Annotated in this window: 42 protein-coding genes; 33 read left to right on the forward strand and 9 right to left on the reverse strand. The window is 51.6% G+C overall.

What is annotated here, in order from left to right; translation table 11 throughout:
- Both CPA45_RS18165 and CPA45_RS18170 read left to right on the forward strand, forming a co-directional pair.
- The coding region (locus CPA45_RS18165; RefSeq protein ID WP_133066798.1) for an Ig-like domain-containing protein at nucleotides 1–3,774 on the forward strand (3,774 nt) is incomplete at its 5' end.
- Between the two features lie 84 nt (nucleotides 3,775–3,858).
- A complete protein-coding gene (locus CPA45_RS18170; protein ID WP_096653990.1) occupies nucleotides 3,859–4,182 on the forward strand; it encodes a tryptophan synthase subunit beta like protein in 324 nt (107 codons plus the stop codon).
- A 47-nt stretch (nucleotides 4,183–4,229) separates the two neighbouring features.
- On the opposite strand, the gene CPA45_RS18175 is transcribed toward CPA45_RS18170, so the two are convergent.
- The 3 genes from CPA45_RS18175 to CPA45_RS18185 form a co-directional block, all read right to left on the reverse strand.
- Complete coding sequence (locus CPA45_RS18175) at nucleotides 4,230–6,158, reverse strand: EAL domain-containing protein (RefSeq protein WP_096653992.1); 1,929 nt, start codon at nucleotides 6,156–6,158, stop codon at nucleotides 4,230–4,232.
- 14 nt (nucleotides 6,159–6,172) lie between these two features.
- Nucleotides 6,173–6,886, reverse strand: a complete 714-nt coding sequence (locus tag CPA45_RS18180; protein ID WP_096653994.1) for a transglutaminase-like cysteine peptidase — start codon at nucleotides 6,884–6,886, stop codon at nucleotides 6,173–6,175.
- A gap of 191 nt (nucleotides 6,887–7,077) precedes the next feature.
- Nucleotides 7,078–7,839 (reverse strand): arylesterase, encoded by a 762-nt coding sequence (locus CPA45_RS18185; RefSeq protein WP_096653996.1) that lies wholly within the window; start codon nucleotides 7,837–7,839, stop codon nucleotides 7,078–7,080.
- Here CPA45_RS18185 and CPA45_RS18190 point away from each other — a divergent pair.
- The 3 genes from CPA45_RS18190 (at nucleotide 7,838) to glyA (ending at nucleotide 12,743) form a co-directional block, all read left to right on the forward strand.
- A complete protein-coding gene (locus CPA45_RS18190) occupies nucleotides 7,838–8,650 on the forward strand; it encodes an ABC transporter ATP-binding protein (protein WP_096653998.1) in 813 nt (270 codons plus the stop codon). The genes CPA45_RS18185 and CPA45_RS18190 overlap by 2 nt on opposite strands.
- Nucleotides 8,643–11,207, forward strand: coding sequence for an ABC transporter permease (locus tag CPA45_RS18195; protein ID WP_096654000.1), 2,565 nt, complete (start codon nucleotides 8,643–8,645; stop codon nucleotides 11,205–11,207). The genes CPA45_RS18190 and CPA45_RS18195 overlap by 8 nt, the downstream gene beginning before the upstream one ends.
- Nucleotides 11,208–11,477: 270 nt before the next feature.
- Nucleotides 11,478–12,743 (forward strand): serine hydroxymethyltransferase, encoded by a 1,266-nt coding sequence (gene glyA, locus CPA45_RS18200; protein WP_096654002.1) that lies wholly within the window; start codon nucleotides 11,478–11,480, stop codon nucleotides 12,741–12,743.
- Nucleotides 12,744–12,845: 102 nt separating this feature from the next.
- Here glyA and CPA45_RS18205 read toward each other — a convergent pair whose 3' ends face one another.
- The gene (locus tag CPA45_RS18205; protein ID WP_096654004.1) at nucleotides 12,846–13,433 is read right to left on the reverse strand and encodes a FlgO family outer membrane protein; all 588 of its coding nucleotides are present in this window, start codon (nucleotides 13,431–13,433) and stop codon (nucleotides 12,846–12,848) included.
- 4 nt (nucleotides 13,434–13,437) lie between these two features.
- Nucleotides 13,438–14,175: a hypothetical protein gene (locus CPA45_RS18210; RefSeq protein ID WP_096654006.1), complete on the reverse strand. Its 738-nt coding sequence runs from the start codon at nucleotides 14,173–14,175 to the stop codon at nucleotides 13,438–13,440.
- 103 nt (nucleotides 14,176–14,278) lie between these two features.
- Between CPA45_RS18210 and CPA45_RS18215 the strand changes: the two genes are divergently transcribed.
- From CPA45_RS18215 to CPA45_RS18225, 3 genes are all read left to right on the forward strand, one after another.
- On the forward strand, nucleotides 14,279–15,289 hold the full coding sequence (locus CPA45_RS18215) for an OmpA family protein (protein WP_096654008.1): 1,011 nt from the start codon (nucleotides 14,279–14,281) through the stop codon (nucleotides 15,287–15,289).
- Nucleotides 15,290–15,761: 472 nt separating this feature from the next.
- Nucleotides 15,762–16,706 (forward strand): HAD-IIB family hydrolase, encoded by a 945-nt coding sequence (locus CPA45_RS18220; protein ID WP_096654010.1) that lies wholly within the window; start codon nucleotides 15,762–15,764, stop codon nucleotides 16,704–16,706.
- 49 nt (nucleotides 16,707–16,755) lie between these two features.
- Nucleotides 16,756–17,976: a glycosyltransferase family protein gene (locus tag CPA45_RS18225; protein WP_096654012.1), complete on the forward strand. Its 1,221-nt coding sequence runs from the start codon at nucleotides 16,756–16,758 to the stop codon at nucleotides 17,974–17,976.
- 185 nt (nucleotides 17,977–18,161) lie between these two features.
- Here CPA45_RS18225 and CPA45_RS18230 read toward each other — a convergent pair whose 3' ends face one another.
- The gene (locus tag CPA45_RS18230) at nucleotides 18,162–19,781 is read right to left on the reverse strand and encodes a methyl-accepting chemotaxis protein (RefSeq protein WP_096654014.1); all 1,620 of its coding nucleotides are present in this window, start codon (nucleotides 19,779–19,781) and stop codon (nucleotides 18,162–18,164) included.
- 199 nt (nucleotides 19,782–19,980) lie between these two features.
- On the opposite strand from CPA45_RS18230, the gene CPA45_RS18235 reads away from it, so the two are divergent.
- The 4 genes from CPA45_RS18235 (at nucleotide 19,981) to CPA45_RS18250 (ending at nucleotide 22,008) form a co-directional block, all read left to right on the forward strand.
- A complete protein-coding gene (locus CPA45_RS18235; protein ID WP_096654016.1) occupies nucleotides 19,981–20,847 on the forward strand; it encodes an MBL fold metallo-hydrolase in 867 nt (288 codons plus the stop codon).
- A 30-nt stretch (nucleotides 20,848–20,877) separates the two neighbouring features.
- On the forward strand, nucleotides 20,878–21,069 hold the full coding sequence (locus tag CPA45_RS18240; protein ID WP_096654018.1) for a YgaP family membrane protein: 192 nt from the start codon (nucleotides 20,878–20,880) through the stop codon (nucleotides 21,067–21,069).
- A 64-nt stretch (nucleotides 21,070–21,133) separates the two neighbouring features.
- Nucleotides 21,134–21,595, forward strand: a complete 462-nt coding sequence (locus tag CPA45_RS18245) for a YeeE/YedE family protein (protein ID WP_096654020.1) — start codon at nucleotides 21,134–21,136, stop codon at nucleotides 21,593–21,595.
- Nucleotides 21,592–22,008 carry a DUF6691 family protein gene (locus tag CPA45_RS18250; RefSeq protein ID WP_096654022.1) on the forward strand — a complete coding sequence of 139 codons (417 nt, stop codon included), beginning with the start codon at nucleotides 21,592–21,594 and terminating at the stop codon, nucleotides 22,006–22,008. The genes CPA45_RS18245 and CPA45_RS18250 overlap by 4 nt, the downstream gene beginning before the upstream one ends.
- Before the next feature lie 114 nt (nucleotides 22,009–22,122).
- On the opposite strand, the gene dsbG is transcribed toward CPA45_RS18250, so the two are convergent.
- Together dsbG and CPA45_RS18260 are read right to left on the reverse strand one after the other, a co-directional pair.
- On the reverse strand, nucleotides 22,123–22,902 hold the full coding sequence (gene dsbG, locus CPA45_RS18255; protein ID WP_096654024.1) for a thiol:disulfide interchange protein DsbG: 780 nt from the start codon (nucleotides 22,900–22,902) through the stop codon (nucleotides 22,123–22,125).
- A 115-nt stretch (nucleotides 22,903–23,017) separates the two neighbouring features.
- A complete protein-coding gene (locus CPA45_RS18260) occupies nucleotides 23,018–24,781 on the reverse strand; it encodes a sugar phosphorylase (RefSeq protein ID WP_096654026.1) in 1,764 nt (587 codons plus the stop codon).
- Between the two features lie 138 nt (nucleotides 24,782–24,919).
- Here CPA45_RS18260 and nrdR point away from each other — a divergent pair, with 138 nt between their 5' ends.
- The 12 genes from nrdR to CPA45_RS18320 all read left to right on the forward strand — a co-directional run bounded on the left by nrdR (nucleotide 24,920) and on the right by CPA45_RS18320 (nucleotide 39,754).
- Complete coding sequence (nrdR, locus tag CPA45_RS18265) at nucleotides 24,920–25,420, forward strand: transcriptional regulator NrdR (protein ID WP_096654028.1); 501 nt, start codon at nucleotides 24,920–24,922, stop codon at nucleotides 25,418–25,420.
- The gene (gene ribD, locus CPA45_RS18270; protein ID WP_096654030.1) at nucleotides 25,420–26,604 is read left to right on the forward strand and encodes a bifunctional diaminohydroxyphosphoribosylaminopyrimidine deaminase/5-amino-6-(5-phosphoribosylamino)uracil reductase RibD; all 1,185 of its coding nucleotides are present in this window, start codon (nucleotides 25,420–25,422) and stop codon (nucleotides 26,602–26,604) included. Before nrdR ends, ribD begins: the two co-directional genes overlap by 1 nt.
- 72 nt (nucleotides 26,605–26,676) lie before the next feature.
- Nucleotides 26,677–27,843: a bifunctional 3,4-dihydroxy-2-butanone-4-phosphate synthase/GTP cyclohydrolase II gene (gene ribBA, locus CPA45_RS18275; RefSeq protein ID WP_096654032.1), complete on the forward strand. Its 1,167-nt coding sequence runs from the start codon at nucleotides 26,677–26,679 to the stop codon at nucleotides 27,841–27,843.
- Between the two features lie 4 nt (nucleotides 27,844–27,847).
- On the forward strand, nucleotides 27,848–28,336 hold the full coding sequence (gene ribH / locus CPA45_RS18280) for a 6,7-dimethyl-8-ribityllumazine synthase (RefSeq protein ID WP_096654034.1): 489 nt from the start codon (nucleotides 27,848–27,850) through the stop codon (nucleotides 28,334–28,336).
- Nucleotides 28,333–28,836, forward strand: a complete 504-nt coding sequence (gene nusB / locus CPA45_RS18285) for a transcription antitermination factor NusB (protein ID WP_096654036.1) — start codon at nucleotides 28,333–28,335, stop codon at nucleotides 28,834–28,836. Before ribH ends, nusB begins: the two co-directional genes overlap by 4 nt.
- Nucleotides 28,837–28,871: 35 nt before the next feature.
- Complete coding sequence (thiL, locus tag CPA45_RS18290; protein WP_096654038.1) at nucleotides 28,872–29,849, forward strand: thiamine-phosphate kinase; 978 nt, start codon at nucleotides 28,872–28,874, stop codon at nucleotides 29,847–29,849.
- Nucleotides 29,846–30,319 (forward strand): phosphatidylglycerophosphatase A family protein, encoded by a 474-nt coding sequence (locus CPA45_RS18295; protein WP_078088181.1) that lies wholly within the window; start codon nucleotides 29,846–29,848, stop codon nucleotides 30,317–30,319. Before thiL ends, CPA45_RS18295 begins: the two co-directional genes overlap by 4 nt.
- A 45-nt stretch (nucleotides 30,320–30,364) precedes the next feature.
- Entirely contained in the window at nucleotides 30,365–31,618 is a 1,254-nt protein-coding gene (locus CPA45_RS18300) for a DUF945 family protein (protein WP_096654040.1), read from the forward strand.
- A gap of 107 nt (nucleotides 31,619–31,725) precedes the next feature.
- On the forward strand, nucleotides 31,726–34,203 hold the full coding sequence (gene lon / locus CPA45_RS18305; protein WP_096654042.1) for an endopeptidase La: 2,478 nt from the start codon (nucleotides 31,726–31,728) through the stop codon (nucleotides 34,201–34,203).
- A gap of 190 nt (nucleotides 34,204–34,393) precedes the next feature.
- Entirely contained in the window at nucleotides 34,394–36,553 is a 2,160-nt protein-coding gene (locus CPA45_RS18310) for a methyl-accepting chemotaxis protein (RefSeq protein ID WP_096654044.1), read from the forward strand.
- Nucleotides 36,554–36,771: 218 nt separating this feature from the next.
- A complete protein-coding gene (gene ilvD, locus CPA45_RS18315) occupies nucleotides 36,772–38,616 on the forward strand; it encodes a dihydroxy-acid dehydratase (RefSeq protein ID WP_096654046.1) in 1,845 nt (614 codons plus the stop codon).
- A gap of 85 nt (nucleotides 38,617–38,701) precedes the next feature.
- Nucleotides 38,702–39,754: an oxidoreductase gene (locus CPA45_RS18320; protein ID WP_096654048.1), complete on the forward strand. Its 1,053-nt coding sequence runs from the start codon at nucleotides 38,702–38,704 to the stop codon at nucleotides 39,752–39,754.
- Nucleotides 39,755–39,947: 193 nt separating this feature from the next.
- Here the strand turns inward: CPA45_RS18320 and nudE are convergent, their stop codons facing one another.
- The gene (gene nudE / locus CPA45_RS18325) at nucleotides 39,948–40,562 is read right to left on the reverse strand and encodes an ADP compounds hydrolase NudE (RefSeq protein ID WP_096654050.1); all 615 of its coding nucleotides are present in this window, start codon (nucleotides 40,560–40,562) and stop codon (nucleotides 39,948–39,950) included.
- A gap of 70 nt (nucleotides 40,563–40,632) precedes the next feature.
- On the opposite strand from nudE, the gene yrfG reads away from it, so the two are divergent.
- The 9 genes from yrfG (at nucleotide 40,633) to CPA45_RS18375 (ending at nucleotide 51,260) form a co-directional block, all read left to right on the forward strand.
- Nucleotides 40,633–41,322, forward strand: coding sequence for a GMP/IMP nucleotidase (yrfG, locus tag CPA45_RS18330; RefSeq protein WP_096654052.1), 690 nt, complete (start codon nucleotides 40,633–40,635; stop codon nucleotides 41,320–41,322).
- Nucleotides 41,322–41,711 (forward strand): ribosome-associated heat shock protein Hsp15, encoded by a 390-nt coding sequence (gene hslR / locus CPA45_RS18335; protein WP_078088173.1) that lies wholly within the window; start codon nucleotides 41,322–41,324, stop codon nucleotides 41,709–41,711. The genes yrfG and hslR overlap by 1 nt, the downstream gene beginning before the upstream one ends.
- A 70-nt stretch (nucleotides 41,712–41,781) precedes the next feature.
- Nucleotides 41,782–42,657 carry an Hsp33 family molecular chaperone HslO gene (gene hslO / locus CPA45_RS18340; RefSeq protein ID WP_096654054.1) on the forward strand — a complete coding sequence of 292 codons (876 nt, stop codon included), beginning with the start codon at nucleotides 41,782–41,784 and terminating at the stop codon, nucleotides 42,655–42,657.
- 313 nt (nucleotides 42,658–42,970) lie between these two features.
- Entirely contained in the window at nucleotides 42,971–44,527 is a 1,557-nt protein-coding gene (locus CPA45_RS18345; RefSeq protein WP_096654056.1) for a phosphoenolpyruvate carboxykinase, read from the forward strand.
- Nucleotides 44,528–45,258: 731 nt separating this feature from the next.
- A complete protein-coding gene (locus tag CPA45_RS18355) occupies nucleotides 45,259–46,260 on the forward strand; it encodes an extracellular solute-binding protein (protein ID WP_096654060.1) in 1,002 nt (333 codons plus the stop codon).
- Between the two features lie 76 nt (nucleotides 46,261–46,336).
- Nucleotides 46,337–47,344: an ABC transporter ATP-binding protein gene (locus CPA45_RS18360; RefSeq protein ID WP_096654062.1), complete on the forward strand. Its 1,008-nt coding sequence runs from the start codon at nucleotides 46,337–46,339 to the stop codon at nucleotides 47,342–47,344.
- Entirely contained in the window at nucleotides 47,341–49,029 is a 1,689-nt protein-coding gene (locus CPA45_RS18365) for an ABC transporter permease subunit (protein ID WP_096654064.1), read from the forward strand. Before CPA45_RS18360 ends, CPA45_RS18365 begins: the two co-directional genes overlap by 4 nt.
- A 3-nt stretch (nucleotides 49,030–49,032) precedes the next feature.
- On the forward strand, nucleotides 49,033–49,809 hold the full coding sequence (locus tag CPA45_RS18370) for a DeoR/GlpR family DNA-binding transcription regulator (RefSeq protein ID WP_096654066.1): 777 nt from the start codon (nucleotides 49,033–49,035) through the stop codon (nucleotides 49,807–49,809).
- A gap of 110 nt (nucleotides 49,810–49,919) precedes the next feature.
- On the forward strand, nucleotides 49,920–51,260 hold the full coding sequence (locus CPA45_RS18375) for an aspartate aminotransferase family protein (RefSeq protein ID WP_096654068.1): 1,341 nt from the start codon (nucleotides 49,920–49,922) through the stop codon (nucleotides 51,258–51,260).
- Nucleotides 51,261–51,424 lie beyond the last annotated feature (164 nt).

Consider the following 51,424-nt stretch of genomic DNA (forward strand, 5'->3'; position numbering starts at 1 on the left):
AACCTGGACGCCACTGCGACGATCACCATCGACACCATCGCTGGTGACGATGTGATCAACGGCGAAGAAGCCACCCAGACCATCACCGTGACCGGTACGGTAGGCGGCGATGCCCGCGAAGGCGACACCGTCACCCTGACCGTGGGTGGTGAGACCTTCACTGGCCAAGTCACCACCGACAGCGCCGGTAACCTGGTCTACGCCATCGATGTCCCAGGATCGCTGCTGGCCGATAACGACAGCATCACTGCGGAAGTCACCGGTACCGACGACGCGGGTAACGACTACCGCGCCGAGGCTGACCGTGACTACGGCGTTAACCTGGACGCCACTGCGACGATCACCATCGACACCATCGCTGGTGACGATGTGATCAACGGTGAAGAAGCCACCCAGACCATCACCGTCACGGGCACGGTAGGCGGCGATGCCCGCGAAGGTGACACTGTCACCCTGACCGTGGGTGGTGAGATCTTCACCGGTACCGTGGCGGAAGACCTGACTTACTCCATCGATGTCCCAGGTTCACTGCTGGCGGACAACAACAGTGTTACTGCCGAAGTCACCGGTACCGACGACGCGGGCAACGACTACCGCGCCGAGGCTGACCGTGACTACGGCGTCAACCTGGAGGCCACTGCCACCATCACCATCGACACCATTGCTGGTGATGACGTGATCAACGGTGAAGAGGCCACCCAGACCATTACCGTGACTGGTACGGTAGGTGGCGATGCCCGCGAAGGTGACACTGTCACTCTGACCGTGGGCGACGAGACCTTCACTGGCCTAGTCGGTGCAGATCTGACTTACGCCATCGATGTGCCCGGCTCGCTGTTAGCGGACAACAACAGCATCACGGCGGAAGTCACCGGTAGCGACGACGCGGGTAACGACTACCGCGCCGAGGCTGACCGCGACTACGGCGTCAATCTGGAGGCCACTGCGACGATCACCATCGACACCATTGCTGGTGACGATGTGATCAACGGCGAAGAAGCCACCCAGACCATCACCGTGACTGGCACAGTAGGTGGCGATGCTCGCGAAGGTGACACCGTCACCCTGGCCGTGGGTGGTGAGACCTTCACCGGCCAAGTCACCACCGACAGCGCTGGCAACCTGATCTATGCCATTGATGTCCCAGGATCACTGCTGGCGGACAACGACCAAGTGAGTGCCGAAGTCACTGGTACTGACGACGCGGGTAATGACTACCTTGCCGAGGCTGACCGCGACTACGGCGTCAATCTGGATGCCACTGCGACGATCACCATCGACACCATTGCCGGTGACGATGTGATCAACGGCGAAGAAGCCACCCAGACCATCACCGTGACTGGCACAGTAGGTGGCGATGCTCGCGAAGGTGACACTGTCACTCTGACCGTGGGTGGTGAGACCTTTACTGGCCAAGTCGGTGTAGATCTGACCTACGCCATCGATGTCCCAGGCTCGCTGTTAGCGGACAACAACAGTGTTACTGCCGAAGTCACCGGTAGCGACGACGCGGGTAACGATTACCGCGCTGAGGCTGACCGTGCCTATGGTGTTGATGTTACTCCACCTTCTGTAGTTGTTTCGTTACTAGGAGCGGGTGAAGATGATATCTACAACATCGATGAGATTGCTGCTGGCGAGCCTGATAGCGTAGAAGCTTTAGTTACCTTCCAAACGGGTACTGAGGTTGGCGATACGCTGGTTGTTAAAGATGAAGGTGGTAACACGCTGACTACTGTGGTGTTGGAGCAGCAAGACATTGATAACGGTGTCACTGTCTGGGTAGCTGTTAGTCAAGGTGCGACTAACGTTAGTGTTAGCGCAACGGTCACTGATCCGGCTGGCAACAGTGCCAGCGATGATGACATTAAAGGCGTAGCTAACGTTGCGCCAGAAGCCACCATCACCATAGATGCACTGTTTGGTGGTGATGATTTCCTTAGCAACAGTGAGGCTCAAGAAGGGCAATCAATCACCGGTTCCGTTGGTGGTGATGCTAAAGCTGGCGATACGGTTGAGGTTACAGTTGGTGGGCAGACTTATCTCACGGAGGTCAACCAAGATGGTAGTTCCTGGGTAGTTAATGTGCCCAGTAATAAAGTGGTTGGGCTAGTTTCCGGAGATGTGACTGCTAGCGTTGTAGGCAATGACCAGTTCGGTAATGTCTACGAGGCTGAGGCTGATCGTTCATTTGAGGTACAACCACCTGCTTCGCTCAATGTAGGGGGCAATGGAGATGATGTAATTGAAAGTGGCGGGGGGGATGATGTCATCCTTGGCGACCGCGGTGGAAAAGTCACCATTATAGATCCGGCCGCTAATTACAATATTTCCCTTATTGTCGATGTTTCGGGGAGTATGAATAATAATTCTGGGCAACCCGGGTTGTCGCTGATGGAGCTGACTAGGCAATCCTTGGTGAACCTGACTAACCAGTTGAGAGATCATGAAGGTTCGATCAACGTTCAACTAGTGCCTTTCTCAAGTCATGCATCAACCCCCATTGTCATTCAAGGGTTGGATTCGAGTAATGCACATCAGTTGATTAATGCTATCAATGCGCTGCAAGCAGGTGGAGGCACTAACTATCAAGCTGCCTTTGCGCAATCAGTTGCTTGGTTTAATGCTCAGAATGGTCAGCAGGATGAGGGAGAGTTTGAGAATCTTACCTATTTCCTAACGGATGGTGATCCAACGTTCTACTACGATCAGTTTGGCAATTTGGCCGGCCCAGGTAATGAAACCGACTTTGCCACCTTTGAGGCCTCAGTAAGAGCATTTGAAGGGCTGTCAAATATTTCCCCAGTCAATGCAATTGGTATTGGCAGTGGTGTGTCAGAGAATTATCTACGTTTCTTCGACAATACAGAGACTGAAGGTTCTGGGGCTGAAAGCTTTGTTGTAGGACGAGAGTATGTTGGCCGTTGGCCATTTGGTAAGTGGCAAGATGTTATCCGTACTGTTTCTGGACCTGTTGGCGATGTCGATATTGTCAATAACGCTGAAGACTTGGCCGCTGCGTTGGAGGGTAGTTCGGAATTTGATGATCTAGAAGATCTAGGAGATGACGTCCTGTTGGGTGGCGGTGGCAATGATATTATCTTTGGTGACACCATTAATACCGATCACCTGGAGTGGACTAATGGAGATACTGGCGTCTTCTATGGCGCTGGTAGCCATGATGGTTTGGGTTACCAAGGACTTCGTGACTACTTAAGGTGGGAAGTTAATAACGGCGCAGCACCTGAAGAGGGACAGATTATTGACTACATTCGAGGCAACTGGGAGTCTTTAGTCGATTCCGCACGCACACAAGGCGGTAACAATACCTTGGATGGTGGCGAGGGTGATGATGTGCTCATCGGTGGTGCGGGAAATGATACCTTAATCGGGGGCGAGGGCAATGACATTCTCATTGGTGGTTCAGGTGACGATATTTTCCTGTGGCAGGATGGCGACCAAGGCACAGCGGGCGCCCCGGCGGTTGATGTTGTGAGGGATTTTGGTAACGGTAATAATATCTTGGATATTGCCGACCTGCTCCAAGGTGAAGAGGATGCGGTTGATCTGAGCACCTATATTGTTGCAGAGCAAGAGGGCAACGACACAGTACTTTACTTAAACTCTCAAGGCGGCTTGGCTGGTGATAAAGAGAATGCTGATCAAGTCATACGGCTAGAGGGCAAAACCTTTGCTGACTTTGGTGGAGGTAGTACTTCTCAACAAGTGATCGACTTTATGATCCAACACGGTAAGCTCGAGATTGATCAATAACCTCTAGGCAATGTTATAAGGCCGCCCAATGGGCGGCCTTGTTAATCATATACTTAAGCGCTTTTACTTCCAGAGGAAGCCGCTATGTTCTATATCAAACGCAATGCACAGGGAGAGATCGTGATGCTCAGCAAGGAGCCATCGCCAGAGTGCAATGATACCGTCGCGGGAGACTCGCCAGAAGTATTCGCCTTTCTTGCTGGACAAGCGGGGGGGGCTTCGCAGTTTATTGCTTCTGATTTGGCTTTCGTACGTGTAGTTGAGGATCTGCTGGAAGTTCTGCTGGCGAAGGGCGTGCTTAGCTTTACCGATTTGCCACCAGCGGCGCAAAGCAAGGTGATGGAGCGCAAATCGCTACGTGCCAAGAATGATATCAACTTGATTAGCGATGATGGCGGAGTCATCTAGCGCGACATGGTGAATAATGCCGCGCCAGCCTTGATTTTCGGTACTGATTAAACACGTACCCCAGGACCTGTTGCACCATCTAGACCTGCACGGAACAGGCTATCAAGTTCGGCCTGCTCTACAACTCCCTCTGCGATCACTTGAATGCCTAGTGAGTGGCAAAGCGTTGCCATGCCTCGAACAATGGTCTGTTGTTCATTAGAGGTATGAATGCCACGAATCAAGCTGCTGTCCACTTTTAGGTAAGTAAGCCCTACATCATGAAGGTCGGCAAGTTTCGTAAACTCAGCGCCTACGTGCTCAATTCCGAACTGGCAGCCAAGAGGTCTTAGGGCCGTGCATAAACCGCGTAAACTGCCTATTGCATGTGCGTTCAATACAGCGGGCACTTCAAAGCAAAGCTGCTTGGCGTGCTGGGGCTGTTTTTCCAGTAGCGCTCTTAGTTCAGTAACAAATTGCGCATTGGTAATAGAGGCTATAGAAAGATTGATCCCCATCTTGTGCTCGGGATCAATCGCTAGCTGCGCAAAGGATTTTTTGACTACAGCAATATCTAGTGCTGGCTCTAAGTTGAAGCGTGACACCCACGGAATAAACACGCCTGCTGTTTGCCATTCGTTTGCAAGTTTTAAACGGGCAGGGCACTCGTAGTGAAGTACATTATTATGGGCATCAATTACCGGGAAGTAGGCCAGTTGTGGCCCTTGGCTAATAGCTTTATTGAGTGCAGTACGCCATTCGACATGATTGTTAAACAACGAGCCTTGCTGACCTTCACGGACGACAATGCGATTGTGTGCGCTGTCACTTTCCGCTTCTGCTAGGGCATCATCTAGGGTGGCTAGCAGGGTGCCGCGTTCATCGTGGGGGGTGTAGGCTACAATGGCAGCTGGCATACGCACCATCTCACGGGGAGTGTCTACAGCTACTATTTTAAGTGCTTGCTCAAACACTTGCTCAAGTGCATGGCGGACAAGCGAAGCGAGCTTGTTGGCACTCTCTTGTAACGGCAATAATAGTAGAAAGTCACTGCCATTCAGGCGGCCAATTAAGGCTTCTTCTGAGCTGCCATCCAGCTGAGAAAGCTGTTGGACAAGAGCACGGAGTAGGTTATCAGTTGCTTGATGGCCTAACTGTTCGTTTAATTGCTCTAGCGTTTGAACTCGCACCATCAGCATTAGACCTGTAGCGCGGACATCATCACTGCCCAGCAGGGATGCCAGCCTGCCCATAAATACATCACGGTTCAGTGCGCCGGTTACTCGGTCATGTTGAAGATCGCGGCGCAGCTCGTCTAATTTTTGGCTCTCTTGGCTAAGCATATGGTGTACGTTAGCAGAGAGAATATTCATGGCTTGGGCAACTTCGCGTAACTCTAGTGTGCGTGGCTCTTTGATGGTTGTGAAGCGGCGGGCGCTAATATCTTTTGCTTGGGCAACCACGCGCACCAATGGGTGTTTAATACCACGTACCAGTACAGTGGCAATGGCCAAGCTGATAGCTCCGGCTAGTAAAAACCAGCCCGCCAATTCGAGCATGCTGCGCCATAACGAGGCATAAGCAAAGCTGTGCTGGCTTTCAAGTTCTAGGGTGCCAAATTGCCGCCAGCCATCTTGCACGGTGGCGGTGCCTGTGGGCACGTTAAATTGAATTAAGCTGCGAAACCATGCAGGCACGTCACCGCTATATTCGCTGGCGGAGCGTCCAATGAGCACGTTATTTGCGGTGTCCCGTAGAATAATGCTGCGGTAGTAGCCGGTATCAAACTGTGCGGCAACGAGCAGTTCTAGGATAACAATATCTTTATCGAGCTGGCTCATTGAGAGCGCAAGCGCGGTAGCGTTATCTTCGTTTTTGATGCGCACTTCCTGCTCAATATAGTCGCGACTTGATGCGATGCTGATAGCAAGGCTACCAACAAACGAAAGCAACAGTAGCGCAATAATGGCTAGCCAAAGCTGTTTAATAAGCGACATGGTGCCCAATCCTTTTAAATGAAGCCTTGTGATTGCATGCGTTCAACCACGCTACGCCAGCGAGATAACCTCGCTAATGGGTCGGCACGAGATTCTGAAGAGCCACCAGCCCATAGCCCTTCACTGTTAAAACTAAATACGGGGTCAAGGTCGGTGCGTTGTGACGCTGGACTAATGGAGGGCGCAATATTATCTAGTACCAGAGGCTCTGCGCTAGGGGTGGAGTAGTAACCCAGCACCATATGCGCTTGAGTGATTTGGCTACGACCAATTCGCGCTCGAACATAAATCATCCTAAGGCGTTCGCCAGGAACGTCCAACTGTTTCAAACTAACGTATTTGGCGATGGAGTAATCCTCACAGTCGCCCTGACCCTGTCCCATGGTTTCCAGTGGAGTGGCCCAAAAGTCTTCATGGCCCCAATTGTGGATATCTTCAACCCAACGTATCCGGCGATTGAAAAAATCATTCACGTCGCGAAGCTGCGTTTGTATACCTTGTCTGCGCAGGCGTTCTAGGAGCTCAAACCATGCTTCTAATACGGCTAAGCCGCTTGTGCCATACTGCTGTTGCATACTTTGTCGCAAACGCTGAGGGTTAAAAGCAGTTGCCGGGGTAGGAAAAACACTTGCTCCCGCGCCCAAAATAAGCGCGCCGACAGTTGCTAAAAACTGTCGGCGGGAAAGGGGGCTAAGAATGGGGCGGGGTGAGTCAGGCATAAGTGCCATTAGTATTCGTCGAATATTTATTAAGACTACAAGCTACGGCATCTGAGTGCTATATATGCTTACTAGAAAGCTGCAATATTAGGAAATAAAAATTTAGAAAACAAAAACTAAGGCAATAATAAACAGTGTTGCTAGGTAGGAGGTGATTGTAAAAGCCCTAAGCCATCCTTGGCTGAGGCTGTTAGTTGGGGCTACATTACTTCTTCGAGTTCCTGTTCAGATAGCCCTAGCTCAGACAGCATTGGCTGAAGCGCTGGCCACACGTTTTCAAGAATAGTTGGCTGGGCCTCGGCGGTAGGGTGGATGCCATCGCTTTGCATCAGTTGTGCATTAAGTGCGATGCCTTCTAGCAAAAAGGGGACTAAAGAAACCTCATACTCATCGGCGAGGGAGTGAAAAACGCTAGTGAAGGCATCGCGGTAGGCTTGGCCGTAGTTAGGGGGAATATCAATACCAAGCAGTAATACCTCAGCATCGGCCTGTTGGCTTTGTTCAATAATACTTGCTAGATTGGCTCGCATTTGGTTCGGATCTAAGCCACGTAGGCCATCATTCCCCCCCAATTCTAACAGAACGATGTCAGGCTGCCGTTGTCCGATGATATCAGCAAAGCGCTGTGCTCCGCCGGATGTGGTTTCACCGCTAATGCTGGCATTTACCACCTTGGCTTGGCCTTCAAGGCGTTGTTCCAATAGCGCGACCCAACCCTGTTCCTGCTCAATACCGTAGGCGGCACTTAAACTGTCACCCATTACTAGCAGGGTCGGATTTTGATCTGCGTTGAGTGATGAAGCTCCGAAGGTTACTACCAGTGCCAGCGCCCCTCCGGTTACCATACGACAGAGTTTTTGCTGACTAAGTTCTTGTTGATTAAGTTTTTGCTGACTAAGTTTTTGCTGACTAAGTTTTTGCCAATCTGGTTTTTGCCAAGCTACAGGGATGCCACGCTTCATGCCTTACTCCTCTGACCCAATGTCTACGTTGCCAGCCGATGACGCGCCTGCACACCAGCCCTCCACCGACACTGCTTCTACCCATAAGGTTCCTGATGCTGGGGCGTACCCGCCTGTATTGCTTGCTGAAAAACTCTCAAAGCAGGTAACTAGCGGTGAGCGTTCGTTAAATATTTTACACGACCTTTCCTTAAGTGTGGCAGCTGGGGAAAGCGTTGCTATTTTAGGTAAAAGTGGTGCTGGTAAATCGACACTTCTAGGTCTTTTAGCAGGATTAGATACCCCAAGTGATGGTGAGTTGACACTGTTTGGGCAACCCCTGAGTCGTCTAGATGAAGATGGCAGGGCGGCGTTACGTGCCGGACGTGTAGGTTTTGTATTTCAAAACTTCCAGCTACTACCCACCTTGAGCGCGCTTGAAAATGTGCTGTTACCATTAGAACTTTCCCCTCGGGCAGGGGAAGACCACGTGGCTGCCCAGTGGCTTGAGCGCGTAGGACTTGGTGAACGCACGGGGCACTTGCCTAAACAGCTTTCCGGTGGGGAGCAGCAGCGAGTCGCGATTGCCCGCGCTTTTGTGACCGACCCAGAATTGGTGTTTGCTGATGAGCCTACCGGTAACCTTGATCCAGATACTGGTGCACAAATCATTGACCTACTGTTTACTCTAAACCGGGAAGCAGGTACGACGTTGATTCTTGTTACCCATGATCACGCCCTTGCACGCCGCTGTGACCGCTGCTTGCGATTAGCTAATGGCAAACTTGAGCCATTTGAGCCGGTGTCTGCCAACGGGGGTGGCAATGAGTGATCTTAACTGGCGTCTTGCTGCTCGCAGCCTAAGGCGCGACCTGAGAGCAGCAGATGTTCGGGCGTTGTTTATTGCACTCATGCTGGCGGTTGCTGCCTCTACGATGATTGCCTTTTTTCTTGACCGGTTAGAGCGAGGCCTGGAGCGTCAGGCGGGCCAAATGCTGGGGGGAGATTTGGTACTGGAGCAGCGCGAGCCGTTTTCTGCTGAGTTGCGTAGTACATTAGAGCAGGCAGGCTTTGTGCTCAGCGATCAAGTTGAGCTTGTTTCAATGATTAGCCGAGGTGATCGCTTCCAGCCCGCGAGCCTTAAGGCAGTAGATGATGTCTATCCCCATTACGGTGTCTCCCATGTGGATATTGGTAATGGCACCGAACAAATAGCCTCTGGCCCGCCAGTGGGGGAGGCCTGGGTAGATCCACGGCTTGCTCAACTGATAGAAATCGAGTTGGGTGATCGTGTTCAAGTGGGCCAAACCGAACTGACCATCAGCGGTATTATTGAGCGTGAAGCAGACCAATCTGGTGGGTTTGGCAACTTCAACCCTCGCTTAATGCTCAATACCTCCGACCTGGAAGCCACGGGGTTGGTACAGCCAGGTTCTCGTATTGAGTTTGAACTACTGGCAGCGGGGCCTCCTGCCGCGTTGGAACAAGTGCAGGGGCTGCTTGGCGAGCTCAGAAGAGCCGGTGTTGACGTACGCGATGTTCGAGTAGATCGCCCCCAACTAGGTAATGCCCTGCAGCGTGCCGAAAGCTATTTGGGGCTTGCCGGTTTAGCCGCTGTACTGCTGGCTGGCGTAGCAGTGGCTATGTCTACCCGCCGTTATGTGGAACGCCATCTGGATACTGCCGCATTGCTACGCTGTTTTGGTGCCAGCCAGTATCAATTAGTGATGATTTTTACCCTACAACTGCTGGGATTAGCGCTGGCTGCTTCGGTGATTGGTGCGCTTCTTGGTTTAGTTGGGCAGGCGGTACTTCTTTGGCTGCTTACTAGTTTTTTGCCTATGACCCTACCGCCTCCCGGCATTATGCCGCTTTGGTTGGGGATTTTTACCGCCCTAGCGGTGCTTGTTGGCTTTGCTGGGCCAACGCTGTTGCGTATTAAGCAGGTTAGTGCGCTTAAGGTACTGCGCCGCGAGCTGGATCCGTTGCCACCGTCGGCATGGTTGGTCGTGGGAGTGGCAAGCATCGTGTTTGGGGGGTTGCTATGGTTGTACTCGGGGAGCTTGCCTCTAGCGTTAGCGTTGTTGATTGGCGGCGCGGCGCTACTCGGCGTGCTCTGGCTGGTGAGCTCACTGTTACTCAGTGGCTTGCTAAAAGGGGTACAGCGGCTGTCAGGAAAAAGTGAATGGTCTCAAGCATTCCGTTTGGGTGGCCGGCAGTTAGCTCGGAGAAAACAAGCGGGCTTAGGGCAGTTGCTGGCATTCTCTGTCACTTTTTTTGCCATGGCGATGATTGTTTTGGTGCGTGGTGATCTGTTGACTACCTGGCAAGATCAGATGCCGGATGACACGCCTAACTATTTTGCTATCAACATACAGCCTAGTGAGAGAGACGCCTTTGAAGATGCCGTGGCACCTCGTGTGGAGACCCAAAGCACACTTTACCCCATGGTGCGTGGTCGCATTACAGGCATTAATGGGCAAACACCGCGGGATGCTGTGCCGCCAGATGCCAGAGGGGATAACTCTCTACGTCGAGAGCTAAACTTAACTTGGCAGGCTGAGGTGCCGGAAGGTAACCAAATTGTTGCTGGGCAGTGGTTTACATCGGCAGGCGAATCTCAAGGCTTTATGAGAGAAGTAGACGCAACGCCCATATCTACCAATGAGATTACACCTATTTCCATGGAGGATGGTCTCGCCCAGCGGTTAGGGTTAGGGATTGGCGATGAACTAACATTTTCGGTAGGAGGGGATACGATTGCTACCCGCATTGAAAGTTTGCGTAGCCTTAATTGGGATAGCTTTACCCCCAATTTCTTCATTATCTTCCCGCCGGGTGTGCTGGAATCGTTCGGGCATAGCTATATCACCGCCTTCCACTTGCCTGATGTCGAACAAGGGTTAATTCGACAGTTGGTGAGTGATTTTCCTGGTGTATCGCTACTCAACGTAGATGCTATCTTAGGCCAGGTACGAGAGGTGCTGACCCAGGTTACCCGGGCAATAGAGCTTGTATTAGCGCTGGTGCTGTTGGCTGGTATTAGCGTGCTGTACGCAGCCCTTACCGCGAGTAGGCCGGCTCGAGCTCATGAAAGTGGCTTGTTACGTGTGTTTGGTGCGGGCACCAAAATGATTTCCCGCGTGCAAGGAGCAGAGTATGCGTTACTGGGATTTGCCAGTGGTTTGATGGGCGCGGTGCTGGCTGAACTAGCTACCGCTGCACTTTACCTTTACTGGCTGGAGCTAACTCCTCGCCTACATTGGGGGCTTTGGGTCATGCTGCCGTTAGGCGGAGCGCTGCTAATCGGTATTATTGGCCATGTGCTTTCTTATAGTTTGAGGCGCCAAGCCCCTGCTGCTAGTTTGGGGCTTTTGGGTGAAGCGTAACGCCTTATGAGCAGCCTGGGGCGGCTATTTTAGCCGCCCCTTTTTGCCTCTCTTCAAAAGGGGCTCAGTGGGGTGTACTAAACGACTTACCGTCAGCGGTGAACTAAAATAGCGTGGCTGTCCAGTTGGTCAGTTTTTTGGCAGCAATACCATCATGAAACATACTCATGTAACACCTGACGCGGATGCGATGAAAGTCGCGTCAGGCTGCGTTATGATAGCGCCCTCGCTTTTCCATGATGACTCTTTCTCGTTACGAGGTTCCCGCCGATGTTCAGCCGTGATATGACAATTGCTGGATTCGATGATGCGCTGTTTGATGCCATGCAGAAAGAAGTGGCACGCCAAGAAGCCCACATTGAACTGATTGCTTCCGAAAACTACGCTAGCCCCCGCGTACTTGAAGCCCAAGGTAGCCAGCTGACCAATAAATACGCTGAAGGCTATCCCGGCAAGCGTTACTACGGCGGCTGTGAATTTGTCGACATTGCTGAAAACTTGGCTATTGATTATGCCAAAGAGCTGTTTGGTGCGACCTATGTTAACGTCCAACCTCACTCCGGCTCCCAGGCTAACAGCGCGGTTTTTCAAGCGCTCGTAACACCCGGCGATACCATTTTGGGCATGAGTCTTGATGCTGGTGGCCACCTTACCCACGGTGCCAAGCCTAACTTCTCCGGCAAGCACTATAACGCTATTCAGTATGGTCTGAACGAACAAGGCCTGATCGACTATGATCAAGTGGCGGAGCTGGCGCGCGAGCACAAACCTAAAATGATTATTGCGGGTTTCTCAGCTTACTCACAAATTGTTGATTGGGCTAAGTTCCGTGAAATCGCTGACGAAGTGGGCGCCTATCTTTTGGTGGATATGGCCCATGTTTCTGGTTTGGTCGCAGCAGGCATTTATCCCAGCCCGTTGCCCCATGCTCACGTGGTTACCTCGACTACGCACAAAACGCTGCGTGGCCCTCGAAGTGGCGTGATTCTCTCTGCTGAGAATGATGCAGACATTGAGAAAAAGCTCCAATCGGCGGTATTCCCTGGTGGTCAGGGCGGCCCGTTGATGCATGTTATCGCCGCTAAAGCTATCTGCTTTAAAGAGGCGATGGCGCCGGAGTTTAAAACCTACCAGCAGCAGGTAGTGAAGAACGCCCAAGCGATGGCTAAGGTATTTATTGGCCGTGGATATGATATCGTTTCCGGCGGCACCGAAGACCACCTCTTCCTGCTTTCGTTGATCAAGCAGGGCGTGACTGGTAAAGATGCTGATGCTGCCCTTGGCCGCGCTCATATTACCGTGAACAAAAACGCAGTGCCTAACGACCCACAAAGCCCGTTCGTCACTTCTGGTCTGCGCATTGGTACGCCAGCAGTGACTACCCGCGGTTTTGGCGAGCAGGAGTGTACTCAGCTGGCTGGCTGGATCTGTGACATTCTCGATGTGCTGGCAAAAGGCGAAGACTCCAGTGAGTTAGAGGCCCAGGTGCTGGATAAAGTGGCAGAAGTGTGTAGCCGCTTCCCTGTTTATAAGTAATTTCTCTTCTATAGTGCGGTAAGTATTGCTGATTAGCAGTATGTAAAGAAAAAGCGCTAACCCAGAGGGTTAGCGCTTTATTGGTTTCTAGGCGCATGCTCACTACCAGCCGCCTTGGCCTTCCAGTAAGCTACGTGTGTTGTTGTTGAGCGGTAGCCGGAAGTCTGCGCTACTCAATACCATTGCATCACCTGCTCTTACTACCCGAGCGCTGACATAGATGTAGTCTTGCCCTTGCGCATAGGTTCCCATCAATATGGAGCGTGCATTATGTTGAGCACTTAATCTCTGTACTTGACGAGATAAAATGAGCTCGCCCACGTTCTCTTCGATGAACATGCTGTCGCGCATTTTAACTTCGCGAACCTGCATACCTTCGCGGGCTAAGGCAGATGCCATAAGCTCAGAACTGATGCGGCCAAATGTTGAAGATTGGCTCAGGTTATCGATGCTAACAAAAGTAGCCGCAATCATAGGGCTGTGGCGGGTTAGATCTGGGTTATTACTTACCATTTGACTGGCAGCTGTGTGTGCCAACTCTGAAAGGTCTGGCTCTGGTGTATTAGGTTGGTTCGTATTGCCAAGGGTGCTGCACCCTACAAGCATAAACATGGTCAACACCGGCAGCAGTAAACAAGCTGTACGTGGCAAACAGCGCAGCAGAAAAGCTGCTAAAGAAGATAAAAGCATAGTGTTACCAGGTGTCAGTGATGGAAACAGTGGGGGTGGCAGGCGCTTGGGGAACGCGGTGTGGTGCATAATGGCGCCGATCTCTCGCGTTAATGTAATAAATATTGGAGGATGAGTAGAGGATCCGGTCGTCCTCAATAATTTGTGTGGTAACGATAATCTCCTCATTACCTATATGTGTCCAACTGCCAGAGGTGGTGTCAGCGAGCATGGCCGCAGGGATTAATGCTAGTGCAGGCTCACTCCAATTACGGAGTGGGAAGCTAGCCACTGCGACTCCTGTTGCAAGAGCTGTATAGGCGCCAAGGGGAGGGCGCGTATATCCCCGGCCCCGATGCTCAACTACCTCAACATTAACCTGAACTATGGCGCCACCTGTGTGTGGTTGAGTGGTTACATTTCCTCCGCGGGAAACCAGTTCGCTGGTAAGTAATGTGCGAAAGCCACGTTCGAACTCTCCACCGCTGTAGGCACTGAGGTGGCTAGACTCACCAGCTGGGATGTGTAAGTCCCTAAAGCGTACGCGCTCGCTGCGTAAAATACCGGAAGCTTCATTTTGAGCCAATACTTCCCAGTGCTGGGCAGCCTGCATCCGCTGTTGTTCTGTGTAGGGGTAGGTTGTTGCGATAGGCGCCTGAGAGGTATTAGCGTAAAAACAGCCGTTAAGCATAAGGCTGGCAAGCCCTAGGCTAACAGAGCGTAAAAAACGAGCTTTAGAGACTGAAATAAAACGAATACGCACCTGATAGTTCCTTATCGCCACAAAACGGCTTTTGATAGACTAGTTTGCCACGCTTAACTTAGATCGGCCACGAGGTTAAAAACTTGAATGAGTAATTGCTCCCATGCTTGAAGATCACCGCGCTGGACCGCGTCATGACTCTCTCCTTACCGCCTACTCTGATGATGATAGCAACAGCGGCTGGATGATTAGCTATATCGATATTATGACGCTGTTAGTAGCACTCTTCGTGATTATTATTGCGGCGGCGGGGGTGACTAGCCCTACGTGGCTTCCGCAAGAGGATGTAGTGACACCTGCATATGATGTGCTGCCTGCACTTGAAGTACCGCTACCCGCTGAGCTTGCCAACGTTCGTCAGCAGCGCGACGCTTATACTTTTTATACGCCCCCGGGTGAGTTGAGCCCCATGGCTGTTAGCGCTGCGCTGGGGGTCGCTGGGTTGCCTGCGCGCCGGCCTGCAGTGGGAGTTCCTCCGTTATTAGCGCGCGTAGCTGAGGAGACGTCAGCGCAAGAAACCCCCGTTGTCGATGTGAGGCTGCCACGACCATTGTTGGCGACCAATGAGAATCAGCTAGTGTCGCCGCTGTCTAATTACATGGTGCTGCTGACTGACCGCCCTCCGGTCAACGTTCAAGAAATAGAGGAAGAAACCGCAAGCAGCATTTTTGCGCTTGATGAAACCTTATTAGAGCGTGTAGGGGCATCCCTCTACTTACCTAATCTTGAAGGTGTCGAAGTATCGAGGGTAGCTGAAGGTATTAGCTTGCGAGTACAGGATCAGCTGCTGTTTCCATCAGCAGCGGCAGAGCTTTCTGAGAGTGGCTCGTCGCTTGTCAGTAGTTTGATGGAAACTATTCAGCGTTACGATGGCGAAGTATGGGTAGAGGGGCACTCTGATAGTCAGTCTATTAATACACCTGAGTTTTCATCCAACTGGGCGCTTTCAAGTGCTCGAGCTATTGCCATTGTGGAAGAGCTTGAAGCCGCGGGTGTGGCCCCTGAGCGCCTTCGAGCAGTAGGACTGGCAGCGACTCGGCCCTTAGAAGACAACAGCACTGAGGTGGGGCGTGCGCGTAACCGCCGTGTTGAGGTCGTTATTCACGTTGAATAACAATAATTGGGTTGAATAACTATTAGGATAGCGGGGGTGGTAAAGATAGGAGCTGGGTTAGTAATGGAAAGTTATGTACATAAATAGCGTTCACTCAGTGGAGGCTAACGAAACGGTAATAAAAAAGCCCGCCGGAGGGGGAGGCGGGCAGTAAAGGGCTTGGCTCATTACAACTCACTGGTATCAGGCTGGGGTGTACAGGATGTCCGGTGAGTACAATATAAGTATAGCTATTTGAGAAGGTTTGCCAAGAGCTTGTGGAAAAATTAACCCTCATTGTTTTACATAACTGAGCGCACTGTTTTGGTGCTTTTGGATTGCTCTTTTTTGGTGCTTGCCTGATCTTTGAATTATATCTTTCATAGCTCTATGATTTTTTTTGCTTAATTTTTTTCTGGCGTATGATTTGCAGTTCCTCTTGTTTAGACGCTGAAGCGCATAAGTGCTTTTGAGACTGTAAATAGGTGGTGCTATGCCTGAACATGCCAACGCTCCAATAACACCTACCAAGCTGTCCAATGAGTCGGCAGTGAGCAATATTGATCCTGCACTGAAGCCACGTATAGTGATGACCGACCTTGATGGTTCTCTACTGGATCACGATACCTATGGCTTTTCTCCTGCTGCCCCCTGGCTTGCTCGTCTTAAAAAACTGGGCGTGCCGGTAATTCCTGTTACTAGTAAAACCCGAGCAGAACTTATCCCACTACGTGAATCGCTTGGTTTAACGGCGACTCCTTTTGTTGCTGAAAATGGGGCTGTTATTGGATTGCCACCTGGATGGTGTCATGCCCGTTTAGACCGGCCGGGCAATGCACGTGATGGGATCGTTGTTAAGCATACCGGTGTTGATATTGGCTTTATTCGAGCGAGGCTCACGATATGGAGGAAGCGGCTGGATGTGCGTTTTACCTGCATGAGTGAGTTAAGCATGCCACAAGTGATGGAGCTTACCGGGTTAGATGAAATGCGTGCTAGGGCTGCCCGCCAGCGTGAAGGTAGCGAGCCATTCGTGTGGCAGGATGATGATGCAGCACTTGAAACGTTTCGTCTTGCATTAGAAGGCGATGGTCTAGAGCTTACTCAAGGAGGGCGCTTTTGGCATGTCATGGGACGCGCCTCGAATAAAGGTAGTGCAGTGGAGTGGCTCATTAAACGCTTTAGCGCGCTTAGGGGTAGTCCACCACTATCACTGGGGTTGGGGGATGGTCCCAACGATATCACCATGCTAGATGTGGTTGACCAAGCGGTCGTTATCAGAGGTGGACACGAGCTGCAGGTGATGCCGAGTAATGTGTCTTTGTACCGTACTCAGGCGGCGGGTCCAGAAGGCTGGGTCGAGGGGGTAGTCCACTGGTGGGGGCAAGACGATAGTCGTCTTGCCACATTGCCGCAAGGACATGCTGTCGTTATATGAGCGCATGCACTTTAAAGCGTATGGCCTAAGTGCCAAGGGAGCCAGCGGAATGAGTGATTTTCATCAAAATGGTGTGATTACCGACTTTCATAACTTAACGCGCCGACCGGTTGACGCACTTGAGCAAGAGCTTTGTCAGTTTGCCAAGCGGCGACCAATGGGATTGATCTTACCCTCGCTTTTTTCTGAACTAGAAGGTCCTGCACTGTCAGCCATTGTTGATGAGTTGGTAAAAGTGCCCTATCTCAATGAGATCGTGGTGGGTTTGGATCGCGCTGATCGTGAACAGTTTTTATATGCACGTGAGTTTTTCTCGCGCCTTCCTCAGCACACTCGCATTTTATGGAACGATGGCCCTCGTTTGAGAGCGCTGGACGCTGAGCTAGAGCACCATGGGCTTGGAGCATTGGAGCCGGGTAAAGGGCGTAATGTATGGTACTGCGCGGGCTATATCCTATCCTCGGGGCGTTCAACGGTGGTTGGTCTGCATGACTGCGATATTCTTACCTATGACCGAAGTTTGTTGGCACGGCTTATGTACCCAGTGGCCCACCCGCGATTTAACTATAGTTTTTGTAAAGGCTATTACCCCAGAATTGCTGATGGAAAATTAAATGGCCGAGTCTCGCGACTCATGGTGACTCCACTATTGCGCGCACTTAAAACGGTGTGTGGGCCACTGCCTTACCTAGATTACTTGGATAGCTTTCGTTACCCGCTGTCTGGGGAGTTCGCAATGCGTAGTGAAGTGCTGGAAGGGATTCGTATTCCGGCAGATTGGGGGCTTGAAATTGGTGTTCTCTCGGAGCTGCAGCGCAACTATTCCCAACGGCAGCTATGCCAAGTGGATATTGCCGATGCTTATGATCACAAGCACCAGCCGGTGAGTGAAGAAGATCCAAGTGGTGGGCTTAACCGCATGAGTTTAGATATAGCCAAGGCGCTGTATCGTAAGCTTGCGACCCAGGGGGTAAGTTTTAGCAATGAAGATTTCCGGACTCTTAAGGCTACCTATTATCGTTATGCGTTAGACCTAATAGAAGCCTACGATCACGATGCCACCATGAACGGACTAAGCCTAGACCGCCATTGTGAAGAGCAGGCGGTGGAGTTATTCGCTAGCAATCTACTAGAGGCTGGTAACCTGTTTTTGGATAACCCACGTGAGCGCCCGTTTATCCCTAGTTGGAATCGTGTTCAAGCTGCTGTCCCTGATTTACTGGTGCGTATGCACGAAGCCGTTGAGCTGGATAATCAAGGCAAGGTTTAGGCATCCGCAGCCTGGGGCCTAGGTTCTTGTACTTAAGTTCTTATATCTAAGTTCTTACACCGGGTTCTTTCTCCTAAGGTTTGCAGAATTCAGGGTAGTCAAAAGGCCAGCGACCCTTAGGTGGCTGGCCTCATTTTTAGTGCTTGCTTTTGGTATTAAGTTTTCATACCTGGATTAAGGCGAAACTAAAAATCGCTGTCATAGGCTTCGCGTGGCGTTGAAATGGGTAGTTTAGCCTGCTTATATCCAGCGCTTTGATGGCTCACTTGGTTAATACGAAAGTGGGCAACCAGCTGGCGCAGTTGGGTGCTGAGTTGTGCCAAAGCCTGGGTAGCGTGATTGCTTTCTTGCACTAAGCTGGCATTTTGCTGGGTCATTTGATCCATCTGGGTCACCGCTTGGTTGACCTGCTCGATACCGCTACTTTGCTCAATCGTAGCGGCAGAAATTTCCTGAACCAGCGTGCTGAGCTGTTTTATATCGTCGACCATACCATTGATCACATCGCCGGTATCACGTACCTGACGACTACCTTCAACTACTTTGCTGTCGGATGTCTCGATCAGGGTTTTGATCTCTTGGGCGGCCGCGGCTGAACGGCTGGCTAGCTGGCGAACCTCATTGGCTACCACGGCAAAGCCACGGCCTTGCTCGCCTGCTCGTGCGGCTTCCACTGAGGCGTTGAGGGCTAAAATATTGGTTTGGAAGGCAATGCCGTCAATAGTGTTAACGATACTGCTCATTTGCGTGGCGCTTTCGTTAATCGTTGCCATAGTCGTGATCACGTTAGACATCGCATCACTGCCACGCTGAGCGCTGTTGGCCGTCTTAGTCGCAAGGCTGCGCGCATGATCCGCGTGTTCAGCATTCTGCTTCACCGTAGCGGTTAGTTGCTCCATGCTGGAAGCTGTTTCTGCCAACGAAGCTGCTTGCTCTTCAGTGCGTGTAGAGAGCTCTTCGTTCACAGCCACGATTTGCTCTACACCATTGTTGACTTGGCTCGCCCCATGATGAATATCGCCAATAGTTCCTGCTAGAGTTTCACGCATGCGGTTGATATCAAAAAGTAAGCTGTTCTGATCCTTCGCCGAAAGCTGGGTGGCTTGGGTAAGGTCACCGTCAGCGATATGGCGTACCACGCTAGCGGCATAACGTGGGTCACCCCCAAGTCGACGCGCCACATCACGAATCACCCACCCCATCAGCAGTGTCACAGGTAAGCCGATAATCAGTAGGATCACTATTGAGCGAATCAAACCAGCAATAAAAGCGTCATTAATATCATCAATGTAAACGCCTGCTGCCAGCGACCACTGCCACTTGGGGAGATGAGCCACATAACTGATTTTCGGTACCTGGTTGTCCCCGGTGATGCGGCGAGAGTAATAGTCGACATGGCCGCCACCGGCTTGCGCTGCTTCAAGAAAAGCTGCATAGAGATTCATTCCGCTGGCATCACGGTAAGTGGCCATGTCTTCACCACGTGGACGGTTGGGGTGAGACACAATTCGTAAAGCGTTATCAAAGGAGAAGATGTATTCGCCTTCACCAAAATTCACGCTCGACATATTGTCGATAGCGCGCTGCTGGGCGTCTTCAAGGCTAAGGTCGCCACTCTCTACCCTGGCCTGCAGGGCCTCAAGCTGACCATGCACGCTTTCGACTACGTGCTGAATGCTGTCGCGGCGTTCGCTCGCAATCGTTTGGCGATTTTCCAGCGCCAGCCAGCCAACCATCAGCAGCATGGCTATCCAGATAATGCCTAGCGTGCCCCAAAGCTTTTGTGTCGTCGTAAAACTTTTCATGAATTCCCTGGTAACTTTTTTAATAGGTGAACAAGCCCAGACTTATATCGACCATAATGACTAATGCTTTAGTCGAGTTTTGAAAAATAGATGCAGTAACTGTTCTTTTAATTCTTTGGTGTTATAAATATATAACATTATTGTTGGTATGATGGGAGGAGAGCGCTACCTCGAACAGGCCAATGACAGGAGGCAACGTATGCAACGCCCGATCGTTACCCACTTTTTTGATGAGATGAGCAATACGTTCAGTTATGTGGTGCAAGATCCTGATAGTAATGCCTGCGCTATTGTAGATTCCGTACTGGATTTTGATTATGCCGCTGGGCGAACGGGGGTGTGCTCGGCCGATAAAATCATTGGCTTCATTCGGGAGAATGACTTAGTAGTGGAGTGGATCCTAGAAACCCATGTACATGCTGATCACCTCTCAGCAGCCCCTCATTTACATCAACAGCTAGGCGGTAAAACCGGTATTGGTGCATACATTGTTGAGGTGCAGGAAATATTCGGCAAAGCGTTTAATGCAGGTACTGATTTTGCTCGAGATGGCAGTCAATTTGATGCGCTGTTCAATGAGGGAGACATGTTTACGATTGGCTCCTTGCAAGGCCTCGTACTACACACTCCTGGGCATACGCCTGCTTGCTTAACCTATGTAATAGGAGAGGCTGCTTTTGTGGGCGATACGCTGTTTATGCCTGATTACGGCACTGCACGGTGTGATTTTCCCGGTGGTGATGCGCGCATGCTTTACCGCTCAATTCAGAAAGTATTAGCGTTGCCGGAGCAAACAAGACTGTTCTTGTGCCATGACTATAAGGCGCCAGGGCGAGATACCTACCAGCATGAAACCAGCGTGGCTGAGCAGCGCATGACTAATGTGCATGTACATGAAGGTATTGGTGAAGATGAGTTCGTGAAAATGCGTTCTGAGCGTGATGCCACCTTGGGTATGCCGAAGCTGATCATACCATCGGTGCAGGTCAATATGCGGGCAGGCGAGATGCCTCCAGCTGAAGATAACGGCCAAGTCTATCTAAAAATACCGATTAATCGTTTCTAAACGGTTTTTATCTTAACCAAGGAGCGCTATATGAAAGCTAACGTAGGTGGTATCGATAAAGTAGCACGCATCGTAGTAGGTGCGGTGCTTATCGGGTTGGCGTTGACCGGAACAGTAGGTGTCTGGGGGTGGGTAGGTATTGTGCCTTTGGCAACCGGCCTTTTTAACTTTTGCCCGCTTTACCCGTTGCTGGGCATTTCAACATGTAAAACCAAGCGTTAAAACGATCACTAACCATGTGGCTAGTTGAGTTAACAACGTCACAGGCACTTTTCAGGAGTATTCCGTGGACTGGACAGCGAGTCTGCAAGGGTTGGTAGGGGGTGTATTGATCGGCCTCTCTGCGGTGTGGCTAATGGGTTCCCTTGGGCGCATTGCTGGTATCAGTGGCATTGTCGGTGGCTTAATTACCCAGCGACCTAAAGGCGATAGCGCTTGGCGGCTGGCATTTCTAGCTGGATTAGTCAGCGGCCCGTTGGTGGTAATGGCTGTAGGCGGTGGGCTGGGTAATGTGGCGAATGTGCCTGGTGCAGTGATTGGAGAACCTGCGGGTGGTGTTCCGTTGATGTTACTGGCTGGGCTATTGGTAGGCCTGGGCACTGGGCTTGGAAGTGGCTGTACCAGTGGTCATGGTGTATGTGGGTTAGCACGTTTGGCGCCGCGCTCTATGGCCGCTACCGCTATGTTTTTGGTGGCAGCTATCGTGACCGTGTATGTGGTGCGTCATCTGTTAGGAGGTGGGGTATGAGTAGTGCCACGGCTACCACGGCGGCTGGCTATGTTGCAGGGTTACTGTTTGGTCTGGGATTAGCGGTTTCAGGCATGACAGACCCTGCACGCGTATTAGGTTTTTTAGATATCGCTGGCGCTTGGGACCCAACCTTAATGTTTGTGTTAGGGGGGGCTGTGATCACGACGTTTATCGGTTATCGACTTGTCTACATGCGTGGAAGGCCGTTGTTTGGCAATAGCTTTCAACTGCCGAGTAAGCAAGAACTAGACGTTAAACTGCTTGGTGGAGCTGCGCTGTTTGGTATTGGATGGGGGCTTTCTGGCTATTGTCCTGGTCCTGCCATTGCTTCACTTGGGGGACCATCGCTACCTCTCTTAGCCCTTTTAGTCGCCATGGTCGGTGGGTGGTTCATCGCCAAACGTTGTTAGCATCCTGTTTTCACCACTGCTCTTGTTGCTCTCTGACTACAGAAACTGAGTGTCCCAGCTGAGAATTTTAGCAATGGTAGTGCACTCAGCTTCTGTGTCCGAGAGTTTTCGGAGTTAAGGTGCTGCGCTGCCCATCATCTCGATAAAACGCTCTTCGCTCGGTAGGCCTTGGATGCGATCAATTCGCACGTTACCGCCATCTGTTTCACGCTGAAAAGCGCTGGTGGGCGTCGCGTATAAACCTAGCTCCTCAAATAGCTGGTTATTGGCATAGACCTGCTCTTCTATATCCCGAGGCTGTGCGCTGGCGCTGATGGTTGCTCCTTTGCTGTGGGCATTGAGCGCGGCTGCTGGGTCGTCTGCGCCAAGCATGGCCGCAGCCATAGCGGGGCTATTGTGGGCTAAAATGCCTACCATTATATGACGTAACTGGACTTGGCCGCTCTCAACCCATGGCCGTGCTTGCTCCCAAAACTGGTGGCAATAAGGGCAGTTTGCATCGGTAAAGGTGTAAATAATACGTGGTGCTTCTGTATCGCCATCCTGTATCCAGTGACTATCTTCCAGTAATTGCCATGTTTCAGCTTCTAGGGGAGCACGTACATGCTCATCCAACTGAGCTTCGGTGAGGTCGTTGCCTTCACTATCCATCAGTGTGCCTACAATGGCGTGCTGACCATCCGGGGTTAAATAAATCGCCATGTCCTGCCCCTGAACGCTGGCGCCATAACCCCGTAGCCCACCAGGTGCTTCGAATTGTCCGTAAATAGTTAACCCTTGGTTACTAAGTGCCTGCACTGGTGCTGGAAGCTCTTCTGCATGGCTGAACGGTACAGCGCTAATGCTGGCTAACATAATAAAACGGCTTAGGAGGGAAAGAGAAAAACGAGGCATAACCGTATCCTTAGAAATAATCACTGCAACAGTGTGTCATCACTCGATTATCTGGCGATTATGTTTCGCTATCCTGAGGCATTATGTCGCAACGTTCTTGTCTCAACTTCCAGCCTCAACTGCTCGCCACTAGCCAGCGTACTGCATAGGGTGGTAGGGCGGCGTCCTCCCTCCAGGAGGTGTCGGAATTTAGGAGTTGCCAGTCATGCAGCCCAAGCAACTGGCTGAGAGGCTCTCCAAAGTTATCAAAGGGAAGTGGTGAGTCGGTAACATTAAAAAGCGCGAGTAAGCGTCGTCCCTCTCCAAGAGGGCCTCGCTCGATCGCGAGTAGCTCTGGTGGGGTTGGTAAGACCCGCTGTGCAGCATGGGGGTGGAAGCAGGGTTCGTTACGGCGTAGTTCTAAAAGAAGGCACAGGGCATGGAACACATCATGGGTTGGCGTGGAAGGGCTCTCCAGCAGTAGGGCAAGCTCATCGAATTTCCAGCGACGTCGATTAATTGAGCGAAGTCGCCCACTACGCTCAACGCCCTCTACGTCGTTAAGCGTTCCGGTCAGTGTGTGTAAGTAGAGGGCTGGAATGCCCTGTAGACTTAGCATGATAGCTTGGCTACATATAAAGCGCGCAATTTGCCAGGGGTCTGGCCCTCGGCGTGTGCCGCGCATAGCTTCGAACCAGGTAATGTTAATCTCGTAGGGCGTGTCACTACCGTCTGGGTTGCTACGCATGCTGACAAAACCACCAAAGCGGTGCATCAGCTCCAGAAGTGCGTCCCGCTCATGGTCAGGGAGTAGGCCTTCAAGAGGGCGTACACCAATGCCGTCATGGCTGGCGGTAAAGTTTAAGTAAGTACACTGCTTAGGCAATACTGGCAAGCTGGCAAGCCAGGTTTGCAGTGTGGTTGCTTCTCCTCGGGTTAAGGTGTGTAGCAACAGCGGTGGTAGGGCAAATTGGTATACCATATGTGCTTCATCGGGCGCCCCTTTAGGAAGACGCTCAAGACCAAAATAACTAATGTTTTCTGCATGAGGCACGTTAGTTTCGGTAATGAGTAGGGTGCCAGGCGCTATTTCATCCACAATCGCTCGTAAAAGGCGCACGACAGTGTGAGTTTCTGGCAGATGGATGCAGGTAGTGCCCAAGCGTTTCCACAAAAACGCGACTGCATCCAGGCGAATCATGCGTACGCCTTGTTGGAGGTAGAACAACAAAATACCGACAAACTCTAGTAGTACGTCCGGGTTTTCAAAGTTTAAGTCGATCTGATCTTCTGAGAATGTGGCCCATAAGTGGCGAGTGCCGCGGCGAGTCGATATTGGGACTAACAGTGGGCTGCTGCGTGGCCGTGTTACTTGAGAAACGTCGGTTTCTGGATCTACTTCAATAAAGTAATCACGACCGGGCAGGCTGCCGGTCAGGTAGTCTACAAACCAGAGCGACTCACGAGAAACATGGTTAAGCACTAAATCGGCCATTAGGTCGTAGTGGCTAGCCAGCTCGCGAATATGTGACCAGTCGCCTAGTACTGGGTCTACCTCACGGTAGTGAATTACTGAGAAACCGTCGTCGCTACTCCAGGGGAAAAAAGGCAAAATGTGCACGCCACTAATGCGCTCGCCTAGATAGTGTTGAAGGAAGTGACTGAGTACTGCCAGTGGCGGGGCGTCTTCAGTAACAATAGAGTCCCCATAACTGATCACCCACTGATCTTTCTCGCTCCAAGTTGGTGCGTTGGGAGCTGCAGTATTACAGGGAAGGGCAGCCGGAAGCATGGGGCGAAAGTGCGCAATATGCTGTTCTAAACGTCGCTGCACTTCGCCTGCACGGGGGCCGTAAAGGTGCGATAAGTAGTGATGAACTGTTTTCTCAAACAATGACATGCGGGCGCTCTCCTAGACAACTTACGACAAACGCTGCAGCTTGTGTGCCAAATCGTTACAATGCTAGGTTAATGCCGCGTTGAATGAATATGCTTTTTTGTGCTGTTACCCGCACGTACTGACAATAGGTTGACTGCCATGCATTGCCCTTTTTGTGGAGCTAATGATACTCGTGTGACTGATTCGCGACTGGTAGCAGAGGGTGACCAGGTACGTCGGCGTCGCCAGTGTGCAAGTTGCCACGAGCGCTTTACTACCTATGAAACCGCTGAACTCGTCATGCCACGGGTTGTAAAGTCTGATGGGTCGCGTGAGAGTTTTAATGAAGCTAAGTTACGGGCGGGTATGCTGCGCGCGTTGGAAAAACGCCCTGTCAGCGCAGAGGCAATTGAGGCATCGGTTGAACGTATCCGTCAGTCGTTACGTGCCAAAGGGGACCGGGAGGTTAATGCCCGCGAAATTGGCGAGGCTGTTATGAAAGCGTTAAGTAATCTAGATCAGGTTGCTTATATCCGTTTTGCATCGGTGTACCGTAAATTTCAGGACTTGGATGAATTTCGAGCTGAAATCGACCGGCTTTCCCAGGATCCGGATCAAAGCCCTGTCGCGGCATCCTCGCATCGCGGCGGAGAGCACTAATGGACGCTGAGTCTAGCCATACGCAATTTACACTATATGACCACCAGTACATGGCACGCGCTATTCAACTGGCCAAGCAAGGTCTTTATACCACCGACCCAAATCCCCGTGTTGGCTGTGTCATCGTTCGCTATGATGAGTGCAAACAGGGGAGAATTGTCGGCGAAGGATTTCACGTCAGGGCTGGAGAGCCCCATGCAGAGATACATGCACTGAAAAGTGCAGGGGAGTTAGCCAACGGGGCAACGGCTTATGTCACGCTTGAACCTTGCTCCCATACCGGGCGCACTGGCCCGTGCGCTGTGGCGCTGGCCGAGGCCAAGGTTACCAGGGTAGTTCTCGCCATGGTTGACCCTAACCCCTTGGTGAGCGGGCAAGGTATTAAGCTACTTGAGGCATCGGGCGTGGTAGTCGAGGCCGGTCTTTTGGAGAGCGATGCTCGAGCGCTCAATCCAGGCTTTATCTTACGTATGCAGCATCAGCGGCCCTTTGTGCGTCTTAAAATGGCCATGAGTCTGGATGGTCGTACCGCAATGGGGTCGGGAGAGTCTCAGTGGATTACTGGCCCTGAAGCACGTACTCAGGTACAGCGGTTACGTGCACGTTCTAGCGCTATTTTAAGCGGCGTTGAATCGCTTATTATGGATGATTCACGGCTAACTCTACGAGCAGATCAGCTAGCGCTGGCCAATGCCGATGAAGTGGTTAAACGCCAGCCATTGCGCGTTATTTTAGATTCGCGGCTGCGTTTACCGCTTGCTGCCGCCTGTTTGCGCGAGCCGGGGCGCACACTGGTCGTCACCACCGAGCAGCACAGCGAAGAAAAGCGCCGAGAATTGGAAGCGGCAGGTGCAGAAATCATAGTATTTCCTGCTGACCAGGCCGGGCGTATCGCGTTAGCTGATATGTTGCGCTGGCTAGCCGATAATGAACAGGTCAATGAGTTACTGGTAGAAACTGGCGCCACGCTTGCTGGCGCGCTTTTGGATGCAAATTTAGTCAATGAACTTCAGTTATTTGTTGCCCCGACGCTACTCGGTGGTGAAGCAAGACCCTTATTTGCGTTACCAGGATTGACCCGAATGGCAGATCAAAAGCGGCTCACTATTAAGGAAATGTGTGCTGTTGGTGGTGATTGGCGCATTATTGCTGAGCCCTATCTTGCCAAACCCTGTGCCGACTAGCGCAAGATTCGATAGCAAGGTACCCTGACGCGCGAAATCGCATCTAATGCGACCACTTTTTTGGGAGATTCCATGGCGCACTTCTCTTCTGGGGGATTATCCCCTATCGCTGAGCTGGTGGAAGATATTCGCCAGGGTAAAATGGTGATTCTCATGGATGATGAGGATCGCGAAAACGAAGGTGATATCATTATGGCGGCCGAAAAGGTTCAGGCCGAGCATATCAACTTCATGGCGCGTTACGCGTGTGGTCTTATCTGTATGCCAATGACCCGTGAACGTTGCGAACAGCTGAATCTGCCGCTAATGGTACGTGATAACGGGTCAGGCTTTGGAACCAAATTCACGCTTTCCATAGAGGCAACCGAAGGCGTTACCACTGGTATCTCTGCTGCTGACCGCGCTCGCACCGTTCAGGCTGCGGTAGCGCAGAATGCTAAGCCATCTGATATTGTACAGCCGGGACATATCTTCCCACTGATGGCAGAACCAGGTGGTGTGCTGCGTCGTGCTGGCCATACTGAAGCCGCTTGTGACCTTGCCGCGTTGGCTGGTTTCGATCCCAGTGGGGTGATTTGCGAAATCATGAACGACGACGGCAGTATGGCGCGTCGGCCTGAGTTAGAAGTATTTGCCAAAACGCACGGTCTTAAAATTGGCACAATTGCGGATTTAATCCACTACCGCATCGTCAATGAGCAAACGGTTGATCTAGTGGAAACGAGCAGTGTGAATACTGCCCATGGAAAGCTTGCGCTGCATGTATTCCGTGATCGTATTCAAGGCGCGCACCACTTGGCGTTAGTGAAGGGGCAGCCAACCCCCGAAGAGGCCACCACAGTACGCGTTCATTTAGCCGATACACTGCGTGATGTGCTGGGCTTAATGAAAGGCGAGCAGTGTCGTTGGGATTCACATCGCGCGATTAGTGAAATTGCTCAGGCATCGACTGGCGTATTTGTGCTAATTGATGATGGTCGTCCTCACCAGGACCTGAAAGATCAACTTGATATTTTCCTAGATCGCGTACGCCAGCCGCGCACTAGCGACTCAGACGGTTCAGGCAATTATTTAACGATTGGTACTGGCTCGCAAATACTGCGCCATTTGGGCGTTGGGAAAATGCGGCTACTTAGCTCCCCGTGGAAATTCTCGGCCCTCTCCGGGTTTGATCTCGAAGTCGTCGAGCGCCTGGGGCCTAATGACACGGCGTATGAGCCAACTTCTCAGCAGGAATAAATTGATGCAATCCCTTTCGCAAGTTGAAGGCACCTTTGTAGATGTTGATGGCCGCTATGTCATCGTCGTAGGAAGGTTCAACCACCACGTGGTTGATAGTCTCGTTGAAGGCGCGGTCGATAGCTTAACCCGCCACGGTGTTGATGCGGAAAACATCCATATTGTTCACGTGCCAGGTGCCTGGGAACTACCGTTGGCAGTAAAGCGTGTTCTTAAGGGTATGCAGCCTGATGCAGTGATTGCCTTAGGTGCAGTTATTCGTGGAGGGACGCCGCACTTTGAGTACGTAGCGGGTGGCTGTAATACGGCAATTAATCATCTCCAGCTTGAATTTGATACACCAGTGGCTAACGGCGTGCTGACTGTTGAATCTATTGAACAAGCAATTGAGCGTGCGGGCACCAAAGCCGGTAACAAAGGCACTGAGGCGGCAATGGCGGCAATGGAAATGGTCTCGCTACTGCGTGCGCTTCCAGTGGGAGATTCGAAATGAGTGAGCGACGTGAGCGTAAGCCCTCTGCCGCACAGCAAGGGCGCCACGCCGCACGCGAGCTGGCGGTTCAAGGCCTTTATCAGTGGCACATGACTGGTAAGTCGATTACTACTATAGAAGCGGAATTTCGTAGTCAATTAGCAGACGATGACCTGGAAGATCATGAAAACTGGGTCAAAGTGATGGAGATTGCTGATAAAGCTCTGTTCCATGAGCTGTTACACAATACGGTGCGCTTCAAGGCTGAGCTCGATCGTGAAATATCACCGCTATTGGATCGTCGCTTAGAGGATTTAGATGCCGTGGAGCTGGCAATTCTCCGTTTAGGCGCCTACGAACTTTCGCGTCGCATGGAAGTGCCGTACCGTGTAGTAATCAACGAAGGCGTTGAGTTGGCTAAATCATTTGGCGCCACCGACGGCCATAAGTACGTAAATGGTATTCTCGATAAGCTGGCTAACCGCTTACGAAGTGCCGAAGTCAGCGCCCGTCGTTTATAACGCGGGCGGCCTGATCATGCGTTTAAGGGGCCTTTGTGCTTGCCGAATTTGATCTGATTCGACGCTATTTTATGTCGCCGCAGGAGGCGCAAGCGACAGATGGCGTTGCCCTCGGAAATGGTGACGATGCCACCCTATTGTTGCCCCAGGCGGGGCAGCAGCTGGTTGTCAGCGTCGATACTTCCGTAACCGATGTCCACTTTCCTTGCGACGCGCCTGCTTATGCGATTGGGCACAGAGCGCTAGCCGTTGCGTTAAGCGATTTGGCTGCGATGGGGGCTGCTTCCCGCTGGTGCCTGATGGCGTTAACCTTGGATCAGCGGGTCTTTACAGATAGTGAAATGGCTGAGCATTGGCTGTCGGAATATGCCAGTGGATTCCATACGCTCTGCCAGCGGCATGCAACGATATTAGTCGGAGGGGATGTGACCTCTGGGGCGCTAACTATCGGGGTGACCGTTATGGGTGAAGTGCCTATCGGTAAAGCCATGACACGCTCAGGTGCCCAAGCGGGCGACGCTATTGCAGTTACCGGTGCGTTAGGCGGTGGTGCGGGTGGATTAGGGCTGTGGAAGCAGGGTGAGCGTGACATTTCTCATCCGTTACTACAGCGCTATTTACTTCCTGAACCTCGCCTTGCAGCGGGTATTGCTCTGCGGGGTATCGCCACTGCTGCGATGGATATCTCTGATGGGTTGTTAGCGGATTTAGCTCACCTTAGGAATGCTTCAAAGGTAGGGGCTGCAATCGACCTTGAGGCGCTTCCACTAGTTGATGGGTTAGAGCATCAAGTTGGGCTAGAGGCCGCTCGTAAAGCAGCGCTCTCTGGTGGTGATGACTATGAACTTTTGGTGACGCTGGCACCTGCTGATGTCGCGCTTGCTCAGGCTGAGCTTGCCAAGCTAGGTATACCGCTAACTGTCATAGGACGCTGTAGTGAGACATTAGGTGTCACTGGAGTTGCGCCTGCAGACTATATTGGCTGGCAACATTTCAGTGGGGTAACACTATGAATCGTGCGCCCGCAAGTGTTTGGCGGCGGCCAACCCACTTTTTTGCCTTTGGCTTGGGCAGCGGCACTGTGCCTTGGGCCCCAGGTACGTTCGGAACGCTTGCCGCTATTCCATTCTACTGGATTATGGCTGACCTGCCGCTGGCTTGGTATCTAAGCCTAGTGTTTGTCGCTTTTATCGTAGGTGTTTGGCTATGCGAGAAAACCTCGCAAGATTTAGGGGTGCACGATCACTCCGGTATTGTTTGGGATGAGTTTGTCGGTTATTGGATTACCATGGCGGCGGTGCCCTTCTCTTGGGAAGCGGCTCTATGGGGGTTTATAGTATTCCGCATCTTCGATGTTTTTAAACCCTGGCCTATTCGCTGGGCAGATCGTCGGGTAGCGGGTGGTTTTGGCATTATGATTGATGACGTTATGGCAGGGATCTACGCCTGGAGTACTATGCATCTGTGGTTCTGGTTGCACTAGCAAGGTTGGCTCTGCTCGCTGAGGTGAGCTGTTAAAGGAGATGGAATGCGCAAGGAACGTCTGATCGCTCCCATCCTCGCCGTTATTGCTGTTGCTTGGATGGTAGCGCAATTGCTATCTAGTGTGCTGTTTGAACGCAGCCTTCGCCAAGCGCTGGAAGACCTAGAGGCGAGAGGCGAGTGGCGGGTTAGCCGTACAGAAAGTCGCCAGGGGTGGCTAACATCACAAGGTAGCTTGCTGCTGTCTCCGCTTCTTGGCCGTCCATGGCGTCTAGAGCTTAGCTACCACGCCCGTCACGGTGTGCTGAGTACTGATGTTGAAGGAACATTGCTACCGCGCTTAGACAGCGCATTGCAAAAGGCAGTGGGTGAAGTATCAGCTCCTTCTATACCGCGCTGGCAAGGCCGCTATCATACACTGAGCGGGCATAGTGAGCTGCGTTTAGCGTTGGCACCGTTTGTTATTCAGCAAAATGGCCGAGAGTTAGATGTACGTGGCGCGCGTATGCGCCTTGAAGGTATGTTTGGCGACTGGAGAACGCGCGTGCTGTTGGACCAGTTGACCCTAACTGACGGGCTTGCTCAACTCACCCTTGGCCCTGTAGTTCTCGAAAGCCGCTACACCTATATTGAAGATGCCTATCACTTTGCTCAGCGTGACCACCTGCATATTGAACACATAGCGCTGCATTACCCCGCTTATGATGTGCAAGTAACGCCCATAGATATTCATAGTCATATGGTGCTTGACGAGAGTGAGCTGCGTCTTAAGGGCAAGCTTATTATTGGTGAGGTGCGCGTGCCCAGTGAAGCGCCCGAAACCCCTCTGTTAGGCGGCCGAATAGAAGCGGAACTCTCACGTCTTAATGGTGACGCCGTGCGCCAAACGATTCGTCGGTTACGTCAGGAAGCTGCTTGGGGGGATAGAAGCCTGCCTATGGCAGAGGGGCTGCTGGCCCGCTTAGAGACAGATTTACTTAAGGTTCTAAGCGATTCGCCTCGTTTAGATGTAACTGCTGTCGTGATTGACAGCCCGCTGTTGGGTCTGAGCGTTGATGCTGATGGAGCGCTTTTCTTTGATGCCCGGCGACTTGATGAGTTAAGTGTTTTAGGATTAGAAAAACCTGAAGAACGAGCACGTTGGTTAGAGCGTATCGATGGTGATTTTATATGGCACGATGCTCCAACGGTTGCAGCACTGTGGTTGGGGTTGCCACTCGGTACGCGGGAACTGCAGTTTGATGTGATTCGTGGTGTTTGGCGCGTTAATGGCCGACCAATGCCTGTATTATGGCCCTAGGCATTAACTCAAGTGCACGCGAAGGGTTGAAGTTTTAGTTCTATGCCCACATTCCATTAGCAATACTGAGCGGTGTCAGCCGCTAGTCACTGCTGATTGGAGGGCGCATGAGCGACCAGGATTACGACCGCGATCACGAACATCAAGAATGGCTAACTGATGGTGAGCCACAAACGCCATACGAAGCCCCCCCTGCTGATGATGACAACCCTGATTATGAAGATCATCGCTCTGATGGCGAGCAGGTAAACTCGCTTGTGCCGGCCAGTGAGATGCTGCCAGAGCGTATTTATCTGTTGCCGATCCACAATCGTCCTTTCTTTCCGGCTCAAGTACAGCCCTTAGTGATTAATCGTGAGCGTTGGGAAGAGACAATGCGTCGCGTGGGCAATACACCGCACCAAACTATTGGGGTTGCTTTTGTCGGCGAGCAGGGTGTTGAGTCGCTTGATCATGAACACTTTCCTGAGATTGGTACCGCTGTCAAAGTGCATAAGCTCAAGGGCGAAGATCAACAGATCCAGTTTATCGCCCAGGGGATTCAGCGTTTTAAAATTCAGCGCTGGCTTTCTAAGAAGCCGCCCTACCTAGTAGAGGTCAGCTACCCCAAAGAGCCTGTTAACGCTGAAGATGAAGAGACTCGCGCCTATGCCATGGCAATCATCAACGGTATTAAAGAACTGCTGCCCATCAATCCGCTTTATGGCGAAGAATTAAAGCATTACCTCAACCGCTTTAGCCCTCACCAGCCAGGCCCGCTAACAGACTTTGCTGCCGCCATTACCTCGGCAAAAGGTTACGAGCTGCAAGACGTGTTAGCCACGCTGCCAGTGGCTGAACGTATGCATAAAGTGTTGCCGTTACTACGTAAAGAGATTGATGTCGCCCAGCTGCAAAGCGAAATCAGCGAGCAGGTTAATGCGCAGATGCAGGAGCGTCAGCGAGAGTTTTTCCTGCGAGAGCAGCTTAAAGTTATTCAGCGGGAGTTGGGTATCTCCAAAGATGATCGTGAAAACGATGTCGATACCTTCAAGAAGCGCTTGGAGTCGTTGGTAGTGCCTGAGCGTGTGCAGGGACGCATTGACGACGAGTTAGACAAGCTTAGTGTGCTTGAAACCGGCTCCCCTGAGTACGGTACTACGCGCAACTACCTTGATTGGTTAACCTCTTTGCCCTGGGGAGTTACCAGCCAGGATAAACTTGATTTGCCCCATGCCAGGGAGGTGCTAGATCGAGACCACGATGGTTTGAAAGATGTCAAAGAGCGGATTATTGAATTCCTGGCCGAAGGTACTTTTAAAGGTGATGTAGGCGGATCTATTGTGCTGCTGGTTGGACCGCCCGGAGTGGGTAAAACATCAATTGGGCGTTCTATTGCTGAAGCGCTAGGTCGTGAGTTTTATCGCTTCTCTGTAGGTGGTATGCGCGATGAGGCTGAGATTAAAGGCCACCGGCGTACTTATGTGGGGGCAATGCCAGGCAAGCTGGTTCAGGCATTTAAAGAAGTTGAAGTAGAAAACCCTGTCATTATGCTGGATGAGATCGACAAGCTTGGTCAGTCGTTCCAGGGGGACCCCGCTTCTGCGCTGCTGGAAGTGCTAGACCCTGAGCAAAATGTCGACTTTCTTGATCACTACCTCGATGTGAGGATGGACCTTTCCAAGGTACTGTTCATATGTACTGCCAATACCCTGGACTCCATTCCAGGCCCATTGTTAGATCGTATGGAGCAAATTCGTCTGTCAGGTTATATCGCCGAAGAAAAGCTGCAAATTGCCAAGAATCATCTTTGGCCGAAACTGCTTAAGCGCGACAATTTACCTAAAAAGCGCATTAATTTAACGGATGCCGCACTTAAACAGGTAATTGATGGCTACGCACGAGAAGCGGGTGTTCGTCAGTTGGAAAAACAGCTGCATCGTATTGTGCGCAAGGCGGCAGTGAAGCTGTTGGAAGAGCAGGTGGAAACGGTAAAGGTTTCGGTTAAAAATCTGGAAGAGTTTTTAGGAGCGCCGCTATTTCGTAAGGAGCAGGTACTTAAAGGTGAGGGTGTGGTAACAGGGCTGGCCTGGACCTCTATGGGCGGGGCCACGCTGCCTATTGAGGCCGGTAAGGTGCACGCGTTAGACCGTGGTTTTAAGCTGACGGGTAAGCTAGGTGATGTCATGAAGGAGTCCGCTAATATTGCCTACAGTTATACCTTGGGACATTTGTCGGAGTACGGCGCCGACGCGGGCTTTTTCGACTCGGCATTTGTGCACCTTCACGTGCCAGAAGGCGCTACACCCAAAGATGGCCCTTCTGCAGGGGTGACGATGACCACTGCGCTCCTCTCTCTGGCTAAACATCAGGCAATTAACCGCCCGCTCGCGATGACTGGAGAACTAACGCTGACAGGGCAGGTTCTCCCGGTGGGTGGAATACGTGAGAAAGTCATTGCTGCGCGACGCAGCGATATTTTTGAAGTAATACTGCCGGAAGCTAATCGACGGGACTACGAGGAGTTACCCAGCTATTTAAAAGAGGGGATGACAGTGCACTTTGCTAACCGTTACCGTGATGTCGCCAATGTGGTATTTAGTTAAGGTCATGTGATTTTAATAGCGCTAGCGCTTGGTTTGGGCGTCGCTTCTTAAAGAGCGGCGCTTTTTTATAGCTATTTACTGGTTAAATTGCTTTCAAAAACAGGATAATAGCTATAATTAGAAAAAAAGACTTCTGGCTAACTGTCTGGTTTTTCAGAAGTTCGAAAATCATAATCCAGGGAAGCTCTGAATGCGCAATAACCAGCCTATAACTCAGCGTGAATACGTACTGGACGATGAAACAGTTTTGATTTCTCGTTCAGACTTAAAGGGCAATGTGACCTATGCCAATGCGGCTTTTGTCGAAGTAAGTGGTTATACGCGTGATGAGCTGATGGGGGCTCCTCATAACCTGATCCGCCACCCAGATATGCCGGAAGTCGCTTATAGGGACTTTTGGAGCACTATCCAGTCAGGTGGGACATGGCAGGGGGTAGTTAAAAACCGCCGTAAAAATGGGGATCACTACTGGGTTATTGCCACAGTGGCGCCGCTTCGTGATGGTGACCGGATTGTGGGTTACACCTCTCTGCGCCGAAAGGCATCACCTGAACGGATAGCATTGGCGGAAAAAGTGTATGCCGAGATACGCGACAAGGGGAAGTCTCGCCGTTACACGCTCTCAGATGGCCTGTTGAAACGCCGAGGCATCGGCGGTTTTTTTGCTCGATTTCAGCTTACTAGCTTAAAAGCTAAGCTCACCGGTATGGTGGTGGCATCGTTGGTGTTGCTCGCGATGGCTGGTGGGCTAGGGGTTTATGGCTTAGTCAGTTCTGGGGAGCGCCTGGAGACACTTAACCGTTTCGGCCTGGAGTCCGTAGCCAGCTTACAGCGTATGGAACGTCGAGTTGGGCAGGTCGTTGAAGTGCTGGAACCCGCCGTGCGTAACCCCCGACGGGTGGATTTAGCTGTCGTATCTACTTCAATTGAAGAGCATACACAGGTAATTCAAAATCAGTGGGAAGAGTACCTCTCGTATAATGATTCTTCCGATGCTAGCCTGCAAAGGTTTGATGTTGCATTGGATACTTGGCGTAATGGTATTGATGTGGCGCTTACGGCCATCTTAGAAGCGAATGGTTTTGCAGCGTTTGAAGCATTTAATGACAGTGTCCAGCCTGCTACTGAGATACTTCGAGAGGCGAGTAGCCAGCTAGTTACCCGTGAGCGTGAAAACGCGGAAAAGTTGGTAGCTGAAGCGCAACAAGGGCGTCAGCAGATGCTTATTGCTCAGTTGATGCTAATGGTGGCTGGCCTGCTGGTGATGGTGGGGTTAAGCGTTATCATCCTGAAAACAGTGTTCCGTAGTCTGGCGGGCGCTCGGCACATGACGTTTCAAATTGCAGCAGGCAATTTAGCCGCACGTGAACATCGCCAAACCAACGATGAGTTGGGTGAGCTACTCTACTCACTAGATACCATGCGCTTTAGCCTAGCGAGTATCGTGGGGGAAGTTGAAAATCGCGTTTCAGTGGTAACCCCTGCCGTGCAGCAAATTGCCGCTGAAAACGAGGAGTTAGCATCTCGTACTGAGCAGCAGGCCTCATCGCTTCAGCAAACCGCTTCCAGCATGGAAGAGATGACTTCAACCGTACAGCAGAACACAGATAACGCCCGTCAGGCTACTGAGCTTGCGGTGCAAAATGCCGCCAGCACACGAGATACCCGCCAGCAGATGAAGCAGTTGGTAGAACGCATGCAACGGATTGCAAAAAGTGCTGAGAAGATGACCGAAATGATTGGCGTGATTGACAGTATTGCCTTTCAAACAAACATTTTGGCATTGAATGCTTCGGTAGAAGCCGCTCGAGCTGGTGAGCACGGTCGGGGATTTGCCGTAGTGGCCAGCGAAGTGCGTACATTGGCAAGCCGCAGTGCCGATGCTGCACAAGAAATTCGCAAAATGATCGACAGCACAACGCAAGAGGTCGGCGGAGGTCGTAGTGCTGTTGAGCAAGCTGAACGCGCGATTGAAAACGTGGTGCAGCAGGTTAACCGCGTAAGTGAGCTAATGGAGTCTATTAGCACGGCGTCGAGTGAGCAAAGCAGTGGTATTGGGCAGATCAATTCAGCCATTGCGGAGATGGATAACGTGACCCAGCAGAATGCGACTAAGGTACAGAGCATTGCCGCTTCGGCAGATAACCTAACGATAGAGGCGTTTGAGCTAGCTAATGTTGTTGATGCGTTTCGTCTTGAAGGTGCCCAGGATGAAAATATTCAGGCCGCCCGTGACAAGCTCCAACAGGTCAATCACACGCGACGTAAGGCATCGCTTAATTTGCCAACTGGCACTCCACTGCCAGTATCCCCTCGCTCTCAAATCTCTCAAAGCTGGGAAGAGTTTTAAGCAAAATGGTTAAGTGAGGGCTTTAGACAAGCGCTTCACACAAGGGCTTTCAGCACTATATCAAGAGCTTCAATAATGGGAGGAGGTTATCGATGCAGAGCGGATAGTTGCTCTGCATCTAGTCTCTTCGGTTCGCTCATGCCACAATTCAAAGTCGCTGGATTCACTTGCCTGCTGCCAAGAATGTAGCAGGCCACGATAAAGATGTAGAGGACACAATGCCTGAGTATCGCTCCCGTACCACTACCGCTGGCCGTAACATGGCCGGTGCCCGTGCCCTTTGGCGTGCCACCGGCATGAAGGACGACGACTTTCACAAGCCGATTATTGCGGTGGCGAACTCTTTTACTCAGTTCGTGCCGGGCCATGTCCACCTAAAAGACATGGGGCAGTTGGTTGCCCGTGAAATAGAAAAAGCGGGCGGCGTGGCCAAAGAGTTCAACACCATCGCGGTCGATGACGGCATCGCTATGGGACACGATGGCATGCTCTATTCGCTGCCTAGCCGCGATATTATCGCCGATAGCGTGGAGTACATGTGTAACGCCCACTGTGCTGATGCCTTAGTGTGCATTTCTAATTGTGACAAAATCACACCAGGAATGCTGATGGCCGCGATGCGCCTCAATATCCCGGTTGTTTTTGTTTCGGGTGGCCCCATGGAGGCAGGTAAAACTAAGCTTCTAAACCACGGCTTAGATTTGGTTGACGCTATGGTGATGGCTGCTGACGATAGCGTGGATGATGAAACCCTTGCCGAAGTAGAGCGCAGTGCTTGCCCCACCTGCGGTAGCTGTTCGGGTATGTTTACCGCCAATTCCATGAACTGCTTAATGGAAGCGCTGGGTTTAGCGCTGCCTGGAAATGGCACCGTACTTGCCACCCATTCAGATCGCCGCCGTCTGTTTGAAACCGCTGGTCATCGGATTGTGGAACTGGCCAAACGCTTCTATGAAGGGGAAGAAGCTCACCTGTTGCCTCGCGCTATTGGCAACAAGGCTGCGTTTAAAAATGCCATGACGCTGGATATCGCCATGGGTGGCTCAACGAATACTATTTTGCATCTGCTGGCTGCTGCTCAAGAGGCGGAAGTGGACTTTTCCATGGCGGATATCGACCGTCTTTCCCGGGAAGTGCCTCAGCTGTGTAAAGTGGCGCCTAACACTCAGAAGTATCATATTGAAGATGTCCACCGCGCAGGCGGCATCATGGCAATTCTAGGCGAACTAGACCGCGCTGGTGTATTGGATACATCAGTGCCGACTGTATACGGTGACAGCCTGAAAGCGGCGCTGGATGAGTGGGATATCATGCGCTCGCCAAGCCCTGAGGTGATGGAGTTTTTTAAAGCAGGCCCCGGCGGTGTACCTACCCAAACCGCTTTCTCGCAAAGTGCCCGTTGGCCAAGCCTGGATGGCGACCGTGCCACCGGCTGTATCCGCGACCTTGAGCATGCGTTCTCTAGAGAGGGTGGCTTAGCAGTGCTTTACGGCAATATCGCCCTCGATGGCTGTGTGGTGAAAACCGCAGGCGTAGACGACTCCATTCTAGTGTTCGAAGGCCGGGCTCACGTGGTCGAGTCTCAAGACCAGGCTGTCGCTAACGTTTTGGATGGTAAGGTTAAAGAGGGTGACGTGGTGGTGATCCGCTACGAAGGTCCAAAAGGTGGCCCTGGCATGCAGGAGATGCTCTACCCAACCTCTTACCTAAAATCCAAAGGACTAGGTAAAGCCTGCGCGTTGCTTACCGATGGTCGCTTCTCCGGCGGTACCTCTGGGCTTTCTATTGGGCATGTTTCACCGGAAGCGGCTGCGGGCGGTGCCATTGGCTTGGTCGAGCAAGGCGATACTATTTTGATCGATATCCCTAATCGCTCGATTAACGTCAAACTCACCGATGCTGAACTTGCTAAGCGCCGTGAGGCCATGGATGCTAAAGGCAAAGATGCCTGGAAGCCGGTCGAGCAGCGTCCGCGTAAGGTAACGCCAGCCTTGAAAGCGTATGCACTACTGGCAACATCTGCGGATAAAGGCGCAGTACGCGATCTATCCAAGCTAGATTAATCTTAAGGTGTAAACGCAGCCTGTATTTATTGGTACGGGCTGCGTCTTGGCCAAACGTAGACCGTTAACATGACTAAGGAATGTGATGAAGGCGATGATTAACGTTGGCCTAGTGGGCTACGGATTTGCGAGCAAAACGTTCCACGCGCCGCTTATTCAGGCGACGGAAGGGTTGGATTTAGTGGCAGTGTCTTCAAGCGATGCCTCTAAAGTGCGGGCCGAGTTAGATGTTGAGGTCGAGAGCCAAGCGCTGGCGCTGTGCAAGCGTGATGATCTCGACCTGATCGTTATTCCAACACCTAATGACACGCACTTTCCACTTGCCAAGGCAGCATTGATGGCGGGTAAACATGTGGTGGTGGATAAGCCATTTACCGTTACGCTTTCAGAAGCCAAGCAACTTAAAGCCCTGTCAGTGGATAAAGAGCGCCTCGTGTCGGTGTTTCACAATCGTCGCTGGGACAGTGATTTTCTTACCGTCAAAGCTCTGCTTGAAGCCGGTACGCTAGGTAGCGTCACAGGACTTGAGTCGCGCTTTGATCGCTTTCGGCCTGAAGTGCGTGACCGGTGGCGAGAGAAGGCCACGCCCGGTGGAGGGATTTGGTATGACCTGGGCCCGCACTTGCTAGATCAAGCGTGCGAGTTATTCGGGATGCCGAACGCCATATTGTTGGATCTGGGAGCGCGCCGAGAAGCCGCAAAGGCAGATGATGACTTTTTGGCGCTGTTAGAGTATGACGGCTGCCGTGTCAGCTTGAGTGCCGGCACGCTGGTGGCCGAGCCGACCCCGCGTTTCCGCATCCATGGGACGCAGGGGAGCTACACTAAATACGGCTTAGACCCGCAAGAGGGCCGTTTAAAAGCGGGTGAAACACCTACTTCAGCGTGGGGCGAAGACACTGCCGGTACACTGCTGCTTCGCGAAGGGGAGGGAGAAGCAGCTTCGCTGATACGCCACGAGCACCCATCGAGGCCAGGCGACTACCTTGCGTACTATCAAGGTGTTGCCGCTGCAATTCGCGACCATTCACCGTTACCGGTGGATATCGACGATGCATTGCGCAGTATGGCGCTGTTAGAAGCAGGGTTGGATAGTCACCGACAACGGCGTTGGATAGCCTTGAAGCATCATCTCTAAGTATCTGGGGTGGCTTTGCTGCCACCACAGGTGCATCGTTGGTTCTTTCCTTACAAACCTCGTTATACCACGCTACAAACGTGTCATAGATTGATATTAATAGTCGTTATTAGTTGTTATTAATAGTTTGTTGGCACGTAGTATAGAGAAGGTTCGGCGCGAAAGCAGTGCCGCTGGGGTAGTTGCTAACCCTTCACAACAGACCCATTGTATTGTCCCGCTTCTCTTCGCGTAGCTTATCTCTAGCGATGTAAAGCGCAGCGATAGCACGGGCCTCATGAAAATCTTCTCGTAACAGCAGCGCGGGTAGCTCCTCTAGGGCGTGGGTCTCCACAATGAGTGGTTCAGGTTCATCCCCAGGGAGGCGTTTAGGATAAAGATCAGTGGCTAATAGTACCTGCATGCGGTGACGCATGTAGTTAGGTGCTAACGAAAGCTCTACCAGTGGTTCGATGCAGTGCGCGCCGAATCCACACTCTTCCATGAGTTCGCGGTTGGCCGCAGTGACTATATCTTCACCAGGGTCTACCAACCCCTTAGGTAACGTAAGTACATAATCTTCAAATCCTGCGGCGTACTCGCGAATAAGTAGCACGTGCTCTGGGTCAGGCATGGCAATAATCATTACTGCGCCACGGTCAGCGCCGGTTAAGCGCTCGAATTGGCGCTCTTCGCCATTTGAGAAGCGTAAGTCCAGAGATTCAATATGAAACAAACGGCTTCTCGCGACGCTTTGGCGGGCTAAAATCTGCGGCTTGCGCGGATAGCCAGTTAGAGAATCGCCTGACGATTGATTGTTGATAGACATCGTGCCTCCGTGGCTGCAAAAAACGGGTTACGCTACAATAGCACGCTTACTCTGATAGACAGGAGCGGCAATGATTGATTGGTGCGGGATCGATACTGTCCTACTTGATATGGATGGCACGCTGCTGGATCTGCATTTCGATAGCCACTTTTGGCTGGAGCATTTGCCCCGGCGTTATGCGGAACTGCACCAGCTTGATGTCGCCAGCCAAGAGAAGTTACGCGCGCGCATTATTGGTGAGCAGGGCACGCTCAACTGGTACAGCCTTGCGTACTGGAGTCGAGAGCTAGGTGTGGACATTGTGGCGTTAAAGCGGGAAGTACAGCACCTAATTGGCCTGCGTAGCGACGCACTGGACTTCCTTACATGGCTCAAGCAAGCTCATCCACGTGTTGTGCTAGCCACCAACGCTGACCGAGCCAGTCTAGCCTTAAAACTACCGCTCACAGGGTTGGAAAGCTATCTAGATGCCATCATCTCTTCAGAAGATGTCGGTGCGGCTAAAGAAGAGCAGGCATTTTGGTTCGCCCTTCAGGAACGTGAACCCTTTGATCCTGCACGTACCCTGTTCATCGACGATAATGCCCATGTGCTTGAAAGTGCCCGCGAGTTTGGCATTAAACATCTTTTAGGCATTAAGCAACCCGATAGCCAGCGTCCTGAAAAAGAGCTTCAGGAGTTTATCGCCCTAGACCGATTTGCCCAGTTACTGCCGAGCAATCTGCCAGGGCAGCATTCAGAAACCCTAGGAGGGCGTTAATGAGCGATAGCGTTCGCTTAGATAAATGGCTGTGGGCAGCGCGGTTTTTTAAAACTCGCGCGCTGGCCAAAAAAGCCATTGAAGGCGGCAAAGTGCACTACGACGGCGCCCGAGTGAAAACCAGCAAAACCGTAGAGTTAGGCGCTTTAATACGTGTACCACAAGGTTGGGATATTTATGAGGTAGAAGTCACCTCGCTTTCCGACCAGCGGCGGGGGGCTCCCGAGGCTCGCAAACTCTACGCAGAAACTGATGAGAGTGTGCAGCGCCGTGCGAAAGAAACCGAGGCACGACGGTTAACCAATGAAGCGATGCAGCATCCCCTTAAGCGTCCTGATAAGAAGCAGCGGCGCGATATTCAGCGCTTTCAGCGTCAGCGGAGTGACTAAACGATGAACCCGCTATGCGCTGGTATATCCAAGTGCTTCTCCTCTTCCTCACTCGTTTATACGGTTTTTTATGTCTGATCAAATTCAACGTTTTCTGTTTGACCAAACCAATGTGCGTGGAGAAATTGTCACGCTTAGCACGGCTTACCAAGAAGTGCTTGATCGCCACGCGTATCCCTCAGCGGTTAACGAGTTGCTAGGAGAGCTGTTAGCCGCTGTAGCGCTATTGACCGACACGGTTAAGCTAGACGGTACACTAAGTATTGAAGTGCGCGGTCAAGGAGCATTGGCACTGTTGATGGCCGAGTCTAACCCTGGCGGAGAGCTACGCGCCATTGCCCGTATAGCAGAGGATGCTGTGCTGCCTAGCGAGAGCGCCAGCTTCCGTGAGTTGGTCGGAGAAGGCCAAGTTGTCATTACCCTAGACCCCCGTGAGGGGCACCGTTACCAGGGTATTGTTGCGCTAGATCACGCTACCTTGGGCGGTTGTCTCGAAGCTTATTTTGGCCAGTCGGAACAGCTACCCACTCGGCTGTGGCTGGCTGCCGACAGTAAGCGGGCAGGAGGGTTACTACTTCAGCGGCTGCCAGATGCTTCGCAGAATCAGGATGTGGATGCCTGGGAGCGTAGCGTTCATCTCGCTGACACGATAAAAACGGAAGAATTGCTTGGCCTTGAACAGCGTGAAGTACTCTATCGGCTCTATCACGAAGAGACGGTAAGAGTTTTCGATCCCAAGGCGCTACGCTTTGGTTGCACCTGTTCGCGGGAGCGTATGAGCCATGCGTTATACACGCTGGGACAAGAAGAGTTACGTGATATTTTGCGTGAGCAAGGAGCAATCGATACTCAATGCCACTTTTGTCATACGAAATATCACTACACAGCAGCAGATATTGAAACTTTGTTAGAAGACCCAGGCGCGCCACCACCCGTTATTCACTAGTTATGTAGTCGCTCCATGAAGAGGGCGCGCAATCAGCCTTTTGCAGCCGTGCTAGATACAGCAATGCATGTAGCAAGCCTGCTAAACGATTGTTTGAAAAAAATACTGCAGCGCAACACAAAATATAGGGGTGGTGTAGTAGTTTAACTACAAGATATTTGGTTAAAGCCCCCGTTTCCTGGGGGCTTTCTTTTTGCCATAATGCGCCCGACTTATGAGCGCCCAGCCCCCTTCAACGTGGTTGGGCTGACTATTTAAGGCGTCGGTGACGCCCGGTAACCGAGAGAAACGGCCTTAAGGCCCAGGAATCGACATGACCACGACTCAAGCCGCTCCCCAAGCCCACGTCAATCTCAGCAGCGCCGAACTGATCGAGCGCGCCGTGGCCCGTGGCGAAGGCCGCCTGTCGGCTAACGGTGCCCTGGTGGTTAACACTGGTTTACGCACAGGGCGTTCACCGAAAGATCGCTTTATTGTCGATGAGCCTTCTACCCGCGATAGCATTGACTGGGGCAGCGTTAACCGCCCATTCGATGCTGAAAAGTTTTCAGCGCTCTGGACACGAGTAGAGGATTACCTGGGTAGCCGCGAGCACTTCATTGCTGAGCTACACGTTGGCAGCGACGCGACTCACTATCTACCAGTGCGCGTTTCTACGGAAACGGCTTGGCAGAACCTGTTTGGCCGCACCATGTTCGTACGTCCTCAGGCCTATAACCAAGCGGGCAAAGACGAGTGGACCATTCTTAATGCCGCAGGCTTTGAGTGTGACCCCAACCGCGATGGTACCAACTCAGACGGCTGTGTAATCATCAACTTTGCTGAGCGTAAAGTGCTAATCGCTGGTATGCGCTACGCTGGTGAAATGAAGAAAGCCATGTTCTCGGTGCAGAACTATTTGTTGCCCGCAGCTGATGTGCTGCCCATGCACTGCTCTGCCAACGTCGGTGAAGATGGCGAAACCTGCTTGTTCTTCGGTCTCTCCGGCACGGGCAAAACCACTCTTTCCGCTGATCAAGCCCGTTACCTGATTGGTGATGATGAGCATGCGTGGGGCGATGGTATCGTCTTCAACATGGAAGGTGGCTGTTACGCCAAGTGCATCGACCTTTCGGAGAAGAATGAGCCAGTTATTTGGAATGCTATTAAATTCGGCACCGTGCTGGAAAACGTTGTTCTCAACGACCGCCGCGAGCCGGACTACGCTGACGATAGCCTTACCCAGAACTCTCGTGCCGCTTACCCATTAGAGCATGTTGAAAAGCGTGTTCCGGAAAACCTGGCAGGTGAGCCCAGCGCGATTGTCTTCCTGACCTGCGATATGTCTGGCGTATTACCGCCGGTGTCAGTTCTGTCTAAAGAAGCTGCTGCGTATCACTTTCTGTCGGGCTACACCGCTAAGGTTGGTTCTACCGAAATGGGGTCTTCTGAAGGCCTGGCCGCCACATTCTCTACTTGCTTCGGCGCGCCGTTCTTCCCACGTCCAGCCCGTGAATACGCTGATCTCCTGATCAAGCGTGTCGATAAGAAAGACGCCCAAGTGTACTTGGTTAACACTGGCTGGACCGGTGGTGCTTATGGTGAAGGTGGCTCACGCTTCTCGATCCCGACTACCCGCGCCATTATCAGCGCGATTCAATCTGGCATCCTGCGTGATGTTGAAACCAAGCACATCGATGGCTTGAATCTGCAAGTGCCGGTTGCTGTACCGGGCGTAGACTCTAGCCTGCTTGATCCTCGTGAGACCTGGGCTGATCGCGATGCCTATGATCGTCACTTGCGTGATTTGGCTACCAAATTCGTCGATAACTTCAAGAAGTTTGAAGGCGTCAGCGAAGCGATCTTGAAAGCAGGCCCGCAACTGGACTAAAGCTAGGCTTGTTCTCAGCGATTAAATAAAAAGGGATGGTGCCACGGCACCATCCCTTTTTTGTTTTGAGATAGTCACGCAGAGGTGGTAAGTATCATTGAGTGTCGTAATCCGTAGGTTCATGCACCAAGCTGCATGGGTGGCTTTTGTAGCGCGGCGTAAGCGTCAGCGCACCCGCGGCGGTGGCCCAGCGCGGAAGCATCGCGCAGCGGTGCCGGGGTTGGTTCGGTGCCGTTCCGCCGCCTCCCGCGGGTGCCTCCAACGCTCGCTGAACTCGCGTTCTCGTTACCACGCGCTACATGGTGTGCAAATAGCTAATGTTGTGGGTTTTTGGTTCCGCCACGATTCGCGGGTTTGTGCGCATAGCTGGATTGGTGGGCTTTGTAGCGCGGCGTAAGCGTCAGCGCACCCGCGGGAGCGTCGCGCAGCGGTGCTGGGGCGTTTGTTTGCCACGAGTCGCCTGCCCTCAAGCGCTCGCCTTGCTCGTTACCGCACGCTATAAGTGCGTACATGAATCAGTGGTTTTTTCGTTGCTCTGGCATCCATTTTCTCTCGTACTCATTTTTGCATTCACATCGGACGCGAAAAAACTTGCGTGTCTATCTGCTTTGTGGTTTTAATAAAAGCATAAAAAAACACAAAACCACATAAAAACAACCGGCACATAAAAACAACTAAGCAATACGCTCGCCATCATCACATTCGATTCCATGACATTCGGAGAGATTGCGATGCGCCCCGTATCAACTAAATTAACGTTTTCCGTACTGCTCGGTGCTGTGAGTTCGATAGTTTATGCCGATTCCATCACCGTCTATAGCGCACTGGAACAGGATGAAATCAACAGCTATCTCCAGCAGCTTAGCGTTGACCATCCAGACCTTGAGGTAAATGTTTTACGCCTTTCGACAGGTGATTTGGCTGCCCGGTTGATTGCTGAGGCAGGTCGCCCTCAGGTAGACGTTATCTGGGGATTGGCCCTCAGTAATATGATTGACCCTCAGATCCTCAGTCAGCTGGCTCCCTATAGCCCTGAAGGGGTTGATGTCCTGGCGGCGCCTTACAAGGATGAAGAAGGGCGGTGGTTTGCGGCCACAGGTTACCTCGGTGCCCTATGTATTAATGAGCCGATGTTAGAGCGGCTAGGCCTACCCACGCCTGCCTCCTGGGAAGATCTTGCAGACCCCGTCTACAAAGGCGAGATCGTCATGCCTAATCCTGCCTCTTCTGGAACCGGCTATATGCAAATGGTAGCCATTGAGCAAGGAATGCCGGATGGCTGGGCGCTGATTGAGCAAATCAATGGCAACGTGGCGCAATACACCAGCTCGGGTTCCAGGCCCTGTCAAATGGCGAGAATGGGTGAGTACGCCATCGGCGCTTCATTCGCCTTTGTCGCGATGCGCTCCATTGCAGAAGGCTATCCAATAAAAATGGTGATTCCTGAGGATTTTGCAGGCTATGAGCTAGAGGCATCCGCCATGTTGAGTACTTCTTCGAACCCAGAGGCTGCTCAGAAATTCCTCGATTGGACGCTGTCTGATTCCGTGGCTGACCTATACGGAGATTATAAGGAGATTGTCACTATTCCAGGGGCAACACGGCCGGAAGGCGCCGATGAAGCTGGATTGCCGGAAAACGTCGAAGACATTCTCTTTCCCATGGACTTTGCCCAGTCCGCAAGCGATAGACCGAGCTTTCTGACCGAATGGCAGCAGCGTATAGGACGTTAAGAAAAAGGCGGCTTATTCACTTTTAAGCTGCCTCTCTTTCCCTTTTCGGATTAGCTCCCATACGGCGGGATGAAGCATGTATTTAGAAATTGATAATTTACATAAGATATTTGGCGATAACATCGTTCTAGATCGCATCAATCTCAAGATTGATAGTGGCGAATTCGTTTGCTTGCTAGGTCCCAGTGGTTGTGGAAAAACCACGCTGTTAAGAATCATCGCGGGTCTGCTGCCGGCAGATGGTGGAAAGTTGACGCTGGAAGGCAAAAATCTTATCTCCCTTCCAGCCCGAGAGCGTAATTTCGGCATTGTCTTTCAGTCCTACTCTTTGTTTCCTCATATGACTGCCAAAGATAACGTTGGCTATGGGCTAAAGCTAAGAGGGTGGAGCAAAAAGGCTATCAGCCAGCGTGCAGTCGAGATGCTGGAACTCATCAATCTAGCCGATATGGCGAACCGCTACCCCCACCAACTTTCAGGGGGGCAGCAGCAAAGAATTGCACTGGCGCGTGCCCTGGCGATAGACCCTTCCATTATTTTACTAGATGAGCCGCTCTCTGCACTGGACGCGAAAGTGCGTGAAAAGATGCGGATGGAGATAAAAGACGTACAGCAGCGGTTGGGGATTCCTATTCTAATGGTGACCCATGACCAAGAGGAGGCGCTGGCGCTTGCCGATAAAGTTGTGTGTATGAATAACGGTATGATCGAACAGATAGGGCGTCCTGATGAGCTCTACTTACAGCCCCAAACACGTTTTGTTGCCGATTTCATCGGGGCAAGCAATCTATTACCACCAGCGTGGGTAAAGCAGCATTTACCCGAGGCAATGGCGACATTGCCAACTCAAGACCGGACTGAGTACTTCCTGTGTATAAGACCAGAGTTCATCATCATTGATGAAAGCAGCGAAAGGCAGGCTAAGGTCAAGAGCAGCACCTTTCATGGCAGCTTCAACCGCGTAGGCGTCGAGTATGGGGGTGTTGAGCTTACCGTCGAGGCGCACAATCATATTCAGTACCGCCCAGACGCCAATGTCGGTTTGTCATTCAACGCCAACGGTTTTGTTTGGGTGAAATCATGAAGAGCATCTTATCTCATGGGAGTAACAGCCGGACATTGGTTGCCAACTCGTATATCAGCCTTGATAAGACGCTGGTGATTGCTTCCACGCTCATCCCTTTTATCTGTCTTGGTCTTTTCTTTGGTTATCCACTTTATATTGTTCTGATCCGAAGTCTTACAGCCGCTGATGGCACAGTGGGGATGGCGAATTACATTCAAGTGTTTAACAACCCTACCTTGATAGCAGCAACTCTCAATAGCCTATTGCTCAGCTTTATAACAATGCTGATTGCGCTGGTGCTTGGGTTTGCCATCGCCTATCGGTTGGAGAGAACCAGTACCCGGGGGCGAGTTTTCATTACGGTGGCACTTGCCCTGCCGTTATTGGCCCCTTCGCTGGTACAGGGGTTGGGGCTGATTTTTATCTTTGGCAGAAATGGTCTGATTAGCCAGTGGTTCGGTATCAGTATTAATCCGTATGGGTTCTACGGGTTACTGATGGCAAATGTGCTCTATGCGTTACCGCAGGTGGTGTTGATCATACAGGCCGCGCTAAGACAGTCAGACGTGCGACTCTATGAAGCCGCAGAGGTGATGGGCGCGACCGGTTGGCAAAAATTTCGCGATATTACCCTCCCCAACGCGAAGTTCGGACTGGTCAGTGCTGGGTTTGTGGCTTTTACCGTCACCATCACCGACTTTGGTAATGCGGCGGTTATTGGTGGTGACTTTAGAGTATTAGCCACTGAGATTTATAACCAGGTTGCGGGGCAGATGAATTTCAGTATGGGCGCCGTTGTGGGCATTTTACTGCTGATTCCTACCGTGGTGGCTGTTGGCATTGAACGCTTTGCTGCGCGCAAGCAGTCCGCCTCCGCAAGCGAAAGTGCTATTCAGGTGGCACCCGACCGTAACCTCAAGCGTGATCTCATATTAGGAGCCTTGACCCACTCCTGTGCCTTGGTCATCTACATGGTCATCGGGGTAACGGTGTTCGCTAGCTTTGTGGATCTCTGGCCCTACCGAATGGAACTCACCTTACGCCACTACAACATCAGCATGGCAGGGGGTTATCGGCCATTGTGGATGTCGCTATGGATATCTCTACTCGCCGCTTCAGTGGGCGTCGTGCTTATCTTCCTGATGACAATATCCATGAAGAAGCTACCTCTCCACCTAAGGCGTATCGTCAATTTTATTGCCATTATGCCGGTAGGTGTTCCTGGTCTGGTGCTCGGCTTAGCCTATATCCTCGCCTTTAATACCGGCGGGCCGTTAACGCTACTGTATGGAACGCCGCTGCTGATTGGTTTATGCAATCTGTACCATTATCACTCGCAAGGTTTTCTAACCATGATGACGGGGTTAAGAGGCGTACCTGCGTCACTGGAAGACACCTGCACCTGTTTTGGTGGCGGCATGAAGGAAACGCTACGAGATGCCGTCGTGCCTTTTATGATGACGACCTGCATTGCGGTGTTTTTCTTCCTGTTTATGCGTTCCATGGTGTCACTGTCCGCGGTCATTTTCCTCATTACGCCGAGCATCAATGTGGCGCCTGTCGCCATTATGCAACTCAGTGATGCAGGCAGAATTTCCGAGGCAGCCGCCTTTTCGACATGCCTGATGATGGTGGTAGTGGCGGCTATGCTGTTACTGCGCTGGCTGATTAAAAAAGTGCCGTCACCGGAAAAAAGGAGTTAACCCATGTGGCATCATGAGCGCCACCAGCGTATCTGCTCGCTTATTAATACATTTAATCAACTCTCTACAGAAAGACTTGTGGACGAGTTGGGGGTGTCAAAGGAAACGATAAGAAGAGATTTATTGCTGCTGGAAAAGTCGGGTGAGTTAAAACGTATTCATGGTGGAGCAATCTCCGTTAATAAAGAAGAGCCGCCGATCAATGTGCGTGAAAAACTTAATGTTAATGAAAAGAAGGCAATGGTTAAACGGGCTCGAAATGAAATACAAAGCGGTCAAACGCTATTCATTGATGCCGGTAGTACAACAACATTACTAGCAGAAGAACTTAAAAAACTATCTGGCTTAATAGTAATAACCAATTCATGGGAAGTGGCCTATCTTCTGGAGAGCTGCAATCAGGAGCAGGGTGTATCTGGTTCCAATCAAGTGATACTCCTTGGTGGGAAAATCAACCCGCAGCTGAAGTCCACGTTTGGGCAGCACACCATTAGTGAAATCCATAAATATCGTGCAGATATCGCCTTACTGTCTCCCGTCGGTCTGGACGCCAGTTCCGGTGCCAGTAGCTTTGATCATGATGAAGCTGCCATTGCCGAGGCCATGGTAAATAACGCCGATAAAGTGCTGCTTCTTGCTGATCGTTCAAAGATCGGCAAGGTCAGCCGTGTTAGCTACTGTCCTATTAATCGGCTGGATATCTTAATTACGGATAAAGCGATAAAAGATGCATCGATTCTCGACGCTTTGAAAAAGGGCGCAAGGGTCATCACCAGTTAGCAGCCACCGGTGTGTTGGAATAACGGGGCTTAGTTAGCATTTCTATTCAGTGTTTAAGTTGACTGGCTTTTTAAATTAACAGGTAGGGCTACGGTCTGCGGGAGTGTTTTATGGTAACGCGTTCCACGATAATGGATACCAATAGTTTTAGTAAAGAAAACGCAGGTTTGTTGGATTCTTCAATACGTGCAATGACACATAAAAGAGCCGCCGTGTTAGGCGATTCTTATCGTCTTTTTTACCAAAACCCTGTTCATCTGGTAAGGGGGCGTGGTCAATATGTATGGGATGCGCAAGGCCACCAATACCTCGACGTATATAACAATGTTGCCAGCATAGGTCATTGCCATCCAGAGGTTATCGCTGCAGTGACCAAGCAAATGCAGCTGATCAATACTCATACCCGCTATCTTCATGAGGGTATCCTGGATTACACCGATTCCATTCTGGCCACGGTGCCTAACGCTATTAATCGTGCGATGTATATGTGTACGGGGTCAGAAGCCAATGATTTGGCAATCCGTGTGGCCAGAGCGTGGAGCGGTGGCACCGGCATTATTGTGACCAAAGAGGCTTACCATGGCACCAGTGAGTTAACGTCCGGCGCATCTCCTGCGCTGGGCAGCGGCCAAGCGCTTTCATCTACCACGTTTTTAGTTCCGTCACCCGATCAGTATCGAATAGGCTCAGCCACATTGGGCGACTGGTTTGCGAATGAGGTGCAGCAAGCGATCGATAACATGGCTGCTCAAGGGATTAAGTTGGCTGGCTTCTTGGCAGACTCTATTTTTTCTTCAGATGGTGTGATGCCCGGTAACCCAGGCTTTTTGAATAAGACCATCGACATCGTGCATGCCAATGGCGGCATCTTTATTGCGGACGAGGTACAGCCAGGTTTTGGCCGGACGGGCGAAGCCTTCTGGGGGTTCGCTCGCCATGATCTGGTGCCGGACATAGTGACGATGGGAAAACCAATGGGGAACGGAATACCCGTGTCTGGCCTGTTGGCCAAAAGTGACGTCTTAGCGGCCTTTAGCGATCAGATACCCTATTTCAATACCTTTGGTGGCAACCCCGTTTCCATGGCCGCCGCCCAGGCAGTATTGAATGTTATTCGTGAGGAGCAGTTGCAGGCGCATAGCTTGCGGGTCGGAGAAGCCTTACGGACAGAGCTACTGACGCTGAAAGATAAGTATGAGTGCGTTGGTGATGTGCGAGGCGCTGGTTTGTTCATTGGTTTCGAACTAGTCACCGACAAGCAGAGTACAACACCGGATAAAGCGTTAGCGCTGCGCGTCATCGAAGCTTTACGCGAAGAGCGTGTGCTTACTTCAGTGGCTGGCCCCTATGGAAATGTACTGAAGCTGCGGCCACCGCTGGCGTTTCAAAAGCAAGATATTGACTGGTTGGTAGGGGCGCTTGATAGAAGTCTTTGTAGGTGTGCTGGTTAGGTTCTTATCATCAAAGGTAATGCGCAGTCATGACTGGGCTAGGTGCTACTGGGCGGCCTCCCGCGGGTGCCTCAAAGCGCTCGCTGAACTCGCGTTCTCGTTACCACGCGCTACATGGTGTGCAAATAGCTAATGTTGTGGGTTTTTGGTTCCGCCACGATTCT

The sequence above is a fragment of the Vreelandella nigrificans genome (genome assembly GCF_002374315.1).
GTDB classification, from domain to species: Bacteria; Pseudomonadota; Gammaproteobacteria; order Pseudomonadales; family Halomonadaceae; genus Vreelandella; species Vreelandella nigrificans.

What these genes read in the sequence shown, in the direction of transcription:
- CPA45_RS18230 (WP_096654014.1), bottom strand. Translation starts at nt 19,781, where the DNA reads ATGAAAAGTTTTACGACGACACAAAAGCTTTGGGGCACGCTAGGCATT.
- CPA45_RS18215 (WP_096654008.1), top strand. Translation starts at nt 14,279, where the DNA reads ATGCTTGAAGATCACCGCGCTGGACCGCGTCATGACTCTCTCCTTACC.
- CPA45_RS18370 (WP_096654066.1), top strand. Translation starts at nt 49,033, where the DNA reads ATGTGGCATCATGAGCGCCACCAGCGTATCTGCTCGCTTATTAATACA.
- CPA45_RS18295 (WP_078088181.1), top strand. Translation starts at nt 29,846, where the DNA reads ATGAATCGTGCGCCCGCAAGTGTTTGGCGGCGGCCAACCCACTTTTTT.
- CPA45_RS18355 (WP_096654060.1), top strand. Translation starts at nt 45,259, where the DNA reads ATGCGCCCCGTATCAACTAAATTAACGTTTTCCGTACTGCTCGGTGCT.
- CPA45_RS18225 (WP_096654012.1), top strand. Translation starts at nt 16,756, where the DNA reads ATGAGTGATTTTCATCAAAATGGTGTGATTACCGACTTTCATAACTTA.
- CPA45_RS18360 (WP_096654062.1), top strand. Translation starts at nt 46,337, where the DNA reads ATGTATTTAGAAATTGATAATTTACATAAGATATTTGGCGATAACATC.
- CPA45_RS18235 (WP_096654016.1), top strand. Translation starts at nt 19,981, where the DNA reads ATGCAACGCCCGATCGTTACCCACTTTTTTGATGAGATGAGCAATACG.
- CPA45_RS18250 (WP_096654022.1), top strand. Translation starts at nt 21,592, where the DNA reads ATGAGTAGTGCCACGGCTACCACGGCGGCTGGCTATGTTGCAGGGTTA.
- CPA45_RS18205 (WP_096654004.1), bottom strand. Translation starts at nt 13,433, where the DNA reads ATGCTTTTATCTTCTTTAGCAGCTTTTCTGCTGCGCTGTTTGCCACGT.
- CPA45_RS18310 (WP_096654044.1), top strand. Translation starts at nt 34,394, where the DNA reads ATGCGCAATAACCAGCCTATAACTCAGCGTGAATACGTACTGGACGAT.
- CPA45_RS18365 (WP_096654064.1), top strand. Translation starts at nt 47,341, where the DNA reads ATGAAGAGCATCTTATCTCATGGGAGTAACAGCCGGACATTGGTTGCC.
- CPA45_RS18375 (WP_096654068.1), top strand. Translation starts at nt 49,920, where the DNA reads ATGGTAACGCGTTCCACGATAATGGATACCAATAGTTTTAGTAAAGAA.
- CPA45_RS18300 (WP_096654040.1), top strand. Translation starts at nt 30,365, where the DNA reads ATGCGCAAGGAACGTCTGATCGCTCCCATCCTCGCCGTTATTGCTGTT.
- dsbG (WP_096654024.1), bottom strand. Translation starts at nt 22,902, where the DNA reads ATGCCTCGTTTTTCTCTTTCCCTCCTAAGCCGTTTTATTATGTTAGCC.
- CPA45_RS18185 (WP_096653996.1), bottom strand. Translation starts at nt 7,839, where the DNA reads ATGAAGCGTGGCATCCCTGTAGCTTGGCAAAAACCAGATTGGCAAAAA.
- ribBA (WP_096654032.1), top strand. Translation starts at nt 26,677, where the DNA reads ATGGCGCACTTCTCTTCTGGGGGATTATCCCCTATCGCTGAGCTGGTG.
- nudE (WP_096654050.1), bottom strand. Translation starts at nt 40,562, where the DNA reads ATGTCTATCAACAATCAATCGTCAGGCGATTCTCTAACTGGCTATCCG.
- ribH (WP_096654034.1), top strand. Translation starts at nt 27,848, where the DNA reads ATGCAATCCCTTTCGCAAGTTGAAGGCACCTTTGTAGATGTTGATGGC.
- CPA45_RS18240 (WP_096654018.1), top strand. Translation starts at nt 20,878, where the DNA reads ATGAAAGCTAACGTAGGTGGTATCGATAAAGTAGCACGCATCGTAGTA.
- ribD (WP_096654030.1), top strand. Translation starts at nt 25,420, where the DNA reads ATGGACGCTGAGTCTAGCCATACGCAATTTACACTATATGACCACCAG.
- CPA45_RS18260 (WP_096654026.1), bottom strand. Translation starts at nt 24,781, where the DNA reads ATGTCATTGTTTGAGAAAACAGTTCATCACTACTTATCGCACCTTTAC.
- glyA (WP_096654002.1), top strand. Translation starts at nt 11,478, where the DNA reads ATGTTCAGCCGTGATATGACAATTGCTGGATTCGATGATGCGCTGTTT.
- CPA45_RS18190 (WP_096653998.1), top strand. Translation starts at nt 7,838, where the DNA reads ATGCCTTACTCCTCTGACCCAATGTCTACGTTGCCAGCCGATGACGCG.
- CPA45_RS18320 (WP_096654048.1), top strand. Translation starts at nt 38,702, where the DNA reads ATGAAGGCGATGATTAACGTTGGCCTAGTGGGCTACGGATTTGCGAGC.
- nusB (WP_096654036.1), top strand. Translation starts at nt 28,333, where the DNA reads ATGAGTGAGCGACGTGAGCGTAAGCCCTCTGCCGCACAGCAAGGGCGC.
- hslO (WP_096654054.1), top strand. Translation starts at nt 41,782, where the DNA reads ATGTCTGATCAAATTCAACGTTTTCTGTTTGACCAAACCAATGTGCGT.
- hslR (WP_078088173.1), top strand. Translation starts at nt 41,322, where the DNA reads ATGAGCGATAGCGTTCGCTTAGATAAATGGCTGTGGGCAGCGCGGTTT.
- lon (WP_096654042.1), top strand. Translation starts at nt 31,726, where the DNA reads ATGAGCGACCAGGATTACGACCGCGATCACGAACATCAAGAATGGCTA.
- CPA45_RS18170 (WP_096653990.1), top strand. Translation starts at nt 3,859, where the DNA reads ATGTTCTATATCAAACGCAATGCACAGGGAGAGATCGTGATGCTCAGC.
- CPA45_RS18345 (WP_096654056.1), top strand. Translation starts at nt 42,971, where the DNA reads ATGACCACGACTCAAGCCGCTCCCCAAGCCCACGTCAATCTCAGCAGC.
- ilvD (WP_096654046.1), top strand. Translation starts at nt 36,772, where the DNA reads ATGCCTGAGTATCGCTCCCGTACCACTACCGCTGGCCGTAACATGGCC.
- yrfG (WP_096654052.1), top strand. Translation starts at nt 40,633, where the DNA reads ATGATTGATTGGTGCGGGATCGATACTGTCCTACTTGATATGGATGGC.
- nrdR (WP_096654028.1), top strand. Translation starts at nt 24,920, where the DNA reads ATGCATTGCCCTTTTTGTGGAGCTAATGATACTCGTGTGACTGATTCG.
- CPA45_RS18195 (WP_096654000.1), top strand. Translation starts at nt 8,643, where the DNA reads ATGAGTGATCTTAACTGGCGTCTTGCTGCTCGCAGCCTAAGGCGCGAC.
- CPA45_RS18175 (WP_096653992.1), bottom strand. Translation starts at nt 6,158, where the DNA reads ATGTCGCTTATTAAACAGCTTTGGCTAGCCATTATTGCGCTACTGTTG.
- CPA45_RS18180 (WP_096653994.1), bottom strand. Translation starts at nt 6,886, where the DNA reads ATGGCACTTATGCCTGACTCACCCCGCCCCATTCTTAGCCCCCTTTCC.
- CPA45_RS18220 (WP_096654010.1), top strand. Translation starts at nt 15,762, where the DNA reads ATGCCTGAACATGCCAACGCTCCAATAACACCTACCAAGCTGTCCAAT.